The 57,671-nt window shown below is 39.2% G+C and carries 48 protein-coding genes, 4 tRNA genes and 1 pseudogene (1 of these 53 running past the window's edge); 29 read left to right on the forward strand and 24 right to left on the reverse strand.

The window, feature by feature from the left end; genetic code table 11:
• Positions 1-399: 399 nt before the first annotated feature.
• The 6 genes and pseudogenes from HMJ38_RS25350 to HMJ38_RS14710 form a co-directional block, all read right to left on the reverse strand.
• A complete protein-coding gene (locus HMJ38_RS25350; RefSeq protein WP_394355072.1) occupies positions 400-1,137 on the reverse strand; it encodes a crotonase/enoyl-CoA hydratase family protein in 738 nt (245 codons plus the stop codon).
• Positions 1,114-2,301 (reverse strand): annotated as a pseudogene (fabV, locus tag HMJ38_RS25355) (enoyl-ACP reductase FabV); the annotation flags it as partial. The pseudogene fabV and the gene HMJ38_RS25350, both read right to left, overlap by 24 nt.
• Before the next feature lie 36 nt (positions 2,302-2,337).
• Positions 2,338-3,519 carry an acetyl-CoA C-acyltransferase gene (locus HMJ38_RS14695; protein ID WP_194975176.1) on the reverse strand — a complete coding sequence of 394 codons (1,182 nt, stop codon included), beginning with the start codon at positions 3,517-3,519 and terminating at the stop codon, positions 2,338-2,340.
• A 47-nt stretch (positions 3,520-3,566) separates the two neighbouring features.
• A complete protein-coding gene (locus tag HMJ38_RS14700; protein ID WP_194975177.1) occupies positions 3,567-5,957 on the reverse strand; it encodes a 3-hydroxyacyl-CoA dehydrogenase/enoyl-CoA hydratase family protein in 2,391 nt (796 codons plus the stop codon).
• An 81-nt stretch (positions 5,958-6,038) separates the two neighbouring features.
• Positions 6,039-7,334, reverse strand: a complete 1,296-nt coding sequence (locus tag HMJ38_RS14705; protein WP_194975178.1) for an acetyl-CoA hydrolase/transferase family protein — start codon at positions 7,332-7,334, stop codon at positions 6,039-6,041.
• Positions 7,335-7,744: 410 nt separating this feature from the next.
• On the reverse strand, positions 7,745-8,602 hold the full coding sequence (locus HMJ38_RS14710; protein ID WP_194975179.1) for an endonuclease/exonuclease/phosphatase family protein: 858 nt from the start codon (positions 8,600-8,602) through the stop codon (positions 7,745-7,747).
• 95 nt (positions 8,603-8,697) lie between these two features.
• On the opposite strand from HMJ38_RS14710, the gene HMJ38_RS14715 reads away from it, so the two are divergent.
• Positions 8,698-9,588, forward strand: coding sequence for a flavin reductase family protein (locus HMJ38_RS14715; protein ID WP_194975180.1), 891 nt, complete (start codon positions 8,698-8,700; stop codon positions 9,586-9,588).
• 28 nt (positions 9,589-9,616) lie between these two features.
• Here the strand turns inward: HMJ38_RS14715 and sppA are convergent, their stop codons facing one another.
• Entirely contained in the window at positions 9,617-11,377 is a 1,761-nt protein-coding gene (sppA, locus tag HMJ38_RS14720; protein ID WP_194975181.1) for a signal peptide peptidase SppA, read from the reverse strand.
• Positions 11,378-11,449: 72 nt separating this feature from the next.
• Here sppA and folK point away from each other — a divergent pair, with 72 nt between their 5' ends.
• Positions 11,450-11,965, forward strand: coding sequence for a 2-amino-4-hydroxy-6-hydroxymethyldihydropteridine diphosphokinase (folK, locus tag HMJ38_RS14725; RefSeq protein ID WP_194975182.1), 516 nt, complete (start codon positions 11,450-11,452; stop codon positions 11,963-11,965).
• Here folK and fabD read toward each other — a convergent pair.
• The 4 genes from fabD to HMJ38_RS14745 form a co-directional block, all read right to left on the reverse strand.
• Complete coding sequence (gene fabD / locus HMJ38_RS14730; RefSeq protein ID WP_194975183.1) at positions 11,962-12,840, reverse strand: ACP S-malonyltransferase; 879 nt, start codon at positions 12,838-12,840, stop codon at positions 11,962-11,964. The two genes, folK and fabD, sit on opposite strands and share 4 nt — an antisense overlap.
• 90 nt (positions 12,841-12,930) lie before the next feature.
• Positions 12,931-13,590, reverse strand: coding sequence for a carbonic anhydrase (locus tag HMJ38_RS14735; protein WP_194975184.1), 660 nt, complete (start codon positions 13,588-13,590; stop codon positions 12,931-12,933).
• Between the two features lie 80 nt (positions 13,591-13,670).
• Positions 13,671-14,093: a thiol-disulfide oxidoreductase DCC family protein gene (locus HMJ38_RS14740; RefSeq protein ID WP_194975185.1), complete on the reverse strand. Its 423-nt coding sequence runs from the start codon at positions 14,091-14,093 to the stop codon at positions 13,671-13,673.
• On the reverse strand, positions 14,090-16,867 hold the full coding sequence (locus HMJ38_RS14745; RefSeq protein WP_194975186.1) for a T9SS type B sorting domain-containing protein: 2,778 nt from the start codon (positions 16,865-16,867) through the stop codon (positions 14,090-14,092). Before HMJ38_RS14745 ends, HMJ38_RS14740 begins: the two co-directional genes overlap by 4 nt.
• A 265-nt stretch (positions 16,868-17,132) precedes the next feature.
• Between HMJ38_RS14745 and HMJ38_RS14750 the strand changes: the two genes are divergently transcribed.
• The 7 genes from HMJ38_RS14750 to HMJ38_RS14780 all read left to right on the forward strand — a co-directional run bounded on the left by HMJ38_RS14750 (position 17,133) and on the right by HMJ38_RS14780 (position 24,385).
• Entirely contained in the window at positions 17,133-17,816 is a 684-nt protein-coding gene (locus HMJ38_RS14750; RefSeq protein ID WP_194975187.1) for a succinate dehydrogenase cytochrome b subunit, read from the forward strand.
• Between the two features lie 44 nt (positions 17,817-17,860).
• Positions 17,861-19,795, forward strand: coding sequence for a fumarate reductase/succinate dehydrogenase flavoprotein subunit (locus HMJ38_RS14755; protein ID WP_194975188.1), 1,935 nt, complete (start codon positions 17,861-17,863; stop codon positions 19,793-19,795).
• A 25-nt stretch (positions 19,796-19,820) separates the two neighbouring features.
• Positions 19,821-20,570: a succinate dehydrogenase/fumarate reductase iron-sulfur subunit gene (locus HMJ38_RS14760; protein ID WP_194975189.1), complete on the forward strand. Its 750-nt coding sequence runs from the start codon at positions 19,821-19,823 to the stop codon at positions 20,568-20,570.
• Positions 20,571-20,758: 188 nt separating this feature from the next.
• The gene (locus HMJ38_RS14765) at positions 20,759-22,201 is read left to right on the forward strand and encodes a sodium:solute symporter family protein (RefSeq protein ID WP_194975190.1); all 1,443 of its coding nucleotides are present in this window, start codon (positions 20,759-20,761) and stop codon (positions 22,199-22,201) included.
• Complete coding sequence (locus HMJ38_RS14770) at positions 22,194-22,634, forward strand: GNAT family N-acetyltransferase (RefSeq protein ID WP_194975191.1); 441 nt, start codon at positions 22,194-22,196, stop codon at positions 22,632-22,634. The genes HMJ38_RS14765 and HMJ38_RS14770 overlap by 8 nt, the downstream gene beginning before the upstream one ends.
• Entirely contained in the window at positions 22,634-23,707 is a 1,074-nt protein-coding gene (locus tag HMJ38_RS14775) for an alanine racemase (RefSeq protein WP_194975192.1), read from the forward strand. Before HMJ38_RS14770 ends, HMJ38_RS14775 begins: the two co-directional genes overlap by 1 nt.
• Before the next feature lie 81 nt (positions 23,708-23,788).
• Complete coding sequence (locus tag HMJ38_RS14780; protein WP_194975193.1) at positions 23,789-24,385, forward strand: porin family protein; 597 nt, start codon at positions 23,789-23,791, stop codon at positions 24,383-24,385.
• A gap of 96 nt (positions 24,386-24,481) precedes the next feature.
• Here the strand turns inward: HMJ38_RS14780 and HMJ38_RS14785 are convergent, their stop codons facing one another.
• Both HMJ38_RS14785 and HMJ38_RS14790 read right to left on the reverse strand, forming a co-directional pair.
• On the reverse strand, positions 24,482-24,928 hold the full coding sequence (locus HMJ38_RS14785; protein ID WP_194975194.1) for a VOC family protein: 447 nt from the start codon (positions 24,926-24,928) through the stop codon (positions 24,482-24,484).
• A gap of 168 nt (positions 24,929-25,096) precedes the next feature.
• Positions 25,097-26,737: a S41 family peptidase gene (locus HMJ38_RS14790; protein ID WP_194975195.1), complete on the reverse strand. Its 1,641-nt coding sequence runs from the start codon at positions 26,735-26,737 to the stop codon at positions 25,097-25,099.
• A gap of 165 nt (positions 26,738-26,902) precedes the next feature.
• Here HMJ38_RS14790 and HMJ38_RS14795 point away from each other — a divergent pair, with 165 nt between their 5' ends.
• From HMJ38_RS14795 to HMJ38_RS14830, 8 genes are all read left to right on the forward strand, one after another.
• Complete coding sequence (locus tag HMJ38_RS14795; protein ID WP_194975196.1) at positions 26,903-27,664, forward strand: hemerythrin HHE cation-binding protein; 762 nt, start codon at positions 26,903-26,905, stop codon at positions 27,662-27,664.
• A complete protein-coding gene (ruvX, locus tag HMJ38_RS14800) occupies positions 27,664-28,077 on the forward strand; it encodes a Holliday junction resolvase RuvX (RefSeq protein WP_194975197.1) in 414 nt (137 codons plus the stop codon). Before HMJ38_RS14795 ends, ruvX begins: the two co-directional genes overlap by 1 nt.
• Positions 28,074-28,628 carry a peptide deformylase gene (def, locus tag HMJ38_RS14805; protein WP_194975198.1) on the forward strand — a complete coding sequence of 185 codons (555 nt, stop codon included), beginning with the start codon at positions 28,074-28,076 and terminating at the stop codon, positions 28,626-28,628. The genes ruvX and def overlap by 4 nt, the downstream gene beginning before the upstream one ends.
• A 67-nt stretch (positions 28,629-28,695) precedes the next feature.
• Complete coding sequence (locus HMJ38_RS14810; RefSeq protein ID WP_194975199.1) at positions 28,696-29,502, forward strand: amidohydrolase; 807 nt, start codon at positions 28,696-28,698, stop codon at positions 29,500-29,502.
• Between the two features lie 244 nt (positions 29,503-29,746).
• Entirely contained in the window at positions 29,747-31,975 is a 2,229-nt protein-coding gene (locus HMJ38_RS14815) for an NADP-dependent isocitrate dehydrogenase (RefSeq protein WP_194975200.1), read from the forward strand.
• 313 nt (positions 31,976-32,288) lie between these two features.
• Positions 32,289-33,293, forward strand: a complete 1,005-nt coding sequence (gap, locus tag HMJ38_RS14820) for a type I glyceraldehyde-3-phosphate dehydrogenase (RefSeq protein ID WP_194975201.1) — start codon at positions 32,289-32,291, stop codon at positions 33,291-33,293.
• 102 nt (positions 33,294-33,395) lie between these two features.
• Complete coding sequence (locus tag HMJ38_RS14825) at positions 33,396-34,070, forward strand: hypothetical protein (protein WP_194975202.1); 675 nt, start codon at positions 33,396-33,398, stop codon at positions 34,068-34,070.
• Between the two features lie 125 nt (positions 34,071-34,195).
• The gene (locus HMJ38_RS14830) at positions 34,196-34,822 is read left to right on the forward strand and encodes an LON peptidase substrate-binding domain-containing protein (protein ID WP_228780073.1); all 627 of its coding nucleotides are present in this window, start codon (positions 34,196-34,198) and stop codon (positions 34,820-34,822) included.
• A 1-nt stretch (position 34,823) separates the two neighbouring features.
• On the opposite strand, the gene HMJ38_RS14835 is transcribed toward HMJ38_RS14830, so the two are convergent.
• Positions 34,824-35,462 (reverse strand): tetratricopeptide repeat protein, encoded by a 639-nt coding sequence (locus HMJ38_RS14835; protein WP_317174533.1) that lies wholly within the window; start codon positions 35,460-35,462, stop codon positions 34,824-34,826.
• A gap of 377 nt (positions 35,463-35,839) precedes the next feature.
• Here HMJ38_RS14835 and HMJ38_RS14840 point away from each other — a divergent pair.
• The 5 genes from HMJ38_RS14840 to HMJ38_RS14860 all read left to right on the forward strand — a co-directional run bounded on the left by HMJ38_RS14840 (position 35,840) and on the right by HMJ38_RS14860 (position 37,129).
• Positions 35,840-35,915, forward strand: a tRNA-Lys gene (locus HMJ38_RS14840).
• 50 nt (positions 35,916-35,965) lie between these two features.
• Positions 35,966-36,039: transfer RNA gene (locus HMJ38_RS14845), tRNA-Pro, on the forward strand.
• A gap of 13 nt (positions 36,040-36,052) precedes the next feature.
• Positions 36,053-36,126, forward strand: a tRNA-Arg gene (locus HMJ38_RS14850).
• Positions 36,127-36,233: 107 nt separating this feature from the next.
• Positions 36,234-36,306, forward strand: a tRNA-Lys gene (locus HMJ38_RS14855).
• A 169-nt stretch (positions 36,307-36,475) separates the two neighbouring features.
• Positions 36,476-37,129, forward strand: a complete 654-nt coding sequence (locus HMJ38_RS14860) for an MCP four helix bundle domain-containing protein (RefSeq protein WP_194975205.1) — start codon at positions 36,476-36,478, stop codon at positions 37,127-37,129.
• Positions 37,130-37,246: 117 nt separating this feature from the next.
• Here HMJ38_RS14860 and HMJ38_RS14865 read toward each other — a convergent pair whose 3' ends face one another.
• Genes HMJ38_RS14865 through HMJ38_RS14885 form a run of 5 tightly spaced genes read right to left on the reverse strand, consistent with a single transcriptional unit; the run spans position 37,247 to position 42,609 of the window.
• Positions 37,247-38,149 (reverse strand): sugar phosphate isomerase/epimerase family protein, encoded by a 903-nt coding sequence (locus HMJ38_RS14865; RefSeq protein WP_194975206.1) that lies wholly within the window; start codon positions 38,147-38,149, stop codon positions 37,247-37,249.
• 57 nt (positions 38,150-38,206) lie between these two features.
• Positions 38,207-38,764, reverse strand: coding sequence for a gluconate 2-dehydrogenase subunit 3 family protein (locus HMJ38_RS14870; protein ID WP_194975207.1), 558 nt, complete (start codon positions 38,762-38,764; stop codon positions 38,207-38,209).
• Positions 38,765-38,781: 17 nt separating this feature from the next.
• On the reverse strand, positions 38,782-40,461 hold the full coding sequence (locus HMJ38_RS14875) for a GMC oxidoreductase (protein ID WP_194975208.1): 1,680 nt from the start codon (positions 40,459-40,461) through the stop codon (positions 38,782-38,784).
• A gap of 28 nt (positions 40,462-40,489) precedes the next feature.
• Complete coding sequence (locus tag HMJ38_RS14880; protein WP_194975209.1) at positions 40,490-41,362, reverse strand: hydroxypyruvate isomerase family protein; 873 nt, start codon at positions 41,360-41,362, stop codon at positions 40,490-40,492.
• Complete coding sequence (locus HMJ38_RS14885; RefSeq protein ID WP_194975210.1) at positions 41,359-42,609, reverse strand: nucleoside permease; 1,251 nt, start codon at positions 42,607-42,609, stop codon at positions 41,359-41,361. The genes HMJ38_RS14880 and HMJ38_RS14885 overlap by 4 nt, the downstream gene beginning before the upstream one ends.
• 281 nt (positions 42,610-42,890) lie before the next feature.
• Between HMJ38_RS14885 and HMJ38_RS14890 the strand changes: the two genes are divergently transcribed.
• From HMJ38_RS14890 to HMJ38_RS14905, 4 genes are all read left to right on the forward strand, one after another.
• Positions 42,891-44,060, forward strand: coding sequence for a Gfo/Idh/MocA family protein (locus tag HMJ38_RS14890; protein WP_194975211.1), 1,170 nt, complete (start codon positions 42,891-42,893; stop codon positions 44,058-44,060).
• A 214-nt stretch (positions 44,061-44,274) separates the two neighbouring features.
• Positions 44,275-45,327 (forward strand): sugar phosphate isomerase/epimerase family protein, encoded by a 1,053-nt coding sequence (locus HMJ38_RS14895; protein ID WP_194975212.1) that lies wholly within the window; start codon positions 44,275-44,277, stop codon positions 45,325-45,327.
• A 25-nt stretch (positions 45,328-45,352) separates the two neighbouring features.
• The gene (locus tag HMJ38_RS14900; RefSeq protein WP_194975213.1) at positions 45,353-45,772 is read left to right on the forward strand and encodes a c-type cytochrome; all 420 of its coding nucleotides are present in this window, start codon (positions 45,353-45,355) and stop codon (positions 45,770-45,772) included.
• Positions 45,772-46,509 carry a 3-keto-disaccharide hydrolase gene (locus HMJ38_RS14905; RefSeq protein WP_194975214.1) on the forward strand — a complete coding sequence of 246 codons (738 nt, stop codon included), beginning with the start codon at positions 45,772-45,774 and terminating at the stop codon, positions 46,507-46,509. Before HMJ38_RS14900 ends, HMJ38_RS14905 begins: the two co-directional genes overlap by 1 nt.
• Positions 46,510-46,661: 152 nt before the next feature.
• Here HMJ38_RS14905 and HMJ38_RS14910 read toward each other — a convergent pair whose 3' ends face one another.
• Positions 46,662-48,293: a GH35 family beta-galactosidase gene (locus HMJ38_RS14910; RefSeq protein WP_228780074.1), complete on the reverse strand. Its 1,632-nt coding sequence runs from the start codon at positions 48,291-48,293 to the stop codon at positions 46,662-46,664.
• 26 nt (positions 48,294-48,319) lie between these two features.
• Positions 48,320-49,258 (reverse strand): sterol desaturase family protein, encoded by a 939-nt coding sequence (locus HMJ38_RS14915; RefSeq protein ID WP_194975215.1) that lies wholly within the window; start codon positions 49,256-49,258, stop codon positions 48,320-48,322.
• 90 nt (positions 49,259-49,348) lie between these two features.
• Here HMJ38_RS14915 and HMJ38_RS14920 point away from each other — a divergent pair, with 90 nt between their 5' ends.
• Both HMJ38_RS14920 and HMJ38_RS14925 read left to right on the forward strand, forming a co-directional pair.
• Positions 49,349-49,906 (forward strand): gluconate 2-dehydrogenase subunit 3 family protein, encoded by a 558-nt coding sequence (locus HMJ38_RS14920; RefSeq protein WP_194975216.1) that lies wholly within the window; start codon positions 49,349-49,351, stop codon positions 49,904-49,906.
• A gap of 11 nt (positions 49,907-49,917) precedes the next feature.
• Complete coding sequence (locus HMJ38_RS14925) at positions 49,918-51,612, forward strand: GMC oxidoreductase (protein WP_194975217.1); 1,695 nt, start codon at positions 49,918-49,920, stop codon at positions 51,610-51,612.
• A 104-nt stretch (positions 51,613-51,716) separates the two neighbouring features.
• Here HMJ38_RS14925 and HMJ38_RS14930 read toward each other — a convergent pair whose 3' ends face one another.
• From HMJ38_RS14930 to HMJ38_RS14940, 3 genes are all read right to left on the reverse strand, one after another.
• Positions 51,717-52,058 carry a hypothetical protein gene (locus HMJ38_RS14930; protein ID WP_194975218.1) on the reverse strand — a complete coding sequence of 114 codons (342 nt, stop codon included), beginning with the start codon at positions 52,056-52,058 and terminating at the stop codon, positions 51,717-51,719.
• A 215-nt stretch (positions 52,059-52,273) separates the two neighbouring features.
• Positions 52,274-53,506 carry a M48 family metallopeptidase gene (locus tag HMJ38_RS14935; RefSeq protein ID WP_194975219.1) on the reverse strand — a complete coding sequence of 411 codons (1,233 nt, stop codon included), beginning with the start codon at positions 53,504-53,506 and terminating at the stop codon, positions 52,274-52,276.
• A 6-nt stretch (positions 53,507-53,512) separates the two neighbouring features.
• On the reverse strand, positions 53,513-54,562 hold the full coding sequence (locus tag HMJ38_RS14940) for a PorP/SprF family type IX secretion system membrane protein (RefSeq protein ID WP_194975220.1): 1,050 nt from the start codon (positions 54,560-54,562) through the stop codon (positions 53,513-53,515).
• 82 nt (positions 54,563-54,644) lie between these two features.
• Here HMJ38_RS14940 and HMJ38_RS14945 point away from each other — a divergent pair, with 82 nt between their 5' ends.
• A protein-coding gene (locus HMJ38_RS14945; RefSeq protein ID WP_194975221.1) for a gliding motility-associated C-terminal domain-containing protein crosses the window boundary here: on the forward strand, positions 54,645-57,671 show its 5' portion. It continues 2,475 nt past the right edge of the window; 3,027 of the gene's 5,502 nt are visible here — the first part of the coding sequence; it begins with the start codon at positions 54,645-54,647; its stop codon lies off the right edge, out of view.

Genomic DNA, 57,671 nt, shown 5'->3' on the forward strand with positions numbered 1-57,671 from the left:
CTGGGGTTACACCCGGGAGAGTAGGCCGCCGCCACATTATCATAAAAGCCTTTGGGGAAACCCAGAGGCTTTTGGCATTTAGGGGAGTTTTGTTTTTCCCTGCTGTAATGAACTCAGCCACCTCCTCCCATCCCGATCCGCCCAGGCGGGCAGGCGCGGGGCACGGGTGAGTAGGCCTGTCAGCCGCGGATGACCACCGCCACATTATCAAAAAGCCAGCAAATATTGCTGGCTTTCTTTTTAGCTTACTTCGACTATCGATTCCAAACTTAAAATTTAAAAAACTCTAATCCCATTAGTCAAGAAATCTAAGCTATTTGCTGGTTTCCAAAGATTTATGATCGAGATTCTTGTTGCATGTCGGGGATTGCTGATTTTTTTATTTCTCTCCGCCTTAATCTAGCTGTCCTTTTCTATCGCTTGAACAAGTGCATCAAGCAATTCTTTCCTTAGCCTCAATTTGGTTTCATGGTGGGCCTTCATATTGAATTTGGCCATCATTCGCGCCATTTTTATGGCTGTAGGGAGCAACATATTCGGTGGTGTTGTTTCGTCAAGAAAACCAGCTTCAACAGCACTGTCCGGTGTGTAAAGTTCCGCGTTGTTCATGCTTCGGTCTAAATATCTTGGTGTTAATTTAAACCTTCCAAGGGCAATGCCCCCATAGTGCATTGTGAGGCCAATCAGCACTTCATTGAGCCCAATCCTAAAATGACCTTTTGCACCTATGCGGTAATCCGCAGACAAAAGCATGAATGCTCCCTGAGCGATGGCATGACCACTACAAGCCATGATGACAGGGTAGGGGAATGACAATAGCCGGTAGCATAATTCAGTTCCTTTTTTTACCAAAGCCCTAGCGTCTTTTTCACTTTTCATCATGACGGACAAATCAAAGCCGCCTGAGAACATACCATCGTGGCCTGTAAAAATTACCGTTTTTTTCTCCTTTTCAACCATATCCAGCGCTTCATTGATGTCTGAAATCAGCTCATGCGAAAACACATTGGCTTTTCCATTTTGTAATGTAATCAGCGCATACTGCTCTGCTAATTCATAAGTTAATAATTTGAGTTTGGTGGTGGTTTTTACCATATGCTCTAAATGGCTGCCAATCAAACTAGGAATCATTAACATAGGATTGCTGTCAAGGTTATAATTGACCGAATCAAATCCGAATCCAAACATCTTCATAAAGTCGGATTGGAAGCCATCCATATCTGCAAGATTCTTTAAATTGTGTGTGTTAATTGCTTCCCACCTTTTTGTTACCTCTGTCTGAATGTCCTCTTCAAGTTCCCAATCATCAATCCTGATTCGTCCTTCGGTGTCAACAGGGATTTCTTTTCCTGCGAAAAGGCGCTGAGCATATAACCTTTGGACTTGCTCTATACATCCCTCATGGGTGCCCTTTTCCTTCATAATCTTATATAAAATGGATACATAAAGAGAAAATACAGGAATAGCTGCACCGGACTGGGTTACTAAGGCTTTATTTACAGAAACATATGCTTTGCCATTTAAATCTTCCAACGCCTTGGTGAGCTCTTTAGCAGTAGCTTCCAGATGGTCTTTGGCTTTTCCAATAGTACCATCCCTATACAATGGAAAAGTAAGTTCAGAGCCGATGTAGCTGTATGCCATCGTGATACAATTCGGCGAAAGCGCACCAGCTTCTTTCAATGCATTTACCCAAAACTTCCAATCCTCTCCACCCATTACCGTGACTGTATTATCAATATCTCCTTCTATTGCCGGAGGAATCGTGATGTCCACTATTTCGTTGCTTCGGGGATCAAAGGTCTTGTTGGTATAGGGTTCGCCGATAGGTTTAAGCACCGATCTGAATAATTGACCTGAATAGGGATGCAACCTTCGGGGCGCCGCTACACTATAAATTACCAAATCTACCTGACCCAAATCCGCTTTGATCAAAGCAATAGTATCTTTCTTGGTCCTAATTTGAAAAGCATCATCATTAATGGTTTTGGCATAAAGACCAGCTTTATGGGCTGCCTCTTCAAATGCTGCAGTATTGTACCAACCCGGCCATGCTGTTTGATTAGGGGAAGGTGGCCTGTCGTATATGACCCCAATGGTAGCTGCCCCACATCCAAATGCACTTGTGATTCTTGAGGATAGCCCAAATCCTGTTGATGCACCTATCACAAGTACGCGTTTGCTTCCTTCTATTTTTCCTTTAGATTTCACATATTCGATCTGTGTCATTACGCTTGCAGCGCAGCCAAGGGGATGGGCTTCGGAAAGCACAAAACCTTTTATTTTCGGTTGAATGATCATAAATAGATAATTTTTAGATAGATGTTCTACTGTATCTTACAAAATTTCATAAACGCCAGCGGTTCCTTGTCCTGTTCCAACGCACATGGTTACGACACCGTATTTTAGTTTCCTTTTACTCATTTCGTCGAATAACTGTACACTTAACTTAGCGCCCGTACAACCAAGCGGATGGCCTAAAGCAATGGCTCCGCCATGTGGATTGATGATAGATGGGTCCAGACCCAATTCCTTGATAACAGCCAAACCTTGAGAAGCAAAAGCTTCATTAAGTTCTATGAGATTGATTTCGTTTTGATGTAGCCCGGCTTGTTTGAGAGCCTTTGGAATGGCATAAATTGGACCAACCCCCATAATCCTTGGTGGCAAGCCCGCAGATGCAAGGGATATAAGGCGTGCTACAGGGGAGACACCAAGTTCTTTAACCATTTCTTCGGACATGACCAACACAAATGCAGCACCATCGCTTGTTTGGGAAGAATTGCCCGCCGTTACGCTTCCTTTTGCTGCAAAAACAGTTCTTAAGCCGGAAAGCCCTTCAAAAGATGTTCCCCTCCGTGGACCTTCATCTACAGAAAATTCATAGTTTCTTGTAGCGCGTTGGTTATTTTCATCTACAAAAACTTGTTCTATGTTCAGGGGTACAATTTGATCTTTAAACAATTGGTTGTCTATGGCATTGAGCGCTTTATTGTGAGATTCAAAAGCAAATTGATCCTGATCCTCACGTGAAATGTTATACTCCGCAGCAACTGCTTCAGCCGTCAATCCCATGTTCCAGTAATAATCTTCAAGCCCTTTACTTGTTACTGAATAGGCAGGGGCAAATCTTGCACCTCCCATTGGAATCTGACTCATGTTCTCCACGCCTCCGGCAATGATACAGTCAGCCATGCCGTTTTGGATTTTTGCAACCGCAATGCCTATTGCCTCTAAACCCGAAGCACAAAAACGGTTAATGGTAAGCCCGGGGACTTTGTCGGTGGACAATCCCATTAGGCTGATGAGACGCGCAAGGTTTAATCCCTGTTCGCCTTCGGGCATAGCATTGCCTACAATCAAGTCGTCTATCCTTGAGTGGTCAAATTCCGGCACTTGAGAAAGTAGGTAGGAGATTGTTTGTGCGGCCATATCATCTGACCGCATGAAACGCAAACTGCCCTTGGGGGCCTTGCCCACGGCTGTTCTGTATCCTTTGACTATATATGCTGTTTTCATTTCAATTCATTTTAAACTTGTTTTGATGGTTTTATTTTGGGCAGGCTTTAGTTTCTTAGCGGTTTCCCTGTTGTAAGCATTGACTGAATCCTTTCTTGGGTTTTGGGTTCACTTAGAAGTTCCAAAAATGCCTTTCTTTCCAAATTCAGGAGATACTCTTCGGATACATCCATAGGTTCGGTAAGGTCCCCGCCAGACATTACAAATGCAAGTTTATTTCCAATCAATTTATCATGATCGGAAGCATAGAAGCCTGCTTTCATTTGGTCTGTTCCCACATGGAACATGGATAAAACTTGCCTTCCCAAAACTTTTACATCCTTGCGGATTGGAGGCTGCGAATATCCCTGTTCTGCCATAAGAACAGCATGATGCTTGGCAACAGAAATCAACCTGTCCTTGTTGACCACCACGATATCCCTATATGGAATCATCAATCCAAAATCAAAGGCTTCGTAAGCCGAAGAAGAGACCTTAGCCGTGGCAATTGTCAGGAAAAATTGTTGGAGAACATTGACCCTATTGTCGCCCGTGCGCCAGATGTCCGATGCCCTGAGTGAGAGTTCTTTGGAACCACCTCCGCCCGGGATTAGCCCCACACCAAATTCAATCAATCCCATGTAGGTTTCGGCAGCGGCTACCACCTTATCTGCATGAAGGGTTATTTCACATCCTCCGCCCAAGGTAAGCCCATGAGGAGCAGCTACAACCGGGATGGAAGAATATCTGATTCTTTGGGTGGTTTGCTGGAATTGAGCGATGGCATTGTTAATGGCAGGAATATCTCTCTTTTGAAGCAAAGTGGCTATTTCCATTAGGTTGGCACCGGCAGAGAAATTGGGGGCTTGATTACTGATTATCATTCCCCTGTAATTGGCCTCTGCCAACTCAATTCCTTTGTTGATACCTTCGAGTACATTGGAACCAATTGCATTCATCTTTGAATGAAACTCAACATTGAGTATGCCGTCACCTAGATCAATAACACTCGATTCGGAATTGCTCCATATGGTATTGTTTTTCCTCAGGTAATTAAGAACTATCAATTGGTCTTTGCCCGGGATATTTTTGTAGGATTGCACTGTGAGGCAGAAATATTGTCTGGCACCTTCCTCGATGCGGTAAAAAGAACTCATTCCATTTTCCCCGGCTTTTTCAATCCAATCAGGAATTTTCAGGTTTTCTTCCATAATCAAATTCAACCCTTTTTCAAATCCAATGGCATCCCATATTTCAAAAGGCCCATGCTCCCACCCGAAACCTGCTTTCATGGCATCATCAATCTGATATACCTCATCTGCTATTTCCAGGATTCGGTTGGCCGAATAGGCAAGTAGATGGGCAAAGCTTTTCCTGAAAAAAACTGATGCTTTGTCTGAACCTCCAACCAATACTGGAAATCTTGCACCAAGGTCATCTAACTTGAGGGCAGCGCCTATTGATTCAAATCTGGTCTTTTCTTGGGGTTGGTAACTGTGGTCATCAATTCTAAATGCAAGGATGTCTTTTCCTTCTTTTTTATAAAATCCCTGACCAGACTTGGAACCCAACCATTTTTGGTCAAGAAGGAATTGAAGAAAATCCGGGGTTTTAAACAATTCATGAGCTTCATCTTCGGGGCAATTGTCCAAAATACCTTTGGCCACATGGACCACGGTATCAAGCCCCACAACATCTGCTGTACGAAATGTGGCACTTTTCGGCCTGCCAATGAGAGGTCCTGTCAGTGCATCGATCTCCTCCACTTTCAAATCAAGATCTTTCGCTAAATGGAATACTAGTTGAATACCAAAAATCCCGATCCTGTTGCCTATAAATGCAGGGGTGTCTTTGGCCTTTACCACAGTTTTTCCGAGGAATCTGTCGCCGTAGTCAGTAAGAAATTCAATGACCTCCGGTTTGGTTTTTGGTCCGGGAATCAATTCAAACAAATTGAGGTATCTGACAGGATTGAAGAAATGGGTTCCACAAAAATGTGCCTGAAAATCTTCGCTTCTCCCTTTGCTCATCATCCCGATAGGTATACCCGAAGTATTGGAGGTAATTAATGTTCCGGGTTTCCTGTATTTTTCTACCTTTTCAAAAATCTGTTGCTTGATATCAAGTCTTTCTACCACCACTTCAATAATCCAATCCACATCACCTATTTTAGGCAAGTCGTCATCAAGGTTTCCCGTGCTGATGCGGTTTGCAAATCCATTTTTATATAAAGGCGCTGGTTTGCTTTTGATAGCAGCCTGGAGTTGGGTATTCACAATTCTGTTACGCACAAATTTGTGCTCAAGGGTCAATCCTTTTTTTGTTTCTTCGTCGGTAGGTTCTTTTGGCATAATGTCTAATAAAAGCACCTCAACGCCTATATTAGCAAAATGGCAGGCTATGCCTGAACCCATTATGCCCGAGCCTATTACAGCTATTTTTTTTATGGGTCGTTTCATATTTAGTTCATTGAATTGGCTATATTAATTTTGTTCAGAAACCCTTTGGTTCCTGAGAAAAATGCTTCATGAAAAGTTTTGTTATATTAATCCGTTTGTCTTGGCATCAAACCTTAATTGGTCCCTAAAGTTGGGATGCGCTACACTGATGATTGCTTCCACTCTTTCATGAATGGGTTTGTTATAAACATTGGCCACTCCATACTCGGTTACAATGTACATTACGTCAGTTCTTGGAGTGGTTACTACCTGTCCCGGAGGAAATTGGATGACAATGGAACTTCTAAGATTGCCCCTTTTGTCCAAAGAAGCAGATGCCAAACACAAGAAACTTTTTCCGCCTTTGGACATGCCGGCTCCTCTTACATAGTCAACCTGCCCCCCTACTGAACTGTATCTTCCATGGCCTACACCTTCTGAGCATACTTGACCTGTCAAATCCACCATAAGACAGGCATTGATAGACATGAAATTGTCGTTTTTGGCAACTTCATAAGGGTTGTTTACTTCCCAAATCGGTGCTAATTCAGCTTTTCCCTGACCAACAAAATCATAAACTTCCTTGCTTCCAAGTCCAAATCCTGCCACGATTTTTCCAGTGATACAACCCTTTTTATACAAATGCAACATAGACTCGGTGAACATTTCAGTATGTACAGAGAGGTTTTTCTTGTTTTCCAAACCATAGCCCACCGCATTGCTGAGTCCTCCGAATCCAATTTGGATGCAAGAACCATCAGGGATTAAAGGAAGGATATGTTCTGCGATTTTTTTCTCAACATCACTTATAGGAGCTTCTGGTAATTCAGGTAAAGGATGGTCGAATTCTGTGATTGCCGTAACATCGTTGACATGTATCTTATTAAAGTGACCAAATGCCCTCGGCTGGAATTTATTGACTTGCACGATAACTTTTTCTGCCTGTGCTGCTAAGGGGCCGGTACCAGAAACCCCCATGGGTCCCCAATACATGTATCCATCCTCGTCGGGCATTGACACATCTGCAAGAACTACATTAATCCTTGCCCCTTCAGGTGACTTGTCCAAAAGATATCTACCCAAATTGGCAAATTGGATAGAATTCAGCCTGACATTACCAACCCCTTGTAGTTTTCTGTCAACAGGTCCATAAAAAAAGGATTCATAGTTTATTTTTCCTATAAAATCAGGGGAAGTCATAAACTTGAACGGATACAAAGTAAGACCGGAATAAACGTACACATTTTTTAGTTCCTGATACCTGTCGCAGATGGCATCCACCAATTGGGGAGGTGCGGAGGAAACAGGTGAAATGAAACATCTGTCCCCGGATTCAATCAATGCTGCGGCTTCTTGCATTGATTTCAGTTTTTGTTGATAGGATTCTTTCCAGCTCATTTTTTATTAAGTTATGGGTTTGTAATTGAAAATGTGATTTCGGATTATTTAAAGAAATTTCTGCAAAAAGTCGTTCTAACTCTATGATTAAGGTAACTTTCAGTGTTTAAAAATTGTTTTACTAGCTTGAGTTAAATTTAAACTTTTAATAAATAATTAGTTAGTTATCTCCAAAACTGAGAAGGTCCTTTTCTAAAAACAAAAACATTCTAGTATTTAATTGAATTTAAAGATCAGAAATAAATAAAAATTATACAATAGTCTACAAATTAAAAATTCATTTATAAGTCAGATATATAAGTGTATCAAAACAGATAATTAACTGGATTATGGCTAGGGTATTTGTATCTACTTCTGGGGCTGATGGCAAAAGGAATAAAAAATCTGAAAATTTACCTCCACCAGTCTTTTCACCAACTCACTTCCACCATCACCGGAAAATGGTCAGAAGGGTATTTCATGCCATAATTATCTGTTAGAATTCCATGTCTCAAAACTTTTACTTTAGGGCTTACGAAAATGTGATCAATAATCCCATCAGGAAGCCGACCCCAGTTGAAAGCATTGAATGTGCCCTGATTACCTATGGGCGGGGTCTGTGAAATCTTCCGGCTATCTTTTAAATTGGAATTTTCCAATACTGTAGCATAGGCAGGATTGTCAGGAGTCACATTGAAATCTCCCATAAATATGACAGGATGATTCTCTTTGTTGATTTCCTTTATTTTTTTGATGACCAATTTACTGCTTTCTTCTCTTGCTTTTTGGCCGACATGGTCGTAGTGGATATTGAAAACATAAAAAGTATTATCATGCTTGTCCTGAAATTTGCCCCAAGTACATACCCTGTTCAGTGCAGCATCCCAACCTTTTGATGGTTTGTGAGGAGACTCCGAAAGCCAAAAAGTCTCTTGTTTCAATACCGTGAATTTTTCAGGATTATAGAAAATGGCACTGAATTCTCCTGCTGTATCGCCCTTATCCCTACCTATACCTATATATGGAAATTCCAGAGCTGATTTCATATCCTCCAGTTGATGATGAAGTCCTTCTTGGGTACCAATGATATCCATTTTATGGAACTTGATTTGGTTTATAAGATGGGGTGATCTGTCTTTCCATAAATTACCAAGATCATTTGCATTATCAAACCGGATATTATACGTTGCTATTTGGTAAGTTTGAGCAAAAGAATTTTGATGAGGCATGGTGATTCCTAAAACTATAATAAAGGCTACCATTAAGACCATAAAACAATTGTGCTTCATATCTATTTTATTTATAAATCTTTGATTCAAGTCAAATTTCTTAAGGACGTTGATAAGTCCCTCAAAATCCTAATATCTCCTAAATCCATGACAAAATGAAAATAATTGATCCAAAACAACTTTCTACATCTCAATTCCATAGTTATTTGTTGGGTGCAGTGGCACCTAGACCTATAGCGTTTGCCAGTACGGTTGACTCGGATGGTAAAGTCAATCTAAGTCCATTTAGTTTTTTTAATGTTTTTGGTTCAAATCCACCCGTATTAATATTTTCCCCTTCAAGAAGAGTCAGAGACAATACGACCAAGCATAGCTTGGACAATGTAAAAGATGTCCCTGAAGTAGTCATTAATATTGTGAATTTTGGAATGGTGGAACAGATGTCATTGGCAAGCACTGAATATGAAAAAGGTGTCAATGAATTTTCCAAATCAGGATTGACTGAGGAACCTTCCATTTTGGTAAAACCACCCAGGGTAAAAGAAGCCCCTGCAGCTTTTGAATGTAAGGTTATTGATGTTATTCCAATTGGGGAAGGTGGTGGAGCGGCGAATCTGGTAATTTGTGAAGTATTACTGATGCATCTTAAAGAAGAGCTTTTGGATGAGAATGATCAAATTGACCCGGATAAACTAGATGCGGTGGCCCGAATGGGGGGTAATTGGTATTGTCGGGCAAGTGGTCAATCTTTATTTGAGATTCCAAAACCTTTAAGAAATAGAGGTATTGGAGTAGATAGTATTCCCGAGTCCATCAAAAATAGCTTGGTATTGTCTGGTAATAATTTGGGAAGACTTGGGAATATTGAAGCTTTGCCAAATCAAGAAGAATTAGAAAATTTCTCGATGAAGCCTGAGATTCAGGAAATGAAGCTTCGGTTTAAAAATGATCAGGAGGGTTTCATTTTTCACCTTCATGAATATGCGAAAGACATTTTGGAGGCAGGTGATATTGAAACAGCATGGAAGATTTTACTTCAGAAATGAAAAAAGGGAGCGGCTGCTCCCTTTTTCTTTATTGAATGTTCAAGTCATAAGGCATTCGGACCATAAGACCTTCATATTTTTTGATATTTTCAAATTGCTGAAATATGGGGTATAGAGATCCTAATTTTTGTTTTTGATAAAATACTTGAACATCATTGGAGAATTGTCCAAGAAATCTTTCAAACCATGGTTTTTCCTGCGGATAATAAACGATTCGGAAATCATCTGAAACTTGTGCTTTGTTAGCAGCTATTTGTATAGCATCTTCCAAGCTTCCTAAAACATCAACAAGTCCATTCTGCCTTGCCTGATTTCCGGTCCAAACTCTTCCTGATGCTACTTTCATAATATCTTCTTTGCTTTTGTTTCTGCCCTCTGCTACCCTGGATAGGAATATATCGTAACCTTCCTCTACTTGACCTTGGAATATAGCTTTTTCCATTTCAGATACTTTTCTGGTAGGGCTAAGGAAATCAGAAAATTCTCCAGTTTTGACTACATCTGTGGTGATTCCTAATTTATTGTTTAACAAGCCTTGTGCATTGAACCATAGTGCAAAGATACCGATGGAACCTGTAATAGTATTGGGTTGTGCCACTATGGTATCAGCCCCGGCTGCAATGTAATATCCTCCAGAAGCGGCTACCTCACCCATAGAAGCTATCAAAGGCTTCTCCTTTTTGGCTTCTTCCAATTCCCTCCAGATTACCTCAGAAGCCAAAGCTGAGCCGCCTGGGGAATTTATCCGTAACACTATTGCTTTGATATCTTTGTTTAAACGGGCTTTTTTGATTTCTTCCTTAAATTTATCCGAACCAATAGTACCATCCATTTCCCCGCTCATGATGTCACCCTCTGCTACTATAACAGCTATCCGATTTTTGGAAAGCCTATTTTTCGTTTTTGCAGATTGGTTTATTTTAGTAATATTAATGGTATTTACTTTTTCGTCTTCTTTCAAACCCAACTTTTCCTTTAGTAAGTCCATTACTTGATCTTCATACCATAATCCATCTACAAGTTTATAGTCAACTGCATCTTTGGTCTTCCTAACCAACATCTTGGAACTTATTTCCGAAATCTGTTCCAATGAAATACCCCTAGAATCCCCAACTTCCTGAAGAAGAGTCTGGTTAAGATCATTTAGCAATGATTCAGTCTGCAATCTATTTTCAGGACTCATCTTTTCAAGGATGAAAGGCTCTACAGCACTTTTAAAATCCCCAACTCTGAATATTTGTGGTTCAACCTCCAATTTTTCGAACATGCCTTTAAAGAACATGATTTCTGCGGCAAACCCATTAAACTCCATTAATCCAGAGGGGTTGATATAGATTTCATCAGCAACAGAGCTCATGTAATATCCTCCTTCTGAATAATATTCCCCATAGCTAACTATAAATTTACCAGACTCTTTGAAATCCAGTAAAACATCACGGAATTCCTTCATTCCCGCCTGTCCTGCCACAAAAGTTCCCGCTTTGAGGAATATTCCTTTAACATTCTCATCTTCTTTAGCTGTCTGAACGGCTTTTTTTAAGCTGATCAATCCAATATTCGGAACTCCTCCCAATAGACTGAAGGATGAGAAATCCGGATCATCCTCACTTGTTCTTTCAACCAATATTCTTCCCTCAAGATTAAGGACAAGCACTGTGTTTTCTTTGATTTTCACTTCATCCTCTGATGAAGATACCACAGCAATGATACCTGCGAGGATAAAAAAACTCATCACTGAAAATATTAATAGGCCCACAATAACAGCCAATACGTTTCCTAGAAATCTCATAATCTTTTTTATTATTTGGCAAAAATACCTCTTTTTTATTTATGTTTAACTGATGTTTTTAATAACTGGTAAATGGATAAAGTAGTTTTTATCATTGGAGGAAATCTTGGTGATAGACGGGTCTTGATTGAAGAGGCCAAAAGGTTTTTGGTTTTACAGTTTGGGGAATCTAAATTAACTTCTTCAATTTTTGAAACAGCTGCATGGGGAGGAAAATCATTTGGAAAATACCTCAATCAAGTTTTGATCTTTGAAACCAAGGAAAGTCCTGAAACTATTTTGACCAAAATTCTGGGTATTGAAGAAAAAATGGGTAGGAAAAGAGAGGTAAAATGGGGGGATCGAATTATGGACATTGACATTTTATATTTTGGAAATAAAATTATTCAAAGTCCATCTCTTACTATTCCACATCCCTCTATTCAGGAAAGGAGGTTTGTATTGGAACCGCTGAATGAAATCATTCCTGAATTCCCCCACCCGGTTCTTGCAAAAAAACAGAAAGAATTGCTTGAATTATGTTCTGATACCTCGGAGGTGGTTGTTTTTGAAAAAAGAAACCCGGAATACTTTCCGGGCTTGCTTTAAATACTTGCAACTTCAGCGTCTTTATTTATCTTTTTAACAAGGCCTTGAAGGACTTTTCCTGGACCGCATTCTATAAAAATGTCAGCCCCATCCTCAATCATTTGTTGGACAGATTGGGTCCATTTGACTGGGGCTGTAAGTTGAGCTATTAGATTATATTTAATTTCTTGAACATCAACAACTCCCGTCGTGGATACATTTTGGTAAACAGGACAGCTTGGGGCCTTAAATAGGGTAGCCTCAATGGCTGATTGGAGTTTTTCACGTGCTGGCTCCATCAATGGTGAATGAAATGCACCCCCGACAGGCAATGGTAAGGCTCTTTTAGCACCTGCTGCTTTCATCTTTTCGCATGCTATTTCAATTCCCTTATTACTGCCCGAAATCACAAGCTGTCCAGGACAATTGTAATTGGCGGGCACTACGATCTCGTTTTCTATGGATGCACATATTTCTTCCACCTTTTGGTCTTCTAGACCCAAAATGGCAGCCATTCCGGAAGGGTTGATTTCACAGGCTTCCTGCATGGCCAAAGCCCTTTGGTAAACGAGTTTTAAACCATCTTCAAATGAAAGGGTGCCACTAGCTACCAAAGCAGAAAATTCTCCAAGGGAATGTCCTGCAACCATAGCTGGACTGAAATCTACAGATGTTGTAGCCAAAACAACAGAATGAAGAAAAATAGCCGGCTGGGTCACTTTTGTCTGTTTGAGTTCCTCCTCAGAACCTTCAAACATGATGTCTGAAATCCGAAAGCCTAAAATCTCATTTGCTTTTTCAAATAATGACTTAGCTTCTTGGTTGTTCTCATACAATTCTTTACCCATTCCCGGGAATTGTGCTCCCTGACCGGGAAAAATATACGCTTTTTTCATCTTTTTAAAATTTGTTCTGTGCAAAGATATTAAAAAATAAGAGGTCTTCCCGAAGACCTCTTAATAGCAAATAAATCAATTTTTACATTTTTATTCATCAATAGTTAAAGAATCTATATTCATTCCTCCAAGGTCATAGATTTCTGTAATTTCTTTCAAAGCTGCTTTGAAATCAATTTTGAGGTCAATTAATCTTCCTGTACTAACATCAAATACCCATCCATGGATTTTCATTCCCCTGTTTCTAACTGCTTTTTGAACAACCGCTGTTTTTAATAAATTGACACATTGTTCTTGGACATTCAATTCTACAAGCCTATTATATTTTAATGTTTCATCCTCAATTGCATTGAGTTCATTTTTATGAATTCGGTAAACATCCCGGATATTTCTAAGCCATGGGTTAAGAATTCCAAGATCCGCTGCATCCATAGCAGCTTTTACCCCTCCGCACAAATAATGGCCACAAACTACCACATGGTCTACTTTAAGGTTATCCACAGCATAGGTCAATACGGACATGGCATTCAGATCAATGCTGATGACCATATTGGCAATGTTTCGGTGAACAAAGACCTCACCTGGCTGAACACCCATCAAGTCCTCAGCACTTACGCGGCTATCCGCACATCCAATATAAAGAATATCAGGATTTTGACCTTTTGCTAGATTTTTAAAATAATTGGGATCTTTATCTAGTTTGGCTGCAATCCAATTTTCATTGTTTTCAAATACATTAGCTATTTCCATAGTTGGTTTTTTTGTTTAATAATGATACACTAATTAGCTAAGAAAAACAAGGAAATATTGAATAGGAGGGAATTGGAGAATTAAAAGTCTTCTATGCTGAGAAATCTCTTTTTTTCTTTTTTGGTGGGAAGGCGACAAGTTTCTTTTTTACCAAACCATTTATACCTGTTGCGAGCGATCCATTCATAAATAGGATCCCTGATAAAGCTTGGAATAATAATGAAAATATACATGAGTGGCCATAATCCACTCAGGTTTCTTGCAATTTCCAAAGCAGCCCGGCTTTTGTAGAATACAGATTCCTGATAAATAAAGACAAGAGAATCCAGATAGTCTGAATTAATTTTAAAATCTTCAAGCAATTTTTTGGTTACATCATCCTGTAAAGCTCCAACTTTGAATACCTCTTTGCTGTCCCTATTAATTATAAAATCTACGGCACTGTTACATAAATTGCATACTCCATCGAAAAGCACTATTCTGAACTTTTCTTGTACCCTCATCGGAGTACTTGTATTGTTCCTTTCAAGGACTTGCTTTGTAAAGCAGGATCAAGTGCGTCAAATCGCACTGTTCCTGAATAGAAGTATGTTCCTGCCGGTAACTCATTGCCATTATTGTCTCTTCCGTCCCACCTGATATAAATATCGTTTTCAGTTGACTCAAGGCTATTATAACTGAACACCTCAACTCCCCATCTATTGACTATGAATATTTCAACACCCAAAACGAATCTCGGACACCTTACGAACGGGTTATCGTATGCCATAAAGGTTTCATTCACCCCGTCTCCATTTGGAGTAAATGCGTTTGGTAATTCATAATTGGGGCAATTGTCCACACAAACGATGTTGCTCGCACCACTTTCGTTACCCGAACGATCTACTGCAGTGATGTAATAACAACCTCTGTAAGTAGGTAAATTCGAAAGAATGGCGTCCCTTTCGAAAGTTGAATAAGTACCTACTAAATTGAATTGACCGTCTTCTCCCTCTGGAGAATAGTATAATCTGAAAGCACTTAATTCATCATCGCAGACACTTGTGAAATCCGGTTCCCAGCTAAGTTCATGAACAAAGGAACTGAAATTACATCCTTTATCAGATAGGAACGCACTACATTCAGGTCCCTCAAATGTCAAAACAGGTGGGCATGGAAGCCTGTCATCATCCGGCCTTGCACATATAATCTGAGATTTATTTTCAAGGGGATAAGCTATTAAATCGACATTGTAAGAACCCTTAGTGATGACATAATAACAATACTCTATTTCTTTTTTAAGGGTGACTCCATTATGTCTACCATCATCAAAATAGGTAAAACCTGCTGTGGTCACATCAACTTCCGCAATTAATTCAAAAGTATCCGAATCCTGGGCATCAGGGTCATTTCTGTTTCTATATACCTCATGTGTAAATTCAGAAACAGCATTGTTCCAAGGAACTGTGAATGCCCAATTGAGTTCTATAGCTTCATTGATAATTATTGGCTCAAGTCTCACTGAAGATGCAGAACTTGAACTGTCTATGGTAGTATTGTTTTCTTTGAGGATTACCTTATAATTATAAACAAGGTTTTCTGTATTCAAACCGATATCAGTAAATGTGGTATCTGAAGTTTCAAATACAGAGATCCTATTTTGGTTTCCGGTAAAACCAGTGCTTCTCAAGAGTTCATAGGTAAATGGGCCTGGGAATTGAACCCTGTCAATGTCATAAGGTGGTGTCCATTTTATGAAAATCTCCCCATTTTCGCTATCTGTTTCTTCAATGCTGACGTTGGTGATCAGCGGTACATCGACATCTATTGTGATACATATTTCTTCAGAAACTATACTCTCTCCCAATCTAGGCGGAGGAAAAGCAGATACCAATCTGTAGCAATAGGTATTTCCTGGGGCCAATCCTTCTCCTTGGTTATTGTCCAGAAAATTGAATGTGGACATATTGGTTGTTCCTACCAGTTCATATCCTGCCCGAATACCCGTTTCACAGGAATCCGGTTCATAAGGATCGGAATTCAGCCTTCTCCAGACTTGCATGGTTTCTGCGGAATTCGAACATGAATATGGCTGCCATTGTAGATTGACTGCCCGGCCCTGTTGTTGTTCCACATCTTCTAAAACAGGAGGGGGACCAATCACCTTAATATTCCAGGTTTTGATGTCAACCAAAGCTGGTCCGGATCTGGGCTGATCAGTAATCCTTATTCTGACCTGATATTCTCTTTCTCTTACGTGGCTACAAATGGTTTGCCAATCAAAGTTGATTATTCCAGGACTGGATTGAAACAAAGAAACAGGGTCATAGCTTGCAGGAGAGGCCGAAATTTCTATAGGATCTCCAAAAACCTCAATTTTTATGGGATCACCATCAGGATCAGATCCCTGTATGATCTCTTCTATTTTTGTACCTGCGACTACGCAAAGATCTGGAGGTAATATCAACTCAGGTCGTTGGTTGTTGGAGTTTTCAATGATGATTTGCATGTCTCTGACCACGTATCCTATCTGTCTCCAGCGACCATCGATTTTTCTCCATTCCTCTATTCTGAACGCCACATTATATTGTCCTGCCAATCCTGGGGCATCCCAGATTAAATCCCCTGTCAAAGGATCAAGGGAAAGAAATGGTGGCGTGCCGCCATCCTCCCTATTAAAACTGAATTCGGAAGTGGATGGATCTCTATAATTGTTGACAGGTCTTTGGAAAGCTTGTTTGGGCACATCCATTCGGTAAGAAAGGCTGTCTCCATCAGGATCATAAGCACCAGGGTTATGGATATATCTCTTATTTACAGCTCCATTATCTACAGGCGGTATGGTAAGTACAGGGGAATTATTGACCCCTATAAATGGATCTATGGTAATTTTGGTCTCCACATAAAACGGTGTATCCACTGAATTATCCATATTAAGGGTCAGGTCATTTCTATTGAATTCCCTAAACCTAATGATATAATCTCCAGGTCCTTGATAGGTATGTGTAATTACAAATGTGTTTTTTTCAATCTGATTACCAAGCGCTTCCGAAAGCGTAAAATCAGCTTCAGTATTTAATTTCACTTCCCTTCCGTCTCCAAAATTGATGTCTCCAGGACCAAAAATCACACTTGATCTCGTGTCTGTGTAACCAACCACCGTTATTCTATAGGTCAGAGTCTGCACTGAAACACGTTCGGCAGTGATCTCACCTGCACGAATGTGAGTCGCAAAGGAATTTGACAAAGACAGGAATAAAAAACCGCAGGTGAGTAAAAGTAAAGCGCTGAATTTCATGGAGGATTTAAATTTGCCTTTCAAGATATACGAATTTAACCAAAACAGGATATAATTTTTCATATTAATCAAACAATAAAATTAAACGCTTGGTTAAATGAACGTACAAAATTTATAAATATTGAGTTTCCAAACAATTCTATTTAGAATGGTTTAAAATAAGTTCAATCGATTGTTTTTGGATTGTTTACTAAGCTTTCCACATGTAAATTTGGCGCCATAGTTTTATAACCAAATATCAATCGAACACTTAAGAAAAAATAATATGAGTTGGGTATCAAAAACCTTAAACAGCACGCTGGGCAAAAAATTATTGATGGCTCTAACAGGTTTATTTCTGATATTATTCTTGGTCGTGCATTTGGCTGGGAATTTACAGTTACTTATTTCTGACAATGGTGAGTCGTTCAATATATATGCACACAGCATGGCCAATAACCCTTTAATTAAAGTCGTTTCTTATGGCAACTTTGCATTTATTTTACTTCATGTTATTTATTCAATAATCCTTACCAGACAGAACAAAAAATCAAGACCTGTAGGCTATGCGATAAGCAGACCACAAAATAACAGTTCTTGGTCTTCTAGAAACATGGGGATATTGGGAACAATCCTATTGATATTCATTCTTGTTCATTTAAGGGGATTTTGGTATGAGTTCAAATTTGGGGAATTACCAACGGCAGTTTATGAAGGCATTACTTATAAGAATGTTTTTGTTATTGTTTCCGAAGCATACTCTAATGTATTTTATGTCGCCTTTTACGTGATTTGTATGGGTTTCTTGGGATTTCATCTCTCACATGGTTTTGCAAGTGCATTCCAAACCCTTGGTCTAAATCATACAAAATATTCACCTTTGATTCAAAAAGTCGGTTTTGGCTTTTCAATTATAGTTCCAGCACTATTTGCACTGATTCCTCTGGTCATGTATATCCAAACACTTTGATCCAGCAGATTTAATTGAATGTAGAAATATAAAATCTTATTTAGATGATACTAGATTCTAAAATACCCGAAGGCCCATTGGCAGACAAATGGACCAAACATAAATTCAACGTGAAATTGGTCAACCCGGCCAATAAAAGAAAATATGAAGTAATAGTAGTTGGAACTGGACTAGCAGGAGCTTCAGCAGCTGCGTCTTTGGCAGAACTTGGTTACAATGTCAAGGCATTTTGTTTTCAGGATAGTCCAAGAAGAGCGCATTCCATCGCTGCACAAGGTGGCATCAATGCTGCTAAAAACTATCAAAATGATGGAGATTCTGTATTCCGATTGTTTTATGATACCATCAAAGGTGGGGATTACAGGTCAAGAGAAGCCAATGTTTACAGGCTGGCTCAGGTTTCTGTAAATATCATTGATCAATGTGTGGCCCAAGGGGTGCCTTTTGCAAGAGAATATGGAGGCCTGTTGGCAAACCGGTCTTTTGGTGGCGCGCAGGTTTCAAGAACTTTTTATGCCAAAGGACAAACAGGTCAACAATTACTTTTAGGAGCTTATTCTGCACTCAGCAGACAGGTTGCCAATGGTAAAGTAAAATTATATCCAAGAACAGAAATGATGGATGTGGTAACAATTGATGGGAAAGCCAAAGGAATTGTTACCAGAAACCTTATAACAGGAGCTATTGAATCACATGCTGCACATGCAGTATTACTTTGCACAGGTGGTTATGGGAATGTGTTTTTTCTTTCCACCAATGCAATGGGTTCAAATGTTACCGCAGCTTGGAGGGCCCACAAAAAAGGCGCTTTAATGGCTAATCCCAGTTACACGCAAATCCACCCAACTTGTATTCCCGTTTCAGGTGATCATCAGTCAAAATTGACATTGATGTCTGAATCCCTTAGGAATGACGGTAGGGTATGGGTTCCTGCAACCGTTGAAATGGCCGAAAAACTGAGAAAAAGGCAGATTTCGGCCAATGATATTAAAGAGGAAGAAAGAGATTACTTCTTGGAAAGAAAGTACCCATCTTTTGGTAATTTGGTTCCACGTGATGTAGCATCAAGAAATGCCAAATATATGTGTGATGAGGGTAGAGGAGTCAATGAGACAGGAGAGGCAGTATTTTTGGATTTTAGAGATGCCATCAAGCGCGACGGGAAAAGTACCATAGAAGCCAAATATGGTAACCTCTTTGACATGTACATGCAGATTACAGGGGACAATCCATATGAGGGTCCAATGATGATCTATCCTGCTGTTCATTATACCATGGGAGGTCTTTGGGTAGATTACAATTTAATGACCAATGTACCTGGATTGTATGCATTGGGAGAAGCTAATTTCTCCGATCATGGAGCCAATAGATTGGGTGCCTCCGCATTGATGCAAGGCCTTGCAGATGGGTATTTTGTTATTCCTTACACTGTGGGTGATTACCTTGCCCAATCGGCTGCAGCCAAATTGGATGTAAATGATCAGGCATTTAAAACAGCAGAAAAAGAAGTTAAGGATAGAATTCAAAAATTACTTAGCATCAAGGGTAAAAAGACTGTAGACCATTTTCATAAGAGATTAGGAAAAATCATGTGGGATTACTGTGGAATGGCCAGAAATGCCGAGGGACTTACCAAAGCTAAGGCAATGATCAAAGAATTGAAAGCAGAATTCTGGACCAATGTCAATGTGCTTGGAGATAATGAAGAATTGAATCAGTCCTTAGAAAAAGCCCATAGGGTAGCGGATTTCATTGAGCTAGGAGAGTTGATGGTGGATGATGCGCTCAATAGAGATGAATCCTGTGGTGGACATTTCAGAGAAGAATATCAGACTCCTGAAGGTGAAGCCCTTAGGGATGACGAAAATTTTGCCTATGTCGCTGCATGGGAATATTTGGGAGAAGGAAAAGAAGAAGCGCTTCATAAAGAGCCTCTTGTGTTTGAAAATGTGAAGTTGACCCAAAGAAGTTATAAGTAATTAGAAAATTAAAATCATCAGAGCAATGAATCTTACATTGAAAATCTGGAGACAGAAAAATCACTCCGACAAAGGAGGTTTTAAAGAATATAAAGTTACAGATATTTCTAAAGACATGTCGTTTTTGGAGATGTTGGATGTGTTGAATGAACAATTGACTGAAAAGGGAGAAGATCCAGTTCATTTTGACCATGATTGTAGGGAAGGTATCTGCGGGATGTGTTCTTTGTACATCAATGGAAATCCACATGGTCCATTACAGACCACTACCTGCCAACTCCACATGAGGTCATTCAATGATGGTGAGACCATTACCATAGAGCCTTGGAGGGCAAAATCATTTCCTGTAGTCAAAGATTTGGTAACTGATCGCTCTGCGTTTGATAGAATTATTCAGGCAGGCGGATATGTTTCGGTCAATACAGGTGGAGTTCCTGATGCCAATGAAATTCCTATCACAAAAACCATTGCCGATATGGCGATGGATGCTGCGCAATGTATCGGTTGCGGTGCCTGTGTAGCCGCCTGTAAAAATGCTTCGGCTATGCTGTTCACTTCTGCAAAAGTTTCCCAATTGGCATTGTTGCCACAAGGTCAGGTGGAAAGAAAAACCAGGGCTGAAAAAATGGTTGCCCAAATGGATGCTGAAGGTTTTGGTGCATGTACTAATACAGGTGCATGTGAGGCCGAATGCCCAAAGGGCATCAGTATTTCCAATATTGCCAGGATGAATAGGGAATATTTCTCTGCGGTGGTCAGCAGTCAGAATGTCTGATGTTAAATCAAATATAAATAAGAGCCGGTCAGTCCGGCTTTTTTTGTGACTATATGAATCTCAAATTTCAATATTCATATATTGTCGTATTTAGATGTTTTCTTTCTTTTAGACTAATTCAAATAATGTTAACTTTGAAAATTAATATTATTTAGAGAATTTGTCAGATTTTACAAACAAGGAAATAAATGCATTTTATTGATCTCGGCATATTTGTCGGGTACATGATTTTGATGCTTGGAGTGGGGTACTATTTTATGCGCCAAAACAAGAGTCAGGATGATTATTATGTCGGTGGAAGAAATATAGGCCCATGGCATATTGGTCTTTCGGTAGTGGCCACGGATGTTGGCGGAGGATTCTCTGTTGGACTTGGAGGATTGGGTTTTGTAATGGGGCTTTCAGGCAGTTGGATGCTGTTTACAGGATTGTTGGGGGCGTGGTTGGCTGCCGTATTTTTGATTCCGAGGATAAAGCAGGACAAGGCATTTGCTAATTTTTATACTTTCCCACAGATATTCAAACATCTTTTTGACAGGAAGGTGGGGATTGCAGCTGCTGTGATTTCGCTAATAGGATACCTTGGATTCACTTCGTCACAATTATTGGCAGGTGCAAAACTGGCTTCGGGTACTTTTATTGAACTGGGATTGACCGAGGCCTTGTTGATGATGGGGGTTATCGCGGTGGTTTACACTGTTTTGGGTGGATTGAAAGCGGTTATCTATACAGATACGGTGCAGTGGATTATTCTGATGTTGGGGTTTATATTTATTGGTCTTCCTGTTGCCTATTTTCATGTGGGTGGATGGGAAGTCATTCAGGCTACATTGCCTCAGGAGTTTTTCAGTCTTTCCAATCTCAGATGGCAAGACTTCGCCAATTGGGGCATTACGATCTTACCAATCTGGTTTATCGGGATGACATTGTATCAGAGAATTTATGCCAGCAGAGATACCAAATCCGCGCAAAAAGCTTGGTTTATAGCAGGTTTATTCGAGTGGCCTATAATGGCCTTTATGGGAGTTTCTTTGGGGTTGCTTTCAAGAGTAGCTTTTGAACAAGGATTGTTGCTCATTGATTTGGAAACTTTGGATCCTGAAATGGGATTACCTATACTGTTGAGGACGATTCTTCCTCCGGGTATATTGGGTTTGATGATGGCAGCTTATTTTTCCGCGGTCCTATCTACTGCTGATTCTTGTTTGATGGCGGCATCGGGGAACTTGTCCACAGATATTTTTGGAAAATGGCTGAATAAGAAAAAAGAAAGTCAGCAGATTTTATATGGGCAATTGTTCACACTGATATTGGGAATCATAGCCCTGATTGTAGCTATGCAGATGACCAATGTTTTGGATTTGATGTTGTACAGTTATGCTTTTATGGTTTCAGGTCTTTTGGTACCCATCCTATTCGGATTATTTACAAAGAAAAGGAATCCCGAAGCTGCCATAGCTGCCATGATTACAGGAGGGGCTGTCACAGTGATTCTGGGTTTATTGCCTATAAACTTACCTTTAGGGCTTGATCCGAATTTCTTTGGTGTTTTTGCCTCTTTAGCAGTGTTTTTGCTTGTTAATAAGTATAGAGAATCGAAAATTCAAAATAAAATTAATGAATATGCATAAAATAGAAATTATATCCACCGCAGACCAAGCTACCTTTTTACAGAAAAAAGAGATAGCAGATTTTTTGTTTGTACAATTGGAACAGTATGGTGATCCGATCAATGATATCATGAAATGTCTTGATTATGCCTTGGATCAGGCTGTGGACAAGGGTGGGTTTGCAGTTTTGGCACGAGAAAAAGGAAAAATAGTTGGGGCTGTAGTCATTAATAAAACAGGCATGTCAGGTTATATTCCTGAAAATATACTTGTTTATATTGCCGTGGATGCTTCCCAAAGGGGAAAGGGAGTGGGCAAGCAATTGATGACAACTGCCATCGAAATGGCCAATGGCGATATAGCGCTTCACGTAGAAGCGGATAATCCTGCAAGAAAATTATATGAAAAACTAGGGTTTACGAATAAATACCTGGAAATGAGACTCAAAAAATAATGGCGTACCTAACCTTAAATAGAACCAAACTCAAAGCAAATTTTGAACACCTTAAAGCGATGTTTGAAGACAGTGATATTTCCTGGGGGGTAGTTTCTAAACTTTTATGTGGTAATAGAAAATTCTTAGAGGAACTGATAAATCTCGGAGTAAAGGAAATCCATGACTCTAGGATAAGCAACCTTGAAAAAATCAAGGAAATCAACTCGGAAATTCAAACTGTGTATGTCAAACCTGTATCCAAAAGGAATATTGCCAAAATGGTTAAATATGCCGATGTGAGTCTCAACAGTGAGTTGACCACTATCAAATGGATATCTGAAGAATCGGTCAAGCAAGGAAAGACCCATAAAATCATCATCATGGTTGAGACCGGTGACCTCAGGGAAGGAGTCATGGGTGACCATTTGTTGGAGTTCTATGCGCAAATATTTGAACTACCCAATATTGAAATCATCGGATTGGGCACCAATCTCAATTGCCTCAATGGCGTAATGCCTTCTACGGACAAACTTATTCAGCTTTCTTTATACAAGCAGATCATTGAACTCAAATTCAATAAAAAAATTCCTTGGGTTTCAGCCGGTACTTCTGTAACCATACCATTGATGCTGCACAAGCAATTACCTAAAGGAATCAATCATTTCAGGGTAGGGGAAACACTGTATTTTGGTGTGGATTTGTTTGAAGAAAAGATTATTGATGGCATGCATGGTGATGTATTTGAATTGAATGCAGAAATCATCGAAATGCAAGAAAAACCATTGTTACCGTCGGGAACTTTTGCTGCAAATCCTCAAGGTGAAATCATCGAAATTGATCAACAGCTTTATGGCAAATCTTCTTTTAGGGCGATACTTGATATTGGGCTTTTGGATGTAGATCCAAAATATCTGATTCCCGAGGATGGAGAATTTGAAATTCTTGGAGCAAGTTCTGATATGTTGATACTCAATCTTGGAACCAACCCTAAAGAGTATAAAGTTGGTGATATAATCAAATTCAATTTAAAATATATGGGTGCCTTAGGGATATTGAATTCCAGTTATGTTGACAAGGTTATTTCTGAATAAGTAATTTAGTTATTTTTTAGTTCAAAGTTTTTTCTCTGGCATGGTATTGGACATATTGTATCAAAACCAACTATCATTACCATGAAAAAAATACTATTTATTATCGGTTTATTCAGTTTAGTATCTTTTGGAGCTATAGCCCAAAGTTCCAATGATGGAAGAGGGGGATTTGGTATCCGGGGAGGTGCGAGCCTCTTTAATTTTGGAGGAGAAGATGCTTCCAACAATGATTACGACAATAGAATTGGATACCATTTTGGTTTGTACAATACATTCTTTATAGGAGAGTCATTGGCAATAGAACCGGGTGTTTATTATGCTGTCAAAGGAACCCAAAATGAGGATTTGATCAAATCAAGGGCTGTATTGGGGTACGTCGATGTACCTGTAATTTTCAGAGTTTACTTTTCTGAAGGATTAAACTTCTTTGGTGGTGGTCAAGTTTCTTTTTTGACATCATCAAGGTTTGAAGGAGATTTCTTTGGGTCAACTTATGGATTTGATACGGAGGCTATTAATAAGACTGATTTTGGAGTTTTATTAGGTGCAGGATATACGCTCCCAATAGGATTGAATGTGCAGGCTTCTTATGATTTGGGATTGACCCCTGTGTTCGAAGACAGTAATTCGGAAATCTACAATAGAGGTTTCAAAGTTTCCTTAGGTTATACATTCTAAGATGAATTTTAATCCTTTAAGGATTTAAATAGAAAAGAGGTTCTGACATCGTCAGGACCTCTTTTCTTAGTGTATTATTTTATAAAATCAGGCAAATCAATACTCGTCATTTACCTCCAGCCAATAGCCATCCGGATCCCTTATATAAATCTGTTTGATACCATCAGGTCTAATGTTGATGGTGTTTTTTTTGCCGGGCCAATCTTCATATTCGATCCCTAATTTTTTCAAGTTGGCTATAAAACCATTCATATCAGGAATGCTAATACAAATATGATTGATTTTATTGATGGTGACCGGTTCCCAAGGAGCTTCAATAATATGCATGGACAAATTATTGCCGATATCCAACCATGCATGTAACCCATCTTTAAAAGGTTCATCTAATTCTGTGAAATTGAATACACCGGTATAGAAATCAGTGCTTCTTTTCAAATCTTCTACATAGACTGCGATGTGTGTGATTTTAGCCTGCGCCATGCTTTTATGGTTCATCATTAAAAAACCCGAAATTATAATTAAGGAAGTAAGGATTTTTTTCATTTTAGTTTTGGGTTATTGTAATTGAAATATAACTCTTTTGGTTTTTAAATCCTGCCTTTAACATCTCTTTTTGAGTATAAGAAGGATAAGTGGAAAAAAATAAGCCTTACTAACCGGTAAGGCTTATTTTAATAATAAATATTTTCAACCGATTTCTAACCTTAATTTTTAATCAAGTGATTTCGGAGCCAAGGCAAGATTTTCAGCTTCATCGAATAAGTTGAGTGCTTGCTGATAGGCCTCGTTGACAGCTTCATTGATTACCTTGTAGAATGCATTGTCGTCAAATATGTTTCTGCCCATATGGGCTTTGAGTAGAATCCTAAGATAATCTTTCGACTTCCTAAAATCTTTTTCATCAAATTTGACATTATTTTTCTCACCTACTTTTATCAAGGATTGAAGCATTTCTTCAGTTACCTGATATTTATTGTAGTACTCTTCAAAACTCATTCCTTCAAACTTTTTCTTGTTTTTTTCAAGGTAATCCAAGATGAATTCCCTTGAAGAATCTGAATTAAACAACCTGTTGATATATGCACTTGTCATGGTGGTGTCTAATGGAACAAAGAAATCAGGCATGATTCCTCCACCACCAAAAACAGCTCTTCCACCCTTGGTTTCATACCTTAAACTATCATCGAACTTGATGCTGTCAGCTGTAAAAAACTCACCGTGTTCAAACCTGTTCATCCAGTCGCTACCATAATCATTGTCATCTCCATAAGGTTTTTGAATCGATCGCCCTGAAGGGGTATAATACCTTGCAATGGTTAACCTGAGTTCGGCCCCATCAGATAAATCTATTGGCATCTGTACCAGCCCTTTCCCAAAAGACCTTCTCCCTACAATTAGACCACGGTCATTATCCTGAATGGCACCTGCAACGATCTCGGATGCTGATGCGCTTCCTTCATTGATCAAAACAATGACAGATCCATCTTCAAATAAACCTGGTTTGACGGCATAAGCTTTTTGGTTATATCTGCTAAGTTTGCCTTCTTGAGAAACTATAAGTGCATTTTCGTCTAAGATTTCATCTGCGATATTGATGGCTGCTCCCATGTAACCCCCTGGATTTCCCTGAAGGTCCAAAATCAACTTCTTCATTCCTTGATCTTTCAGTTCTTGGATTGATTTTTTAAACTCTTCATGGGTAGTAGCTGCAAATCTTGTCACTTTAATATAGCCGATTTCATCATTGACCATGTAGGTTGCGTTTATGCTATACTGAGGGATTTTGTCTCTGATAATGTCATAGGAGATCAATTCATTTTGATTCTTTCTTTTAATGTCAACGACAACTTTACTTCCTCGGGGTCCTCGGAGCAAATCAAACACATCTCTATTGGTAATCCCTGTTCCTGCGACTGTTTTACCATCCACTTTTATAATTTGATCACTCGATTGAATGCCGAGCTTTTCCGATGGCCCCCCGGTCAAAGGTGCTACTACATAAATGGTATCCCTTATGATGCCGAATTCAACACCAATTCCATCAAATGCACCATCAAGATCAGATTTCGCCAAGGTAGCATCTCTAGCGGGTATATAACTGGAGTGGGGATCAAGTTTTTCCAACATCCTTTGAATTCCGAACTCTACCAACTCATTTGTATTGACACTGTCAACATAATCACGGTTGATGTAGGTGATTATTTCCTGCAGTTTATAAATAGCAGCTTTCAGGTCATTTCTGTCTGTTTTGGGTTCAGCGAATGTTGCTCCAATCCATATGCCTGCTGAAATTGCAAGTGCTAGGATTATAGGCAATCTGATTTGCTGTTTGGTGTTTTTGATTTCGCTCACAATTTCCTTCAATTAATAAGTGGTAATTTTTTTTGGGTTCTTCAAAATAAACTCAACTTATGTTTAAACAGTATTTTAAACCATTTCGTTTTTATAAACGCAAGAAATTCAATTTTGATGAATGTTATGTCTCTTATTAAGCTAAAATAAATTAATTTTGTTTTTATGTTGAATCCCAAAGATATTCAGAAAACCTCAATTAAAGACCTTGTGTCCGATAATTATGTCTTTGCATCCGTTTTGCATTATTTTGGGATAAGTTTTTTTCAATATGAACAAAATTCATTGCTCGAAGTCTGTAAGAAATTCAAAATCAACCCCAAACAGTTGATCGATGAATTGGAAGCATGGGCAAAGAGGAAAGAACCCACATCCGAAGAGCTTTATCTTCATCCGATAGAAGTTCTGGTTTCATATTTAAAAAGGAAGCATTACTATTTTCTGAGACAAGAGTTGCCATTTTTGTCCAATATGGTTTCCGGGATTAAGGTGGAAGAGCCGATCTATTTAAATATTCTTGCTGATATGAGGATCATGTTTCCGCTTTTTGTAAATGATTTTATTCATCATATCCATGAGGAAGAAAGTAAACTTTTTCAGCGCATCAAACTGCTTCATGAAATTGAGGAAGACGAATACAGGATATCAGATGCCATCCATATTCTGGAAGGAAGTCCAGTTGTATCGCTTGCTGAAGCCCATGATACCCATGATGATGAAATGGAAGGTATCAGGAAGTTGACCAATGATTATTTTCTGCCAGCTGATGCCTCGATTTCGATGAAAGTGCTCTATCATGAACTACAGGTTTTTGAAAAAGAACTCATCATTCATGCCCAAATTGAAGACCGTTTGCTTTTCCCCAAAGCTGTTGAACTTGAAAAAGAGGTTCTCAGAAAAGTAAGGAAAAAAATAAGCAATAACTGATGGGCAGAATTTTAGCAATTGATTTGGGAACAAAAAGAACAGGTATTGCAGTTACAGATACGCTGAAAATGTTGGCAAATCCTCTGGAAACAATAGAAACTTCAAAACTGATTGATTTTCTTACCGCCTACTTCATAAAGGAGGAAGTAGATGTCATTGTATTGGGTCACCCGAAAAGACTTGATGGTACCCCTAATGAAATGACACCAAGGGTGTTAAGCCTGAGGAACAGACTATCAAAAATCTACCCTGATAAAAAACTTGTCTTAATTGATGAGAGATATACTTCCAAAATGGCCATGCAAAGTATGATTGCCATGGGAAGCAAAAAAAAAGACAGAAAAGAAAAAGCAGGCAATCTTGACAAGGTCAGTGCCGCAATTATCTTACAATCCTACTTGGAACAAATATGATTTACCCAATAGTTGCTTACGGAAATCCGATATTAAAGAAAGAAGCAGAAGAAATCAATGAAGGTGAAAACCTGTCTGAATTGATTCAGGACATGTTCAGTACCATGGACCATGCCAATGGTGTTGGATTAGCAGCACCTCAAATCAATAAAGGAGTTCGTCTTTTTGTGATTGACAGTAGTTTGATGCTAGATGAGGAGGATGAGGAAAAAGGCATTAGAAGAGCATTTATCAATCCGATTATTCTGGATGAATACGGAGATAATTTTGGGTTTGAAGAAGGATGCTTGAGCATACCCGAAGTTAGGGCGGATATCATTAGGCCCGAAAAACTGACTATCGAATATTTTGATGAAAATTGGAATCTCAAAGAGGAGGAGTTTTCAGGAGTGACTGCTAGGGTAATTCAACACGAATATGACCACCTTGAAGGAATATTATTTATTGATTATCTCAAAGGTCTCAAAAAAAGAATGGTACAGAGCAAATTGATTGATATCAGTAAAGGGAAAGTGTCAACTGATTACCGTATGATTTATCCTGTCCGATGAGCTAAGGTTTATTTAGATAATCACCAAGATTTCTATCTTATTTGAATTCAATTAATTAAATATTTTCATGGTAAATCAAAAAAATTCAACATCTCTAAGAATTGCTTTGGTTCAAACTGATCTGTACTGGAAAAACAAGATCGCCAATATGGCGATGTTGGAAGAAAAAATCATGAACCTGGATCAGGTTGTAGATCTTATAATTCTTCCGGAGATGTTTACTACGGGGTTTACCATGGATACTCAGGAAGTTTCAGAACCGATGAACCTAGATACTACAAGATGGCTGAAGCAAATGGCTGCCCAAAGTAATGCAGTAGTGACGGGCAGTATCATCATCAATGATTCGGGTAAATATTACAATAGATTACTTTGGGTAGCGCCTGACGGTGAAATTGACTCTTATGACAAAAGGCATCTTTTTAGAATGGCCAATGAGGAGGCTCATTTTGATATGGGAACCACAAAAAAGGTTTTTCAATGGAAAGGTTGGAAAATAATGCCGCAAATTTGTTACGACCTAAGATTTCCAGTTTGGTCAAGAAACAGGGTTGAGGAAAGTGATATGGAATATGATCTTTTATTTTATGTAGCTAGCTGGCCTAGCCCAAGGATAAATGCTTGGGATATCTTGCTTAAAGCAAGGGCAGTAGAAAATCTCTGCTACTCATTGGGGGTGAACAGAATCGGTAAGGATGGAAATGATGTCCCTTATTGTGGACATTCTGCTGCATATAATTACAAAGGAGAAAGGCTTTCTTTTGCAGATGAAAAAGAGGATATACTAATCGTTGAATTGAATCTGGATGCACTGAGAGATTATAGGACTAAGTTTCCAGCATGGATGGATGGAGATCAATTTCAGTTGAAATGAGTAGGAAAAGCATGCTGTTCTGAGTTTAAGCATCCAAATTGATTATTTTTCAAAAAATAGCGCAATCTTTTGAATTCTGCCGATCAACAAAATCCAACTTTCAAACTGGGATAATTTGTTTAATTTGGCCCATGATATTGGAATAGTCGGTTCTCTCGGGCTTTTCAGCCCTTCTTTAAGGATCGAACCATTTTCAATGACTTTTCAAAAAAGAATTTGTTAAACGTATTTGAAATTACAAAAAATGACCACAAAAACAGCAAAAATTCTATATACGCTGACCGATGAGGCCCCTGCTTTAGCCACTTATTCATTATTGCCGATAGTAAATGCATTTACAGGTTCTGCTGAGATTGCAGTGGAAACGAGGGATATTTCCCTATCAGGAAGAATAATTGCGCTCTTCCCTGAATTCCTTAGACCTGAGCAAAGGATCAATGATGACTTGGCAGAATTAGGCCAAATCGCAAAAAATCCTGATGCCAATATTGTTAAATTGCCAAATATTTCGGCATCTATTCCACAATTGAAAGCAGCCATTAAAGAACTGCAGGCTAAGGGATATGCGTTACCTGATTATCCCGATGATCCAAAAAATGATCAAGAGATATCTATCAAATCCAGATACGACAAAGTAAAAGGAAGTGCTGTAAATCCTGTTTTGAGGGAAGGCAATTCCGATAGAAGAGCTCCATTGGCGGTAAAGAATTACGCAAAAAATAATCCACATAGCATGGGTGAATGGTCTCCAAATTCTAAAACCCATGTATCAAGTATGGAACAGGGTGATTTTTATGGAAGTGAAAAGTCTGTAACCATTGAGAAGGAATGCAACATTGATATTATCCATGTCTTATCGGACGGTTCTAAGAAGACCCTGAAATCCAATTTGGCATTAAAAGCAGGTGAAGTAATTGACGCGGCTGTTTTAAGCGTTAGAGAATTGAATGAATTTTTCAAAAAACAAATTAGTGATGCTAAAAAATCTGAAGTGCTTTTCTCATTACACATGAAAGCAACCATGATGAAGGTATCAGATCCTATCATTTTTGGTCATGCAGTCAAAGTTTTTTTTGCACCGGTTTTTGAGAAATACGAATCAACTCTTAAGGAGTTAGGCGTCGATGTGAATAATGGTTTCGGTGATTTAATTTCTAAAATCAAAGATTTGCCTAAAGATAAAAAATCTGAGATAGAGTCAGAAATTAATGCTTGCCTATCTCAAAGGCCAGAACTTGCCATGGTCAACTCTGACAAGGGAATTACAAATCTTCATGTTCCAAGTGATGTTATCATCGATGCTTCTATGCCTGCCATGATCAGGACATCAGGTCAGATGTGGAACAAAGAAGGGAAGCTACAGGATACCAAAGCCGTAATCCCTGACAGGTCCTATGCAGGAGTTTACCAAGAAACCATAGACTTTTGCAAAAAATATGGAGCCTTCGATCCCAGAACTATGGGTAGTGTCCCCAACGTAGGATTGATGGCTCAAAAAGCTGAAGAATATGGATCACATGATAAAACCTTTGAAATAGCGACTGATGGCTCTGTACAGGTTGTTTCTGATTCAGGAAGGGTTTTGATTGAACATAGCGTGAAAAAAGGGGATATCTGGAGAATGTGCCAAACCAAAGATGCTCCGGTTCAGGATTGGGTAAAACTTGCTGTGAACAGAGCAAGAGCAACAGGGGTACCTACCGTATTCTGGCTGGATAGTAGTAGATCCCATGATATTGAATTGATCAAGAAGGTAGAAAAATACCTACTCGATTATGATACCAAAGGACTGGAAATTCATATTATGTCTCCTGTTGAGGCGACAAGGTTTTCATTGGAAAGAATCAAAGATGGTTTGGACACTATATCTGTGACGGGGAATGTTCTTAGAGATTATCTTACTGATTTGTTCCCGATTTTGGAGTTAGGAACAAGTGCCAAAATGCTTTCGATTGTTCCCTTAATGAATGGGGGAGGGCTTTTTGAAACCGGTGCAGGAGGTTCTGCCCCTAAGCACGTAGAACAATTTTTGGAAGAGAATCACCTGCGATGGGATTCATTGGGGGAATTTCTGGCTTTGGCCGTATCTTTGGAGCATTTGGGGGATACACACGCCAATGAAAGAGCAAAAGTGTTGGCAGAAACCCTCGACGAAGCTACGGGGAAGTTTTTAGAAAAGGATAAATCACCCTCAAGGAAAGCAAAAGAACTGGATAATAGAGGAAGTCATTTTTATTTGGCGATGTATTGGGCAGAAGCCTTGGCGTCACAGGATAAAGATAAAGATCTTAAAAAGAATTTTATCCCAATATTTAAAGCCCTGGCTGAAAATGAAACAAAAATCGTGGAAGAACTTAACCAAGTTCAAGGTGTAAATATGGATATAGGAGGTTATTATAAACTAGATGTTGATAAAATTTCCAAGGCAATGCGTCCAAGTGAAACCTTCAATAAAATATTGGCATCGATATAAATACAAATTTAAAAAAGTGAGTAAAAAAGCGGTGGAAACCGCTTTTTTGTTTTTATCCAGTTATTTAGGGGATACCTCGAAAAATTATTCTTCTGATTATCAGTAGATTGGTTTTAGGATCAATTCCCCGCAATCGATTGTATTTATTTTTATTTTAAAATGTTCATTTTCAAATCTTTAAATATTTTGGGGAGAGGGATAAATTTGGTAATTTTAGGTCAATATAAGACTTAATTATTTATGTGAATAAGATTTTAAGAAGTAAACTGTTTCTTTTTATAGTATAACCAATACAACAATAAATAAAATAACTATGAGCAAAATTAAAGTAGGAATCAATGGATTCGGAAGAATCGGACGTTTGGTATTCAGGGCAGCACAAACCAGAAGTGATGTTCAGATTGTGGCCATCAATGACCTTATAGATGTAGACTATATTGCCTATATGCTAAAATATGATTCCACGCACGGAAGATTTGAAGGTAGTGTGGATGTGAAAGATGGGAAATTAGTAGTAAATGGTAATGAAATCAGGGTTTCTGCTGAAAAAAGTCCGGCTAACCTAAAGTGGGGTGAGGTAGGTGCTGATTATGTGGTTGAATCCACAGGTATCTTTCTTACCAAAGAAACAGCACAAGGGCATATCGAAGCTGGTGCAAAGAAAGTAATCATGTCTGCGCCTTCCAAAGACGATACTCCTATGTTTGTAATGGGAGTCAATGAAGACAAGTATACATCTGATATGAACTTTGTTTCTAATGCCTCATGTACTACAAACTGTTTGGCACCAATTGCCAAGGTGCTCAATGATAATTGGGGTATAGAAGAGGGGTTGATGACAACTGTACATGCCACCACTGCAACCCAAAAGACTGTTGATGGACCGTCTGCAAAAGATTGGAGAGGAGGTAGAGGAGCTGCGCAAAATATCATTCCTTCATCTACAGGTGCTGCCAAAGCCGTTGGTAAAGTAATACCAGAATTGAACGGAAAACTTACGGGTATGGCCTTCAGGGTTCCTACTCCCAATGTTTCGGTTGTGGACTTGACTGTAAGGCTAAAAAAGGGTGCTTCTTATGAGGAAATTTGTGCAAAAATGAAGGAAGTATCTGAAACCAGTATGAAAGGTGTTTTGGGTTATACCGAAGATGCAGTTGTTTCAACTGATTTTAATGGTGATCCTAGGACTTCAATTTTTGATGCAGGTGCAGGCATTCCATTGAGTGACACGTTTGTAAAAGTAGTTGCCTGGTATGATAACGAGTGGGGTTACTCTAACAAGGTTGTAGATCTTTTGGTTTTTATAGCCGGAAAATAATTTAATTAATAAAAGGGGCATCAAAAGCCCCTTTATTATTTCTTCATTTTTGGTTAATGACATTTTTTTTGTTAATATGACACTTGAAATTTATTGAGAGTTATGTATTTATTATTGTTATGGATTTTCTTTTTGGGAAATCCTGAATTACCCCAAACCAAATCAGACAGTTCTTCTAATCACCCCAAAAAAGAAAATCTTGATCCTGATGAAATAGTTAAGTTGAAGAATAAGGCAATTCCCATTGCCATATTGGAGCCTGTTTTAACAGCATTATCGTATTTCCCTGAATTGGAGGAAGTGGATATTTCTTTTGAATTCAAAGAAAAAATATCAGGAGCAGTAATGCAGGCACAGCCTAAGATTTTTTCATTGTTTGTTGATGGAAAAGAAAGAAGAAAGTACAGGGTAAAAATCTCAAGACAATTGGAGTTTGGGAATGGGGATGTGTTGGCGATAGAAAATGTTCCTTTTGATGCTTTGGTCGGATGGATTGGACATGAATTGGGACATGTGATGGATTATTTGAATAGATCATCGGCTGATATGATGCATTTTGGCGCGAGGTATTTGATGTCCAAGAAGAGAGTAACAGAAGCAGAACTAACAGCAGATGGATATGCCATAGGTTGTGGATTAGGTAATGAGATTTTGGCAAACAAAAATTTTATTCTTGACAATGATGGATTTGAGGAGGATTACAAGAATAAAATACGGAACCTTTATATGTCTCCTCAAATGGTTCTTACTCTTCACGAAGCGTTAATAAAACAATAACTATTGGGTAATTTTGTAACAAAAGAATAGTACATCCATTTTTTTAAGGAAAAATTCTGAAAATTATTTTTAAGTTTTCCCCTATTTTGAGTAACTAAAAGGAGTCAATTAAGTTAATGAGATATATGGAAACTTACATTCCAATATTCCCATTAAAGCTTGTTGCATTTCCAGGTGAGGAGATTAATCTTCATATTTTTGAACCGAGGTATAAACAACTCATTACTGATATAGTCGAGAAAAAAACCTCTTTTGGTATAGCCGTATACTTAGATAAATTGATGCCTATAGGTACGGAAGTTGAACTTAAGGAGGTTTCTAAAGTCTACGAAGATGGTAGAGTGGATATCAAAACTGTTGGGAAAAAGGTTTTTGAGATAATTACGTTGGAAAACCCTATGCCTCAAAAGTTATATGCCGGCGGAAGGGTAATGTTTTACGAGAATGATCAGAATATTTTTCAAAATATTTATTCAGAATATCTTTTTTATTTGAAGGAACTGTTCAGGTTGATGAATTATGATATTGATTTGATCCCCTTACAAGTAAATTCTTTTACTTATGCACACAAAATTGGTCTAAAACTAGAGGAAGAATATGAACTTTTGTTAATGGATAAGGAGGAAGAAAGAGTGAAATATCTTATTAAACATTTATTAAAAGTAATTCCAATACTCCGGGATATTGAAGCTGCTAAAAATAAAATTAAGATGAATGGTCATTTCAAAAATTTTGACCCATTAGAATTTTAATTTAAAGTGGGGTGATGTTTTCTTTTTTAATGAATCCTTTTTGATTCTCCCATTTAACTTCATACCAAATATCTTTTGAGGAATTGATCACGACCCGATGTCCGGGATAGGCAACATTCAATAGTATTCCAGCAGCTGTTGGTCTATCCATTACTAGAGTTGGACTCCCGGTAATAATCCCTGTATTTGGTTGGGAAAGAAAATTATTGGTAAGGAAAGCTAACGTAAGGAAAATTAAACTAGGAAGATAGTGTATTGGTTTTTCAGCATTTTTTTTGAATACAAACAATAAAGTAAGAGATAATATCAAAAGGAAGGAGAATACAGATGTTATTTCCAATTGAAGATCGGTTAAAAATTTCATAAACCTATCTTTGTCGTTAAGTTCATAGCCGATTAAATTATTCTGTTCAGTCAAAGTTTTGATTTTGGTAATAACTCTTGGGGTGGGGTTTAGGTCATAAAATTTAGCCAAGTAAAAACTGCTATTTGAATAATCTCCAATTCCTTCTGAAATAAAAGCCATTTTCAACAGCATAGCAGGAGAGTAAGTTTGATCGTTTTGGAGCAAACCTTCATAGATTACCATAGCTTCTTGATAATTCTTTGTCACAAACAAAGAATCTGCTTTTTGTAGCATGGATATATCAGCCTGACAATTAAAGCTTTGTAAAAAGGTGATAAAAAATATTATAAATTTTGTGATAAAGATTCGATTTGGGTTTGGCATTTTAAATACAGCGGCTTAAATTTGCAGTCCAATTACGGCAATGATTTAAAAAAAAGCAAATCAAATCTCCCTCTTGTCAGTTGTCAGTGTCAATAATTATTGGGAACCAAGATGATAAAAATCTTCAAAAGTGAAGAATTTAATGCCTAATTAGTATCTCGATGTTGACCGGGATGGTAGAGTGTAAAAGCATGATTCCGTATCCCGATAGTTATCGGAATGGTAGAGCAAATAAAATATGATTCCGTGTCCCGATATTTATCGGGATGGTAGAGCAAATAAAATATGATTCCGTAGCTCAGCTGGTAGAGCAATACACTTTTAATGTATGGGTCCTGGGTTCGAGCCCCAGCGGGATCACCAAAGTGTAAAACAAGTTTGAAAAGTCAGACTTTCCACCAAAAAATAAAGTTCGGGGTGTAGCGTAGCCCGGTATCGCGCCTCGTTTGGGACGAGGAGGTCGTAGGTTCGAATCCTGCCACCCCGACTTAATTTATCACGGTCCTGTAGCTCAATTGGATAGAGCAACTGCCTTCTAAGCAGTAGGTTTCAGGTTCGATTCCTGACAGGATCACTAAACACTGAGCATCTCTTTGCTGGGATGCTCAATTTATTAATGGACTATCCATTAATTTATTCCGTCTTCCGATAGTTATCGGGATGGTAGAACAAATAAAATATGATTCCGTAGCTCAGCTGGTAGAGCAATACACTTTTAATGTATGGGTCCTGGGTTCGAATCCCAGCGGGATCACAAAAGCCTCCTCAAAAGGGAGGCTTTTTTATTTTAAAAAAATTTAATATTTACGCTTTCTTTAGGTTATTTCAATGCAAAAATTTTAATTGACGATCGATTCACACCAATACAAGTGAACATTGTATTATGTGTTTAACAGTGTGCCATTTATAATCCAAATTGTGCTATGCCTAAAAATCAACCACAAAACCGAAAACTTAAAGTTGCTATAATTCTGACGATAATTATTGTGATGATATTCGGTAAAAACATACTGGAAAGAAAAAACTTCAATGAGCTTGGTGATAGTTTTGTTTCTTTTTACGAAGATAGATTAGTAGTTGAAAGTTATATTTTTTCGATATCTGAAAAACTTTTTAGAATCAAGCTCCTTGTTAATCATTGTGAGTTTGAAAGCGATTACAGTCACGTGATTGATGAAATCAGTGAATATGAAGAGGATATACTCTTGCTTGTGGATAGCTTCGAAAAAACAAAATTAACATTAACGGAAGATCAGTTTTTGACTGATTTTAGGAACATAATTGAAAAAAATTTACGGATATCAGAATATGCGCTTCTGTATTCCGATGAGACAGGGATCAATTCCAAGTCTGTAAAAGAGTATAATTCTTATATCGAAAGGGCAATTTCCGATTTGGAGAAGCTTTCTCTAATTCAGATTGAGGAAGGTCAAAAGCTCGCAAATAACTCTGATAAAGTGGTCAATCGGTCCAGAATTTGGGCGCAGTTCGAGGTGGCTGCTTTAGTGATACTTTTGATCATAATTTATCTTTTAATCTATACCTCAAGATCTATTAAAGCCGATTTTATTGATTGATTTTAATCTCCAGAGCAGTTACTGTCTTGGGAAGTTGAAACAAAAAAATCCAAGTACTCTCCATAACCATTCAGCTGAAATGGCTTTGGAGAATACTGGAATTTTAAAATTGTAATTTCAAAATATCAGATTTTTCATAAAAGCAGCATTTTTCTCAGCAGCTTCCATTGGGGTGGTTCCTTCAAATCTTTCCTGTTCTACGATAAAGTATTTCATCCCATTATCCTTACCTGCTCGTAGAATGGCAGGAAAGTCCATGATACCTTTTCCGACAATTATAGAACCATTTGCTTCTGAAAAATCCAAATCTCCATCTTTATCTTTGACATGTCCCAAAGTGAACCTGTTTGGGTATTTTTTAATATATTCTATTGGATCAAAACCAGCAGTATACACCCAGTAGGTATCCATTTCAAAATCCACAAGGGCTGGATCAGTATTTTCCATCAAATAATTTTGGGGAATCTGTCCTTCCAATTCCTCGAAAGTATAACCGTGATTGTGATAAGCAAATCTGACTCCATGCTTTTTGCATATTTCACCCTGTTTATTAAAATCATCTGCCAATTTCTTGAACGCATCCATGGATTTTTGTGGACCAACCCAAGGATTGATGAGGTATTTCATGCCAATGGCACCGGCTTGCTCAGCTATGGATTCCAAATCTGTAAAGGTGTCCACATGGGAAGCAATGAAATCCAAACCAAGGTCATCTGTAAGTGATTTGAATTCGGTGTTTTTCATTCCCCAGAAAATACCTTTCCCGCCATCAAAACCCTCTATTTGAGTATAGCCGTATTTGGCTATTGCTTTGATTGTGGCGACTGGATCTTCGGCCATATTTTCTTTTACAGAATAAAGTTGAAGACCAAAATCATCCAAAATACCTTTAGCGGCTCCTAATAATGCTTCGTTTCCTTCTACTGTTTCTTTTTTTGGAGAAGCGCAAAACTGTAGTGGGAGAAAAGCTCCGGCTCCCATTACAGCACTCAACTGAATAAATTTTCTTCTGTTTTTCATGCTGGGATTAAATTAAAAGAGACTGTCAAAAAACAGCCTCTTGGGTTTATTGATAAATTAAATTGCGTAAGCCTTATCCCCAGGCTTATACTCTATACAGGCATCATATCTCCCTGGAACTTCAACATAATGTAATTGCTGAGTTGCGCCGATTTCAGAGGTAAAATACCCTAGAACGGTCAAATCCTGAAGCATACCGATCACTGCTGGTCCTTTTTCTTCAGTTTCTATTGCTTTTGTTTTTAGCTCATTTAGATAGGCTGTCCGCTCTTCCACACTTGCATCCATAAAGTCTTTGCCTTTGGATGTTTTGAAATCCTTTTTAATGTAATTTAAGCCATTTAAAAAGGTTTGCTGTTGTTCGGCGTTGTAGGTGTCTTTGACCATCATTTGCATAAACTCACCAATCTTAGTGGCTTTTGCGCCCGGGGTATCGGTAGTGGGTATGATGGCCTCTCCTATTTCATCCAAAAAAGCGATGTCTTTTGGAGAAAATTCAAGGCCTACGATTTGATCCTCCGGCGCACAACCTGAAAGGATGGCATTGGCTCCCACCATGGTGCCTCCCATCATCAGCGCGAAGCTTTTTATTGCATCTCTTCTGTTCATTGCCATGATTCAATTTTTTTAGATTATAGATTTCCTTTTTTTAATTCGTTAACTGCAAAGTCGGCAGCTCTGGCAGTCAATGCCATATAAGTCAAAGAGGGGTTTTGTGCCGCAGCCGAAGTCATGCAAGCGCCATCAGTAACAAAAACATTTTTAGCATCCCATACCTGATTGTTTCCATTAAGTACAGAGGTTTTGGGATCCCTTCCCATTCTAGCAGTTCCCATTTCGTGGATTCCTTGTCCGAAAGTGTAACCTCTATCAAATGTGGTCACATTTTTCAATCCTGCAGCTTCTAACATTTCAGCGGCGTCATTCATCATATCCACTCGCATTTTCTTTTCATTTTCTTTGATTTCAGCATCCATTTCCAAAACTGGAATCCCCCATTTGTCTTTTACATCTTTGCTTAATTTGATGTGGTTTTCATGGTAGGGCAAAATTTCTCCAAATGCAGTCATACCCATACTCCAAGGTCCTGGTTCACTAAGGGCTTCCTTAAGTGGTGCACCGAAATTCATTTCTGCCACATTTCTGCTCCATCCCGAACGGCTAGCAGCTCCCTGATACCCAAATCCACGAATATAATCTCTCTTGTCTCCATTAACATTTCGGAATCTTGGAATATATATACCATTAGGTCTTCTTCCAAAATAGTATTTGTCCTCATAGCCTTCTGCAATTCCATTGGCTCCTAATCTAAAATGATGATCCATTACATTATGGCCCAATTCACCTGAACTGCTTCCTAATCCCTCAGGCCAAACATCCGTAGCAGAACGCATTAAAATAGCAGCAGAATTCAAGGCAGAAGCACAGAGAAAAATGATTTTTGCATTGAATTCATAGGTTTTATTGTCTTCACCATCAATGATCTCAACACCTGTGGCTTTCTTGCTGTCCTTGTCGTAGATGAGTCTTGTTACAATAGACCAAGGCCTTAAGGTTAGGTTTCCGGTTTTCATTGCAGCCGGCAAGGTGGAAGCCTGGGTGCTGAAATAACCACCGAATGGACATCCTAAAGAACATTTATTTCTGAATTGACATTGGGTCCTTCCCTCTAATGGTTGTGTAAGGTTGGCAACTCTTCCGATTGTTACCAATCGTTTGCCATCAAATGCTTTCTTCACCCTTTCAGCTACATCCTTTTCGACACAATTGAGTGGCATGGGTGGCTGAAAATCACCGTCGGGCAGTTGGGGTAGCCCATCTTTGTTGCCTGATATACCGGCGAATTTTTCTACATAGCTATACCAGGGTGCTAGATCGTTATATCGGATTGGCCAGTCGATAGCGATACCTTCCTTCAAGTTGGCCTCAAAATCAATATCACCGATTCTATAACTTTGCCTTCCCCAAAGAAGGGACCTTCCTCCAACCTGATATCCTCTAAACCATGTAAATGGCTTTTTTTCCACATATGGGGAATCTGACTCGTGGGCCCACCAATCTAGATTCAGTTCATTCAAAACATAATCTCTTCTTAAATTAGGATGGTTTTCCAACATTTGAATTGTTCGTCTTCCACGATGTGGAATTTCCCATGGTGCCAACGTGGCTGTTTTGTAATCCTTTATATGTTCTACATTAGGTCCTCTTTCTAGCATTAGGACTTTAAGTCCTTTTTCTGTTAACTCTTTTGCTGCCCAACCACCGCTAATACCGGAACCGACAACAATTGCATCATAAGTTTGATCTGCCATAATTTTCACTTTTTCAATATATTAATTATTATAAGTCACAAATTCTAATTGCCTGCTCCAAAGAGGCCATTTTGTCTGCTGATTTTGGAATAAATTCCTGACAGAAGTAACCTTTGTATCCTGTATCTAATACAGCTCTGACAACGGCAGGATAATTGATTTCCTGAGTTTCGTCTATTTCATTTCTTCCGGGGTTACCCGCTGTATGGTAATGGCCAAAATATTGGTGGTCTCTTTTAATTGTTCTAATAAGATCCCCTTCCATGATCTGCATGTGATATATATCATAGAGCAATTTGAGATTTGGTGAATCCACCATTTTACATAGTTCTATTCCCCATGCACTTTTGTCACACATATAATCAGGATGGTCTACTCTGCTGTTGAGTAATTCCATGATGATTACAACATTGTTTTTTTCTGCTTGATCCATTATTCTTTTCAGACCTTCGGCAGAGTTTTTCAGACCAGTTTCATCGTCCATTCCGTTTCTGTTGCCACTAAAAGCAATGAGATTTTTATAACCTGCTTTCGCCACAAGGGGAATTACTTCTGTATAACCTTTAATCAATTGTTCATGATTTTGTTTGTCATTCCAGCCTTTAACGATACCCATATCAGCCCCATTGCAAAGGGAACATTCTACACCATTTGCCTTTAAAATGTGCCAATTGTTTGGTCCGACGAGATCTATGGCATTGAAACCGATTTTTTTTATCCCAATGCACAGTTCTTCAATAGTCATTGGGTTAAAAGGCCAATGACATACAGCATGGTTTACATTTCCTTTTAATGGGGAGTTATATTCTTGGGCTTGCACATCCATAAGTGGAAGACTTCCAGCTGCTGCCGTGCCTAAAATGATTTTTTTCAAGCTATTTCTTCGGCTAAGTAGGGTCATGTTTTTATTGTTTTGGTTATAGGTTTAATATTTTTGAGTTCATCCTTGAAGAGAATCAAAAAAAACAGGACTACTAATATAGCAATCCCCGACGGAATCATCCAGATAGACTGCCAATCATGTGTACCATCGGATTGTAAATATAAATCAGTGACAAATCCGGCAACGCCAAAACCAATCAACATACCAATACCATAGGTGGCCAAGGTGATAAGTCCTTGAGCAGCAGATTGGAATTTTGGGCCTGCTTTGGAATCAGTGTAAATCTGTCCTGATACAAAAAAGAAATCATAACAGATGCCATGTAGCGCTATTCCTACAATCAACAACCAAAGACCACCACCGGCATCTCCAACTGCAAAAAGCGCATAACGTACCACCCACGCCATCATCCCTACAAGTAAGGTTGTTTTGAATCCAAATCTTTTGAAGAAAAAGGGAAGGAGTAAAAGGAAAAAAGCCTCGGAAATTTGGCCGATTGTCATTTTGCCTGTTGGGTCAGTCACCCCGATTTCCGCTAAGAATGGATTAGCGTTCTGATAATAAAACGCCAACGGTATACAAATCAATATAGAAGCGATAAAGAAAACAGCAAAATTACGGTCTTTCAATAATCTGATTGCATCAAGCCCCAAGAGATCGGAAACTTTCACTTTCTCACTTTTATCAGCTCTTGGTGGGGTTTTGGGTAAAGTAAAGCTGAAAACCCCCAAAGCCAAAGAGGCTATGGATGCCATCAAAAACGTATTTTTCAAGAGACCATCTTTCATGCTGTCCACTGAATCCCAATAAAAAAGGTAACTAATGGCCAAGCCAGCAGCTATCCAACCTACAGTACCCCATACCCTGATAGGTGCAAACTCTTTGGTATTGTCCTTCATTTGCCTGAATGAAATGGAATTGACCAAGGCCAAGGTTGGCATGTACAATACCATGTACATAAAAATAAAAGGATAGAAGCTTACGAATGAATCCGCACTGTAGCAAAAGAACAACAATGCAGCACCTGTTAAATGAAGAATTCCAAGGATCTTCTCGGCATTGAAATACCTGTCTGCAATCAATCCTATGATAAAAGGGGCAATGATAGCACCAAAAGATTGGGTAGAAAAAGCTGCTCCTATTTGAGTACCTGTCGCTCCTAGATTTGCCCCCAAAAAGGTTCCCATTGTCACATACCAAGAACCCCAAACAAAGAATTCAAGGAACATCATAAATGAAAGCCGGACTTTTATTCCAAATAGCATAGGAATTGGATTTTGGGTTTATTGCCGGCTTTTTTCAAAGACCGAGTTGATAAAGTATTTGCTTTTATGTTTAAAATTCAGGCTTTTTCGCTTAATTTTAATTTTTGTGAATCTAACTCACAAATAAGGTAATATGAAATTGAGATCTCTACCATTCATAACATCTTACTGCAACTGATCATTTATTTCATTTCGTCTTTATGCGAATAAAGAGGATAAATTATCTTTCAGGAAAATTAACCCAAAATAATAAACTTTAAAACCAATTTACCTAAAAACCAATGGCAACTCAGAAAAAACTGAAAATGGGAATGGTCGGAGGCGGCCCCGGAGCCTTCATCGGCGCTATACACCGCAATGCTGCCCTGATGGATGGAATGATAGAACTGACAGCAGGGGCTTTTAGTAGCAATCCGGAAAAGTCCAAACAGGCAGGTGAAGATTTGATGCTTGATCCGTTGAGGGTTTATACCTCTTATGATGAGATGATCTCCAAAGAACTCTTATTGCCAGAATCAGAGAGAATTGATATCATCAGTATTGTAACTCCAAATAATGTTCATTTTGATCCAACGAAAAAAGCTTTGGAAAGTGGATTTCATGTAGTTTTGGACAAACCAATGACGCTGAATTATGAGGAGGCTAAAGAACTTTATAAGATCATCAAAAAGAGTGATAAGCTTTTTTGCCTGACTCATACCTACACAGGCTATCCCATGATCAAGCAAATGAAGCAGATGATAGCTGATGGAGCAATTGGTGAAGTCAGGAAAGTATATGTAGAATATCCCCAAGGTTGGCTGCATAAACTATTGGAACATGAAAACAATAAACAGGCAGAGTGGAGGACAGATCCTGCAAGGAATGGTAAAGCAGGTTGTTTTGGTGACATTGGAACGCATGCATTTAATTTGGCAGAATATGTAGCGGGTATTAAAGTGGCGAAAATCTGTGCAGACTTGGATATCAAAGTCGATGGAAGGCCAATCGATGACGATGGCGCAGTGTTAATGAGATTTGAAAACAATGCATCTGGAATTCTGACCGCTTCGCAAATTGATGCAGGTTGTGAAAACAATCTGAAAATTCGGATTTTCGGAGATAAAGCCGGTCTGGAATGGCAACAGGAAGACAATAATACCCTCAGGTTGAGATGGCCGGATAAACCGGATGAAATCTACAGGGCAGGTACAGGTTATTTAGGGTCCTTGGCCAATGAAAATATCAGAACTCCGGCAGGACACCCTGAAGGCTATATTGAGGCATTTGCCAATATTTACAGAAACTTTGCCAGGTGTATTTATGCGCTTAGGAAAGGAGAGGAGCCAAAAGCAGAATGGTGGGATTTCCCTGGAGCAGAAGACGGAATCAGAGGAATGGCTTTTATTGAAAATGTATTGAAAAGCTCAGCTTCTGAAATGAAATGGACACCTTTTGAGGTGGAATATTGAGGGGGAGAGGTGAGACCTGCCTGCCGCCAGGCAGGAGCGAGAGACAAGGACCAAGAATCAAGGACCAAGAAACAAGAGCAAAGAGCCAAAGTCTGCCCCGAGTATCGGGGAGCCAAGAGGCAAGAAGCGAGAACAGGAGGCGGGGAAATTTTCCAATCTTAAAATCTGTAATCTTTCAATTTTAAAATCTTACAATCATAAATAAAATAAACCTATGAAAACCATAAAAGGACCAGCAATATTTCTGGCGCAATTTGCGGATGATGTAGCGCCATTCAATAATTTAAAAAGTATTTGTGAATGGATGTCCAATGCAGGCTATAAAGGGGTACAGATTCCATCTTGGGATGGAAGAATGATTGACCTTCAAAAGGCTGCTGAAAGCAAGACCTATGCAGATGAAATCAAAGGCATTGTCAATGATACGGGGATGGAAATCACGGAATTATCCACCCACCTCCAGGGACAATTGGTGGCAGTTCACCCTGCTTACAACGAGTTGTTCGATGGTTTTGCCCCTTCCAACCTTGCAGGAAATATAAAAGGCAAAAGTGAGTGGGCAACACAGCAATTGAAATTTGCCGCAAAGGCTTCTGCGAATTTGGGATTAACAGCTCATGCAACTTTTTCTGGGGCGTTGATGTGGCATACTGTATATCCTTGGCCACAGCGACCTGCGGGATTGGTGGAGACAGGATTCACAGAATTGGCAAAGCGGTGGATGCCGATTTTGGATACATTCGATGAACATGGAGTAGATGTCTGCTATGAACTCCATCCCGGAGAAGATCTGCATGATGGCATTACTTTTGAAATGTTTTTGGAAAAAGTAAATAATCACAAACGGGCAAATATACTTTATGACCCTAGCCACTTTGTATTACAGTGTCTGGACTATTTACAATTCATTGATTTTTATCATGATAGGATCAAAATGTTCCATGTGAAGGATGCTGAATTCAATCCTACAGGAAAACAAGGAGTTTACGGCGGTTTTCAAGGATGGGTAGATCGCGCAGGAAGATTCCGCTCATTGGGAGATGGTCAAGTAGATTTTAGTGGTATCTTTAGCAAACTTTCTCAATATGATTTCGATGGCTGGGCAGTTTTGGAGTGGGAATGTGCTATCAAGCATCCTGAACAAGGCGCCATTGAAGGAGCGCCATTTATAGCAGATCATATTATTAGGGTTACGGAGAAGGCTTTTGATGATTTTGCCGGAACAGGGGCAGATGAGTCCTTCAATAAAAAAATATTAGGAATTTAAATAACTATCAATCTTTACATTAATTATGAAAATTATTCGATCATTGACCATTGGCTTAATTGCCGTTTCAGCTTTGACCTACTCATGTGGTGGTGGAGGTTCCAGTTCTTCCACAGAAACAACTACATCTACTCCGCCGCCTGCTGCAGCGCCTGTAAGCATGGAGGAAAAATATAAAGACGACCCAGTTTTTGTAGCCGGTTCGGCCAAAGCCAAGGAAGCAGGATGCACTGCTTGCCATATGATTCAAAGGAAAATTGTAGGCCCATCCTATGCCGATGTAGCTGCAAAATATGAAAATACAGAGGAAAATGTAGCCATGCTGACAGCGCATGTGATCAAAGGTAATGTAGGTGTATGGGGAGAAGTTCCTATGCCAGCACATCCTCATTTAAGTGAGGAAGATGTTGAAACAATTGTCAAATATGTCCTGATTCTGAAATAATGCACTTTAGAAAGTCAGTATATATTTTAATGGCATTGGCTTTTTCAGCATTTGCCTGTGATGGTGGGGAAAAGCAGGTAAATGAAGAAACCAAACCGGTTATGCAAGAAAGCGATTGGGAAAGTCTATTTGATGGACAGACATTTGAAGGTTGGTCCAAATATAGCGGCGGAGAAGTTGGTAAAGCTTGGAAAGTTCAAGATGGTGCCATTTACTTGGATGCCAAAAACAAAGATGATTGGCAGAAAGGTGATGGAGGAGATATCGTAACTGATGATGAGTTTGAAAATTATCACCTTCAAGTGGAATGGAAAATCTCTAAAAATGGAAACTCTGGCATTATCTTCTTTGTGAATGATTCTGGAGAATACCCGAACTCTTATATGTCAGGACCTGAAATGCAGGTGTTGGATAATGATGGACATCCTGATGCCAAAATCACTACCCATCGTGCAGGTGATCTTTATGACCTGATAGAATCAAGTGAAGAGACAGTTAAGCCAGTCGGAGAATGGAATCTTGCTGAAATCATTGCCAAAGACGGTAACCTGGAATTACATTTGAATGGCGTTTTGGTCGTGGCTACCACGATGTGGACTCCTGAATGGGACGAAATGGTAGCCAACTCCAAATTCAAAGACATGCCTGGTTTTGGGAAATACAAAAAAGGGAAAATCGCCCTTCAGGACCATGGAGATGAGGTTTGGTTCAGGAATATCAGAATAAAGAGACTCTGAATGTAGAAATATTTAAATATTAAAGACCTGAGATCTGTCCTCGGGTCTTTTGTTTTTATACCGGAATTAATTTCAATCCTTTTTTCTTCTTTCTAGCAGTTTTTTATGCTAGAGATTTATGATTCACTTTAGTTTGCATTATCAAAATCATTTCAATCATACTCATACAAAGAAAATCTTTGGATAGATACATCATCAACAAAAGAACGGATATGCCTTCCTTGATGCGTCTGATCTCCATTGAGGTGGCGATAAACTATCCACTCTCCGTCTTTAAAATAACCACGTTCAGTCTTGAGGATACCGACTCTTGAATTGGGGTTTTTGTGGTTTTTCATCCTCAGCGAAACCCCAAATCCCACATAATAAAATTCCTTTTCTCCAGTCTGCACGATTACTGCTCCTGCAGGTTCCCAATCTTCTGATTTGGCATTAGGTTCCCAGCCTAAGTTGAAGGTATGCCCTGCTGTGAACTCATAATCTCCCAATTGAAATACAGACTCCTTGTTTTCTTTGTCCAATAATACTCCTTCCATCCTTTTTTGACCTCTGTTTTGATCCAATAATGGTTTGAACTGTTCAAGGACCTCATATACTTTTGCCAACTTTTCTTCCTTTGGACTCATAGGATTGGCGGGTATCTGCTCGACTGAAAATGGAGCAAACCCCAGGGCTTCATAATGGCCAATCGCAAACAAAGCTTTTGCAGCTACTGTATTGTCAAAAACATGCTCAGGGACAAACAAGGGATTTTCTTGCCTTACATACAGGTCATTCCAATGTTTGAAATCAGGATTGTAAAAGTCAGGAGAATAAAAGTCAATGCTCGGGGATGCTGCCATCCAAACATCGAGCAGATGGGGAAGTGGTCCGGCACTTGGGTAATCTCCTGGTTTTACATTTGGACGGTTTAGTGCCGCATTGACAAAAGCGGGAATATCATATTCTTTCTTCCCTGCTGCGGTCACTTGCTCTGCAAATTCGGCAAAATAATAGGCCATAAAAATCTCATCTGTATGTAATCCACTACCAAAAATTTCTTCCCAAGTTCCTTTTGTTTGGTTGCCATTGGTTTTCCAGATTGCGGCGAATTCTGGATTTAATTTCTGTCTGTTTTTGACCAGATAGTCCATCAACCCTTTCGGGACATCTTGACTGAATTTTTGGTCTGCCTGTGGATGGTAGTCCCTTGCTGAAGGTAGCATGCCGATTTCATTTTCTGGCTGCATTAAGATCACAGTCTGATGGGCAGCATCCAATGCTTTGATACGACGCATGAGATGCTTGTAGGCATTCAGGTCAGCCTGAAGGTTTTCGTCTGAAAATGGTGTTAGAATCTCCTGACTTTCCCCAGTATGGCTTTTGGCCCGGGGAAAGCGCTTTTGATCCAATTTCACCCAGGCAGGCACATGGCTTGACATACTGTTTTTCCAGGTACCAAACCAAAGAATTACAAGTTTCAGGTCATTTTTCCTAGCTTCCAGAATCAAATTATCCACCAGTTCAAAATCAAATTTACCTTCTTCCGGCTCTAACAATTCCCAATAGACCGGTAGCAAAACTGTATTGAGATTCAATTCCTTGAGTCTAGGCCAAACGGGAACCATCGACTCCATGGTACTTGCAGTGGAATTTCCCAATTCACCAGCCAACATGAGAAAAGGTTTACCATTGACAACTAATTGGTAACGATCTCCGACTTTTTGCAAAGAAGGGGTGTTTGTTTGGCTAAAGACAAATTGAAAATGAAGAATAAAAATTAAGAGGATTAGCGAATATTTCATTTTTCTACTTTTTTTCTTTAATGCTATCAGGAATTTGACTTGATCTTATCTACGTTTTTCTTTGATGTATGCTCTAAAAATCGCTTCTCAAATCCAGCGTCCTCTGTACGCATCCACACATCCCAGAATGTGAAATATAGACCATAATTGCAACGGTATTTCAAATGATGCAAGTCGTGGTGAGTAGCACCGACCATCCACCGAGCAATTGGAGATTGGATAGCCGAACTGGAATATATTTCCACACCAGCATGATTGATTACAGCCGTTATGGACATGGTAACCAACAAAGCTAATAATACTGTAAAGTGCATGGGTAGAAAGAGCACTAAAACCGGTAAAAATACGGCCTGAAAAATCGCCTCAATCGGATGAAAAGAAAAAGAAGTAAAGGAACTAGTGTAAAGACTATTGTGGTGAATATGATGGAAATGGCGAAGTACCTTTGGCCGGTGCATCCACCTGTGGAGCCAATAGTAATAAGTTTCATGTATAAAAAGAGATAAGAAAAAGCTTCCGGGCATCCATAGCAAATCCATAACCTTAAGATCTGTGTACAACTTGGTATTTCCCTTTTGCCAAAAAATAATCAATAGTGTACCTGAGATAGCAAAAATAACCGCCCCCAAAAAAGAATACCAAATCTCTTTTTTCACCTGCGGTATTTTGATTTGTTGGTGTAGCCTTCGATGAGGTTGGTAATCACCAATTTTTTTGTAAACCAACTCATGGTAGATCATTGCCAAGATCAAATATCTTATAAAAATCCCTGAAAATAAGAGTAAGGCAATGAACAGAAAATTCATGGGTTGCGTATAGTCAGTACCCAAGAGCCAATTCAAGTTAAAATCTATTTTACCCATCATATTCAGAAGTAAATTTAAATATAAATTGAAATCGGGATATTCTTGGGCGGCTTTATTTTTGAAATTCCCAAGTTTAATCCTCCCATCAATCCCTTCCATTTTCCATTGATAGATTTTAGGTTTTAGGATGTGCTATTTTAAAAAGCTATACCTTATCTTACACAGTTATTACATTCCAAATTGACACCTATGAACAGAAGAAAATCACTTAAAATCCTCGGTGGTACTGTAACGGGTATTGCCGGATTGGTGATAGTAGATTGGAAATGGCAACTTATAGATCAATTGACCCATAAAGGCTTTTTCACTTTCATGGAAGGAAAACTGATTTCCGCTATCGCAGACACTATAATACCAGAAGGTCTTCCCCCAGACATTCCGACTCCTGATGCCCAACCCATTGGTGCATTGAGCACCGGTACGGACAAGTATTTAATAAGGCTTTTTGAGCATTGCTACGAAAAGGAGACACAGGATATGATCAAGGCACAGCTGACATCTCTGTCTGAAAGATCAAAAACGGAATTTGGAAAATCATTTGAAAGTGCTACTCAGAAGGAGAGAGAAGCTTTGCTACTATCCTACGATTCTTCTCAAGTTGAAGACGAAAAAAATTTTTTTGTTCTGATGAAATCACAGACCATAACAGGATTCACTACTGTCAAAAAAGTAATGGTCGATTATAGAGGATATCAGGTTGCACCCGGTTTCTATAATGGATGTGTGCAAGTCACATCGCAAGCATAACCCAAAATATCATGTTACAAGATTCAAAAGAATTACGCACCTATGATGCCATTGTAATCGGTTCCGGCGCAAGTGGTGGCTGGGCTGCCAAAGAACTATGTGAAAAAGGCCTAAAGACTTTGGTGCTCGAAAGGGGAAGGATGGTGCGTCACATAGAAGATTATCCAACTGCTTCCAAGGCTCCGTGGGAATTTGAATTCAGAGGTACAGTCCCAATCGAAAAAAGATCAGGAGTTGGAGCAGGAAAATGGGCAAGGGAAGAGACCTTGCATTGGGCTATGGCTGAAGATGAGCAGCCGATTATTGAGGAAAAACCTTTCAGGTGGTTTCGTGGATATCATGTCGGTGGGAAATCTCTACTTTGGGCAAGGGCAACCCAGCGATGGTCTGATTATGATTTTGAAGGTCCAGCTAGGGACGGCTTCGCCGTGGACTGGCCTGTCAGGTATAAAGACTTAAAACCTTGGTTGGATCATGTAGAAACATTTGCTGGTATTGCAGGTGGAAGGGACGGTTTAGCAGAACTCCCGGATTCTATCGTACAGCCAGGGTTTGAATTGAGCTGTATAGAAAATCATTATAAGGAACAATTAAAGAAAAATTATGGAACCCGCCACCTGATTCAGGGTAGGTGTGCCCACCTTACAGATCCACAGGAAATCCACCAGCAACAAGGTAGATACAAATGTCAGAATCAAGGTATGTGCAATAGAGGTTGCGTTTATGGGGGCTATTTTTCAGCAAATGCATCAACACTTCCATGGGCAGAAAAAACAGGTAACCTGACCATTAGACCGGATGCCGTAGTTGAATCCATCATTTATGATGAGTCAAAAGGTCGTGCCATTGGTGTGAGGATAATTGATAGAGAAAGCAAAGATTCTATAGATTTTTATGCCAAAATCATTTTTGTCAATGCTTCGACGATTGCCTCAAATGCCATTCTATTAAATTCCAAATCATCACGTTTTCCAAATGGGATAGGCAATGACAATGGTTTGATGGGGAAATTCCTGGCCTGCCATAATTATAGAGGAAAAGGAAGTGCTACGTTTGAAGGTTATTTTGACAAAGCTACAGCAGGCCGACATGCAGGCCATGCCTATGTGCCTAGATTCCGAAATGTATTCAAACAAGAAACGGATTTCCTTCGAGGTTACTCCATTGGAATGTCTGGAGGTAGGGGATTGGGTTCTGATACCAGCATGATAGGGCATGAATTGCGTGACAATCTTTTGAACCAAAAATATGGGAATTGGCATTTGGCTGCTTGGATGCAAGGAGAGACGGTTCCCATCGAATCCAACCACATGCGCCTCAGCACAGATCAAACTGACAAGTATGGGATTCCAAAGATTATTCTTTCGGTGGAGTGGACTGACAATGATGATAAAATGACTGCTGATTTTATAGAGCAACAAACAGAAATGTATGAAAGGGCAGGGTTTACAAATATCAAAGTAGAAGATTCACATGCAGCGCCAGGATCTGACATTCACGAAATGGGCGGAGTCCGGATGGGCAAAGATCCCAAAACGTCCTTGTTGAATGAATGGAATCAGCTTCACAGTTGCAAAAATGTCTTTGTAACAGACGGTGCAAGCTTTACGAGCACCAGTACTCAAAATCCCACGTTGATGTTTATGGCTTTTACTGCCAGGGCAGCCAATCATGCCGTGGAAGAATTGAATAGGGGAAATTTGTGAAAAAGTCAGAATTTACAACAAAAAAAATCCGGATTTCCAACCGGATTTTTTTTGTTGTAATTTATTTTACACAACTCTTATGCTTTGATAATCAAAGCGACTTTCTATCTCTCTGACCCTACTGACCTAACATTGGGTTGATTTCTCATTGTCCCGAATTTTTTCTCACGGCTTTCACTATCGGCATTTACATTTGGATCCTCATGTGGAGGTAGTTCTCTTTCAGTTTCCTCTTCGTCTATGTCCCCATCTTTGTAAGAATCTTTGGACTCAGAAGTAATATCAAGGTTTCTCTCTTTATCTCCATCAAGATCAAACTCCCGCTCAGTATCTCTTTCGTCGCGGTCAGTTGGATTGAGGTCATTTCTCCCACTTTCTTCATTGGTTTTCTGGATAGACTTCTCCTCATCCTGAGAATTGCGATTTTCATTTTCTTGTTGGCTCATGTTTTCTTGGGTTTATATTCTAAATAAATGATAATCAAATTTACCTTACTCAAGCAATCATTGCATTACATGAATTTTCAGAAAAAATGTAAAAATTACAGTTAGTTTAATTAAGGATTAGGTGATTTATACCCCACCTCTCCACCAAAGTATTTTAACCGAAGAGGGTATCCAAATGAGTAAAATTTAACACTTTTTTGAGGATGTTTTGGATATCAGCTCTCCAGTCGTTTAAGTCTTTGCAGTAAGGGAGGATGGCTGTAATTGACAAAAACATAAAAAGGATGTGGATTAATATTGCTGAGTGTATTCACTGAAAGGGTTTTCAGCGCCTCAGCAAGCGGTTTTCCATCATAAGTTTCTTTAGCAAAAGCATCCGCTTCAAATTCATTTTTTCGGCTTAACATATTCATGGCAATACCTAAAATGGATGAAATAGGAGAAAAAAGAATGGTAAAGCCGATAATGTTTAAATGGATTGCCATTTGATTTCCCCCTAGCGCAAGACTCATGTTTTCACTATGAATGAATTGTGCCAAAATGAACAGTAATACACCCACCTGAATTACTGATGCAAACATACCCGAAACGATATGTCTTTTTTTATAGTGTCCGATTTCATGCGCTAGGACAGCTACCAGTTCATCAGGTGTATGCTGCTCGATCAATGTGTCATACAAGACCACTTTTTTTCTTTTTCCAAACCCTGAAAAAAATGCATTGGCTTTTGAAGATCGTTTGCTGCCGTCCATTACCAAGATGTTGTTCAGCGGGAAATCGACTTTCTTGGCATAATTGACGATCATGTATTTGAGATCACCATTTTCCAAAGGTGTGAGGTTGTTGAATAAAGGCAGAATCCATGCGGTATAAAATAGGTTGACGAAAACCATAAAAGCTGCTGAAATCATCCAAAATTGCCACCAAAAATCTTTCCCCATTTGATGAATCAGCCAAAGTAATACTGCAAGCAAACCACCTCCGACAATTATTGAAATGATGTAAGCTTTCAATTTATCCAAGAAATAGGTTTTTGAAGTAGATTTGTTGAATCCGAAATTTTCCTCAATTACAAAGGTATGGTAGTAGTCAAAAGGAATAGAAAGGAGGTCTGATCCAATAAAGACAATCCCAAAATATAAGATGGAAAGTAGGATGGGATGAGAAACCATTCCTCCTAGTAAGGTGTCCAACCAACCAAAAAAACCAAAATAGATAAAGGCAAAGGTGACTAAAAAGGCGATAGTACTGGTAAGAAAACCAAATCTAAAATTTACCCATTGATAGGCTTTGGATTCATTTAATTTTTTGCTGCTGACATATTCCTCCAATGACTTTGGAATTGAAGGAACAGGTCTTTTTACATTAAGATAGCTGATGGTTTTTTCGAAAAAAAAACCAAAACCAAGAATACCCAAAATCAGGTATTTAATCCAAATTGGCTCCATTTACATTTAAAATTTAGGACAAGGGAGCAAGGTATCTCTTTTTCTGGTTTTGGATTGGTTTCTGTCAGCCAAAAGGAAGGATATGCTGACCTCGTGTGCTCCTCCTGTTTGTATGCCCAATTGGGAAACTGTGTAATCGAAACTATATCCCATACTCATACCAGTGGGAAGGTTGAATCCTACCATAAATACAATTGCATCCCTGTTGCTTTGTTGTTCGACAGGTTTATATGGAAGTCCCCTATACCATAATCCCAGAATAAGGGGCTCCATGTGTAAATAGGCTCCGATGTCTAATTGTTCAAACGGTCCTTGCCGTTTGTAATTAATTGTAGGCAATAAAAATCTTTCTTTCCTAAGGTGTGTAAAGTCTCTTCTGTAACCACCTGTTCCTAAGGCTATTCTATAGCCAGTGTGAATTGAAAATTTTGCAGGTAGCGGGCTGACACCTTCAATAAATGATTGATTGGGTTCGTTTACGTGGTGTGCAGAAACTCCTAACCAGAATTTATCTGTAAAGAACAATCCACCAAAGGAAAGAGAAAACAAATCCACAGGCTCACCTGCTCCAAGAAGATCAGTACTTGGTAAAGTAGGGCCAAAAATATCATTTTGGTTTATTTGATTGGCGAAAATCAAGTTGTCATAATATCCAATATCTCTTCTGATATAAGCAGCCTGGAAACCCGGTCTGAAGTAAGCATTTTCACCTACCCGTAACTCATAGGAATATAAACCTGCTGCGGTAAAGGACCTTAATTTTGCACCACCTTCCACATCGTTCATGACCATAAATCCGACGCCACTATTATAGTCATCAAGATAAGTATCAAAATATGCGGAAAAAGTTGTAAACTGCGCATCCAAACCTGGCCACTGATTTCGGTAATTTGCCCCAATCCGAGGCATCAGTTCAGAGCCAGTAAAGGCAGGGTTCAGGTATAATGGAGCAGCATAATATTGGCTGTATTGCGGATCCTGGGCCGACAAAAAACCCGTTCCAATGATCAGAATCAAAGGAATAAAAAAAAGACGAAGTAAATAAGACCTTTGCAAGTAGTTATTCGTTATGTTAATGACCAAACCCAGCTTCTAAACGTTTACGGGGATTTGTTGTTTAGTAAGCAACGTGTAAATTATGAAAAGCCTTATAAATTCCATAAGATTTATTTTATTTTTTAGGTTAGTGTTTTTACTAAGCTTTTTCCTGTATTCAAGCAACTCTTTTTCGCAGGGATTCAACAACAACGAATGGATATTTGGAGAGTGTCCAACAGGTGAAATCAATTATCTGTCTTTTGGCAAAGGAGGAGATCCTATCGTCAGGAACCTCCCTCAGGGAACTATCGTCGGACAAAATAATAATGCAGTTGCCATTGATCCTATTTCAGGAAACATAATTTTTTACTCCAATGGTGTCCTTGTGTATGATGCCAACAATCAGTCGCTTGAAGGGATGGCTCCGGGAATTAATGGTAATATCGATGGAAGACAGGAATTGGCCATTGGAGTATTGGATTATGATCCGGAGGGAGATAGGCTCTATTATATTTTTTATATCAGTCCATCGGGAGAATTGCAGTATGCCCTAGTGGATATGAATGCCCCAGGTCAGGCAACAGGCAACGAACCACCCTTGGGCGAAATGATTACCAAGGATATAACCATTAGTAATGCTGAGGGAGCAATACTTGTCGTGAAAACGCCCCAGTCACCCTCTTATTTGATCAGTTTTGAAGGAGGTAGCTTAGTTTCCAGAAGATTGGGTGACAATGAAGGGGAGTTTGTCCAGACTTCTATTACAGGCCTTTCATTCACTCCAAAAGCAATGATTTTTGATGAATCCTCTCAGAAAGTTATTTTGATTCCGGAAAATCCCGGTCAAGATATTCAAGTGATAGATTTTGATACTTCTTCAGGTACCTTTGGAGCTATTTCTGATATTTCGCAATCAGGTGGTACAGATTCTATCGAAGGAGCTTCATTTTCACCAGATGGCGATTTTATTTATTATTCCCGAGGAGATCAATTGTTCAGGGTACCATCTGATGATCTTGGGGCTGATCCTGAGGTGGTCCCTCTCGAAAACGAAATTTTTAAAATCTATGATGTTAAGGTTGGGCCGGATGGTAAACTCTACTACATATACGAGGAAGTGGATGGAGGTCCACAATTGGTCGGAAGGGTAGACAATCCTGATGAAGAGGAATTGGAAGAAATTGAATTGGATGAAGATCCATTTGATGGCACTGATTTTTGTGGAAGGATTTTTCCTCAATTTGCACCCAATCAAGATATCAGTCCAACAGTTGATTTTACATGGACTCCAGAGCAGCCCTGTGGTAATAACCCTATTCAATTGACCAGTGAGATCACACCTGCAAACTTTAGACCTGTCAGTTTTGAATGGACATTTACTCCTCCTTTGGTCGATGAGGAAGGGGATCCCATTGATATAGATTTTACACAAGAGCATCTCCTTATTCCTGAGGAAGCTACAGGTGATGAGAGTATTGAAGTGACTTTGACAGTAACCTTTGCGGATGGTTCAACTTTGACAGTTAATAAAACCATTGAATTGATACCCAATGACCTTCAGGTACAGTTCAGTGCACAGGATACTACGGTATGTGAAGGACCATGCGTCGATATTGGGTCTTTATTGGAAGTCCAACAAGGTGATGGCCAAGGAGAACAACCAGGACAGGGAGGACAAACCGGGAATTATGAATATTTCTGGTCCAATATCAGGGAATGGAGGTCAGATAAGGACAATTGCGTTGACCTACCGGGCCTTTATTGGGTATTGGTTAGAGAACCAGGCTCAGAATGTTATGCTTATGGCAGTATCAGGGTGAGAATTTGGGATTTGAATGATCAAAGTAACAACGTTTGGTATTTTGGTGATGGTGCGGGACTTGATTTTAATCCGGACCCTAATGATCCAAATGCCCCTGTTCCAAGACCTGTAGGCCATAATCAGAATATCCCCGCAGGGACAACTACCATTTCTGACGAAACAGGACAAGTCCTTTTCTTCACTGATGGGGAATCAGTTTGGGACTTAAATGGGAATCTGATGGAAAACGGTGAGGACATCGGAGGAAGCAATCAGGCTTCCCAAAGTGTCATTGCAGTTCCGGTACCTCAAGATGAAACTATCTTCTATCTTTTTACTACCCAACAGGCTTCTGACGGCACCAATGAAGTTAAATTTTCGGTTGTGGATATTAAAGTTGAAAATCCAACTGGAGTTGGGAATGTAGTATCCAAAGACAATTTTCTTTTTAGTCCAAGTACTGAGCATTCTGCTGCATTAGCCTCAGGGGACACCACATGGGTGTTGTTTCATGAATTGGGGAATAATACTTTCAGAGCTTATCCGGTGTCAACTTTTGGTATAGGAAGTCCGGTGTTTTCTTCGGTAGGTTCCAATCATGGTTTCAATACAGGTGTCGGAACCATGAAGTTCAGTCCTGATGGAAATCAGGTGGCAGTTACCATACAGGATGGTAGCTGTAGTAGATTGGAAATTTTTGACTTCAATCAAAATACGGGAAGAATGACTGAATATGCTCTTCTGGATTTGGGATGCAATAACGAAGAAATCTATGGTTTGGAATTTTCCAATGATGGAAGTAGGGCTTATGTTTCTTATCGTGGTGGCGGAGGAAAAGTAGAGGAGTTCTTGATCAAAGCCCCTGAGAACGATGATGATGATGATGATTTGGCATGTGCAACATGTTTTGAAAATGCAAGTAACAGGGCTGCTAGGGAGGCATGTATCTTGAATTCCGCTGTAAGAAATGTATTAAGTTCTTCAGGACCTTTTGGCGCACTACAGATTGGACCGGATGGACAGATTTACGTTGCCCGGCCAGGTCAAAATGTTTTGGGATCCATTAATGCCGGTCAGGATTGTAACAACAGCAACTATACCGAAAATGGAACATCCACACTTTTAGGAACAACTAATCTAGGACTTCCATCATTTGTTCAACAATCAGGAAGCAGCATTCCTGACCCCGCACTTGCAGGTCCTGACAGACTATGTTTGGATCCAGATAGTGCGGAAGCTTTGTTTGAAGGCGGAGGGGAACCGGATATTGATAGCTATTTCTGGACAGTTACCCATGAAGATGGGGAAACTGATCTGTCAAATTTT

The sequence above is a fragment of the Aquiflexum lacus genome, assembly GCF_015476655.1.
Lineage (GTDB): Bacteria > Bacteroidota > Bacteroidia > Cytophagales > Cyclobacteriaceae > Aquiflexum > Aquiflexum lacus.

Excerpts from the sequence above, each read along its gene's own strand:
- HMJ38_RS25350 (WP_394355072.1), bottom strand. The coding sequence starts at position 1,137 with ATGTTAATGATTCCTAGTTTGATTGGCAGCCATTTAGAGCATATGGTA.
- HMJ38_RS14695 (WP_194975176.1), bottom strand. The coding sequence starts at position 3,519 with ATGAAAACAGCATATATAGTCAAAGGATACAGAACAGCCGTGGGCAAG.
- HMJ38_RS14700 (WP_194975177.1), bottom strand. The coding sequence starts at position 5,957 with ATGAAACGACCCATAAAAAAAATAGCTGTAATAGGCTCGGGCATAATG.
- HMJ38_RS14705 (WP_194975178.1), bottom strand. The coding sequence starts at position 7,334 with ATGAGCTGGAAAGAATCCTATCAACAAAAACTGAAATCAATGCAAGAA.
- HMJ38_RS14710 (WP_194975179.1), bottom strand. The coding sequence starts at position 8,602 with ATGAAGCACAATTGTTTTATGGTCTTAATGGTAGCCTTTATTATAGTT.
- HMJ38_RS14715 (WP_194975180.1), top strand. The coding sequence starts at position 8,698 with ATGAAAATAATTGATCCAAAACAACTTTCTACATCTCAATTCCATAGT.
- sppA (WP_194975181.1), bottom strand. The coding sequence starts at position 11,377 with ATGAGATTTCTAGGAAACGTATTGGCTGTTATTGTGGGCCTATTAATA.
- folK (WP_194975182.1), top strand. The coding sequence starts at position 11,450 with ATGGATAAAGTAGTTTTTATCATTGGAGGAAATCTTGGTGATAGACGG.
- fabD (WP_194975183.1), bottom strand. The coding sequence starts at position 12,840 with ATGAAAAAAGCGTATATTTTTCCCGGTCAGGGAGCACAATTCCCGGGA.
- HMJ38_RS14735 (WP_194975184.1), bottom strand. The coding sequence starts at position 13,590 with ATGGAAATAGCTAATGTATTTGAAAACAATGAAAATTGGATTGCAGCC.
- HMJ38_RS14740 (WP_194975185.1), bottom strand. The coding sequence starts at position 14,093 with ATGAGGGTACAAGAAAAGTTCAGAATAGTGCTTTTCGATGGAGTATGC.
- HMJ38_RS14745 (WP_194975186.1), bottom strand. The coding sequence starts at position 16,867 with ATGAAATTCAGCGCTTTACTTTTACTCACCTGCGGTTTTTTATTCCTG.
- HMJ38_RS14750 (WP_194975187.1), top strand. The coding sequence starts at position 17,133 with ATGAGTTGGGTATCAAAAACCTTAAACAGCACGCTGGGCAAAAAATTA.
- HMJ38_RS14755 (WP_194975188.1), top strand. The coding sequence starts at position 17,861 with ATGATACTAGATTCTAAAATACCCGAAGGCCCATTGGCAGACAAATGG.
- HMJ38_RS14760 (WP_194975189.1), top strand. The coding sequence starts at position 19,821 with ATGAATCTTACATTGAAAATCTGGAGACAGAAAAATCACTCCGACAAA.
- HMJ38_RS14765 (WP_194975190.1), top strand. The coding sequence starts at position 20,759 with ATGCATTTTATTGATCTCGGCATATTTGTCGGGTACATGATTTTGATG.
- HMJ38_RS14770 (WP_194975191.1), top strand. The coding sequence starts at position 22,194 with ATGCATAAAATAGAAATTATATCCACCGCAGACCAAGCTACCTTTTTA.
- HMJ38_RS14775 (WP_194975192.1), top strand. The coding sequence starts at position 22,634 with ATGGCGTACCTAACCTTAAATAGAACCAAACTCAAAGCAAATTTTGAA.
- HMJ38_RS14780 (WP_194975193.1), top strand. The coding sequence starts at position 23,789 with ATGAAAAAAATACTATTTATTATCGGTTTATTCAGTTTAGTATCTTTT.
- HMJ38_RS14785 (WP_194975194.1), bottom strand. The coding sequence starts at position 24,928 with ATGAAAAAAATCCTTACTTCCTTAATTATAATTTCGGGTTTTTTAATG.
- HMJ38_RS14795 (WP_194975196.1), top strand. The coding sequence starts at position 26,903 with ATGTTGAATCCCAAAGATATTCAGAAAACCTCAATTAAAGACCTTGTG.
- ruvX (WP_194975197.1), top strand. The coding sequence starts at position 27,664 with ATGGGCAGAATTTTAGCAATTGATTTGGGAACAAAAAGAACAGGTATT.
- def (WP_194975198.1), top strand. The coding sequence starts at position 28,074 with ATGATTTACCCAATAGTTGCTTACGGAAATCCGATATTAAAGAAAGAA.
- HMJ38_RS14810 (WP_194975199.1), top strand. The coding sequence starts at position 28,696 with ATGGTAAATCAAAAAAATTCAACATCTCTAAGAATTGCTTTGGTTCAA.
- HMJ38_RS14815 (WP_194975200.1), top strand. The coding sequence starts at position 29,747 with ATGACCACAAAAACAGCAAAAATTCTATATACGCTGACCGATGAGGCC.
- gap (WP_194975201.1), top strand. The coding sequence starts at position 32,289 with ATGAGCAAAATTAAAGTAGGAATCAATGGATTCGGAAGAATCGGACGT.
- HMJ38_RS14825 (WP_194975202.1), top strand. The coding sequence starts at position 33,396 with ATGTATTTATTATTGTTATGGATTTTCTTTTTGGGAAATCCTGAATTA.
- HMJ38_RS14830 (WP_228780073.1), top strand. The coding sequence starts at position 34,196 with ATGGAAACTTACATTCCAATATTCCCATTAAAGCTTGTTGCATTTCCA.
- HMJ38_RS14835 (WP_317174533.1), bottom strand. The coding sequence starts at position 35,462 with ATGCTACAAAAAGCAGATTCTTTGTTTGTGACAAAGAATTATCAAGAA.
- HMJ38_RS14860 (WP_194975205.1), top strand. The coding sequence starts at position 36,476 with ATGCCTAAAAATCAACCACAAAACCGAAAACTTAAAGTTGCTATAATT.
- HMJ38_RS14865 (WP_194975206.1), bottom strand. The coding sequence starts at position 38,149 with ATGAAAAACAGAAGAAAATTTATTCAGTTGAGTGCTGTAATGGGAGCC.
- HMJ38_RS14870 (WP_194975207.1), bottom strand. The coding sequence starts at position 38,764 with ATGGCAATGAACAGAAGAGATGCAATAAAAAGCTTCGCGCTGATGATG.
- HMJ38_RS14875 (WP_194975208.1), bottom strand. The coding sequence starts at position 40,461 with ATGGCAGATCAAACTTATGATGCAATTGTTGTCGGTTCCGGTATTAGC.
- HMJ38_RS14880 (WP_194975209.1), bottom strand. The coding sequence starts at position 41,362 with ATGACCCTACTTAGCCGAAGAAATAGCTTGAAAAAAATCATTTTAGGC.
- HMJ38_RS14885 (WP_194975210.1), bottom strand. The coding sequence starts at position 42,609 with ATGCTATTTGGAATAAAAGTCCGGCTTTCATTTATGATGTTCCTTGAA.
- HMJ38_RS14890 (WP_194975211.1), top strand. The coding sequence starts at position 42,891 with ATGGCAACTCAGAAAAAACTGAAAATGGGAATGGTCGGAGGCGGCCCC.
- HMJ38_RS14895 (WP_194975212.1), top strand. The coding sequence starts at position 44,275 with ATGAAAACCATAAAAGGACCAGCAATATTTCTGGCGCAATTTGCGGAT.
- HMJ38_RS14900 (WP_194975213.1), top strand. The coding sequence starts at position 45,353 with ATGAAAATTATTCGATCATTGACCATTGGCTTAATTGCCGTTTCAGCT.
- HMJ38_RS14905 (WP_194975214.1), top strand. The coding sequence starts at position 45,772 with ATGCACTTTAGAAAGTCAGTATATATTTTAATGGCATTGGCTTTTTCA.
- HMJ38_RS14910 (WP_228780074.1), bottom strand. The coding sequence starts at position 48,293 with ATGAAATATTCGCTAATCCTCTTAATTTTTATTCTTCATTTTCAATTT.
- HMJ38_RS14915 (WP_194975215.1), bottom strand. The coding sequence starts at position 49,258 with ATGGAAGGGATTGATGGGAGGATTAAACTTGGGAATTTCAAAAATAAA.
- HMJ38_RS14920 (WP_194975216.1), top strand. The coding sequence starts at position 49,349 with ATGAACAGAAGAAAATCACTTAAAATCCTCGGTGGTACTGTAACGGGT.
- HMJ38_RS14925 (WP_194975217.1), top strand. The coding sequence starts at position 49,918 with ATGTTACAAGATTCAAAAGAATTACGCACCTATGATGCCATTGTAATC.
- HMJ38_RS14930 (WP_194975218.1), bottom strand. The coding sequence starts at position 52,058 with ATGAGCCAACAAGAAAATGAAAATCGCAATTCTCAGGATGAGGAGAAG.
- HMJ38_RS14935 (WP_194975219.1), bottom strand. The coding sequence starts at position 53,506 with ATGGAGCCAATTTGGATTAAATACCTGATTTTGGGTATTCTTGGTTTT.